Source organism: Streptomyces rimosus subsp. rimosus (assembly GCF_000720725.1).
GTDB classification, from domain to species: Bacteria; Actinomycetota; Actinomycetes; order Streptomycetales; family Streptomycetaceae; genus Streptomyces; species Streptomyces rimosus_A.
The window spans coordinates 56,785-102,087 of the sequence record NZ_JOCQ01000022.1; the positions used below are offsets into that span (position 1 = coordinate 56,785).

The following is a 45,303-nucleotide window of genomic DNA, read 5'->3' on the forward strand; positions in this document are numbered from 1 at the left end:
TACCGCACGCGGTCCGGGGAGCCGGGGGGATCGAACAGCGGGGACGGGCCCCAGCGCCGCAGTTCCAGGGCGCGCCGGACGAATTCCGGCGGATAGCCGAGGTGTTCGGTGATGGCCCGGACGGCGAAGGGGTGGGCGAAATCGTGGACGAGGTCGGCGCGGCCCCGTCCGGCGATCTCGTCGAGCAGGCTCTCGGCGAGCGCTTCCGCGCGGTCGGCGGTGGCCCGCACCCGCTCGGGCGTGAACGCCGACGCGCCCAGCTCGCGCAGCTGCCGATGAAGCTCGCCGTCGTTGTTGAGCATGCTGCGGACGATGCTGTCGGTGACCTCCTTGTCGGTGAAGGCCAGATAGTCCGTCCAGCGCTCGCCGCCCCGGACGGCCGGTTTCGCGAACCCGGTGTCCGTCAGCACCTGGCGTGCCGCGTCGTACCCGGACGCGACCCAGGCGGTGGAGCCGTCGGGCAGCTCCGCGCGCCACACCGGGGGCTCGCCACGGGTGTCGATGCGCTCGGCCTCGGGGCTGTGGCGGACCCGCGCGTCCATCAGAAGTGCCGTACCGGGCCCTGCGGTCACCGCAGCCTCCCCACTCGTCGAAGTCGGACACGTAGCGTCACTATTAAATTACCATCAGTGACATCTCATCACTACGCACCTCACCCGCACGGGTGAAGCGCCCCATCGGCACCCGAGGCGGACGGAGCGGAAACGGCACATGTACACGGAGCGGAAGCGGCATATGTACGACGAGGGCATCGGCAGCTGGGCCGCACGGCGTGCCCGGCGCACCCCGCACCGCACGGCACTCGTCCACGACGGCGCGACGGTCACTTACGCCGACCTGGACGACCGGACCGCCCGCATCGCCCGCGCCCTGCGGGACCACGGTGTGCGCCAGGGCGACCGGGTGGCCTTCCTCGGCCCCAACCGGCCCGCCTTCCTGGCGTCCCTGTTCGCCGCGGGCCTGGTGGGCGCGGTCTTCGTCCCGTTCAACGTACGGCTCGCCCCACCGGAACTGGCCTGGCAGCTGGCGGACTGCGGGGCCCGGGTGCTGCTCCGGTCCGGAAACCGGTCCGAAAGCACGGACGTTGCGGGCATGGCGGAGGCGGGCGCATCGGCCATGGACGCAGCAGTGATGGACGCGGACGACGCAGCCGTACGGAACAAAGCCGCGCGGGACGAACGAGCCGCGACCGTCGCGGCCGACGACCCCTGCCTCATCCTCTACACCTCCGGCACCACCGGACGGCCCAAGGGCGCCGTGCTCACCCACGCCAACCTCACGTGGAACGCCGTCAACGTCCTGATCGACGAGGACCTGACGGCCGACGAGGTCGCCCTGGTCGCGGCGCCGCTCTACCACGCCGCAGCGCTGGGCATGCAGGCCCTGCCGGTGCTGCTGAAGGGCGGTACGTGCGTCCTGATGGAGACCTTCGACGCGGGCGCGGCGCTCGAAGCGGTCGAGCGGTACCGCGTCACGTCCCTGTTCGGCGTCCCCACCATGTTCCGGCGGATCGCCGCCCACCCGCGATGGCCGCATGCCGACCTGTCGTCCCTGCGCACTCTGGTCTGCGGCGGTGCGCCCGTACCCCAAGCCCTGACCGCCGCGTACGAACAGCGGGGACTGACACTCCGTCAGGGGTACGGCCTGACGGAGGCGGCCCCCGGCGTCCTGCTGACGCAGCACCGGCCCGCCGGCACCGGACCGGCACACGCCGATGCCCGGCCGGCGCACTCGGGCGTGCCGCACTTCTTCACCGACGTGCGCGTCGCGGCCCCCGGCCCGGCGGACACCACCGCGACGGACACCGCCACCGCCACCGGCCGGACCGGCGAACTCCTCGTACGCGGCCCGAACGTCATGACCGGCTACTGGAACCGGCCCCGGGAGACCGAGGCCGCGCTCACCGACGGCTGGCTCCGCACCGGCGACGCCGCACGCGTCGACGCGCACGGCGGGCTGACCGTCGTGGACCGCCTCAAAGAGGTGATCATCTCAGGCGGCGAGAACGTCTACCCGGCCGAGGTCGAGCACGCGCTGCTGGCCCACCCGGACGTCGCCGACTGCGCCGTGATCCCCGTGCCCGACGCGGAATGGGGCGAGGTCGGCCGCGCGGTCCTGGTGGCGGCACCGGGCGTGACCCTCGACGCGGAAGCGGTCCTCGCCTCCCTCACCGGCCGGCTGGCCGCGTACAAGATCCCCCGCTCCGCCGTGCTCGCGCCGGACCTTCCCCGCACCGGCACGGGCAAGCCCGTACGCCGGCAGATCCGCGCACGCTACGGCTCGGCGTAGCACGGAAACCCCTCGGCGATGGCCCCTCAGCGACGCCCCCTCAGCGATGACTCACCACATTCACCACCTTCCCGTTCGGATCCCGCACGAAGAACCGCCGCACCCCCCACTCCTCGTCGCGCAACTCCCGCACGATCGGCGCCCCGGCGGCCACCACCGCGGCATACACGGCGTCCACGTCCTCCACCTCGACACTCATGTCCGGCGGGGTGTCCGGCGCGCCACGGTCCTCGGTCATGAGGATGACCTGCGCCGTGGGATTCTCCGGCGACGCCATCGTCATCACCCACCCGAGATTCATCACCTCCTCGAACCCGAGCAGACCGTAGAACTCGCGGCTTTCCCCCAGGTCCTGCGTGTGGATGTCGGGCACGACTCTGCGGATGGACATCGGCGGCTCCCCTTCGGACGCGGCATAGAGCGCGTGCGGCACGGCACGCGGCAGCCCGGGCCCCGGCGGTGGAGCAGTCATCCGGACGGCAACACCAACTATCGCAGCAGCCACTGACAACGGTGGCACATGCCGGGCACGACGGCGGTAGAGGGCACCGCGCCTCCGAGTGCGGACATGCCATCTACGACGGATCTCCATATAAGTTTCCGATCTGCAGAAAACTCACCTGCGCGATTCCGGAATATCCACGACTCGGCGCAAGCGAATCGTCGCTTGGTCTGGCCTGTAGCACCACCCTCCTAACCCCCGTACGAGTGAAGCACCTACTTGCGCGGAATCGCTTCTTCCGGCTACACGCTTGGAGGTTGGCCAACATGTCCACCGGGACGCCAACGACATCGTGTTTCACTCCTTAGAACCGAAGAGTCGCCTGCCCAGCTCAGGCGACCCACACACAGAAGGCGGTTCTTCGTGATCAAGGCGAAGATTGAGACTGTCACCCCCGAACGAGCACAGAAGTGGCTCAGCGAAAACAATCGAGGCAACAGGCAACTCAGCACCGGACACGTCGCATCTTTGGCCCGCGCGTTGGAACGCAATGAGTGGCGCGTCCACCACCAAGGGATCGCATTCACCACTGAAGGCCGACTACTGGACGGCCAACACCGCCTCGCCGCCATCGTCCAGGCAAGAAAGTCAGCTGAAATCATGGTTGCTCGTGGCGTAGATCCCGCCACCTTTTCCGTAATGGACACCGGCAAGCGGAGAACCGCACGGGATTTGCTGCATCTGGAAGGAGAGAAGCGAGCTCAGCAACTTGCCGCAGCACTACGCGGACTGTTCTTGTACCGACGTGCCCCCAAGGCGGGCTGGCTTGGTCCCTCAGCCAGCCTCAGCCACGATCAGCTACGCAATCTTCTCAACGAGAACCCGGGTATCCGCAGCGCATTGGAGAAGGGGTTCTCACTCAATCGAGAGGTTCGACTATCCATCACAGCTGCCGCTGTAGGCTGGCACGTGACTTCGACCGATCGTCCTGACATCAATCAGGATGATTGGTATGAGGGGCTAGCGACAGGTGCAAACCTCAAGCGCAATGACCCACGACTGGTACTCCGAAACACAATGTTTGCACTCCGCCAAGGAAGGTCCTCGCGAAAGCGTGACGACTCTCGCGAGCATCTTGCTTACTACCTGAAGGCATGGAACGCATGGGCCGAAGGCCGGTCCATCAAGCTCCTGCGCAGAAATGCCGGTGAAGCCTTGCCCCTTGTCACTCTGGCCGGGGCGTCGGAAGCCAACGATGAGGGACGTCTCATGTAAGGGCGGGCGCGTCACCAACCGTCCCGCACGGCCGCGCGTTCAGTGCGAACACCACCGCACATGCATGCGCACCTGCGCTACTGCCAGCCGTTCGGCCGGCGATTATCACGGAAGGTGCTGCGCACAACACAGCATCGTTCATCCCAGCGGGAGAGCAATAGGAAACGAGGTGACAACCACGTCGCTTTTGGGAACGCTGCCGGAAACTCTTCAACTGGCCATTTCGGCCCACCCCACCGTCCGCCCGCACCACCGCTCCAGCAGCACCCGGTCATGTCCCACCGCCAGCAGTCCGGCGCCCGACTCGCGGCGGTAGTCCTCGACGGCCGTCACCAGGGCTGCCGTGGTCGACGCGTCGAGCATGGCGGTCATTTCGTCGCAGATGAGCCAGCGGGGGCGGAGGATCAGGGCGCGGGCCAGGCAGGCGCGTTGGAGCTGGCCGTCGCTGACCTCGTGGGGGCGGCGGGTCAGCAGGTCGGCGGAGAGGCCGACGGTGGGGGCCAGTTCGGCGAGGCGGGCGGGGGCCTCGGCGCGGCGGCCGGTGGCGCGCAGGGGTTCGGTGATCAGGTCGGCGAGGCGCAGGCGGGGGTCGGCGGACAGGCGGGGCTGCTGGAAGACGACGCCGTACGCGGTGCGCTGGGCGCGTGAGGCGCGGTGCCGGTAGCCGGTCGCGGGCTCGCCGTCGAGGATGACGGTGCCGGCGTCCGGGCGGTGCAGGAGCGCCGCCACCCGGGCCAGCGTCGACTTGCCGCAGCCGCTGGGGCCGAGCAGGCCGACGGCCTCGCCGGGCGCGATGCGCAGCGACACGTCGCGGACCACGGGGTGGTCGCGGTCGTAGCCCGCGGTGATGGAGCGGAGTTCAAGCACGGGCTGCTCCCCCGGGCGCGGCGGCCGCCGGTGTCGCCGGCGGGTCCGGTGTCTGCGACGGGTCCGGTGTCCGGAGCGGGTGGTGGCAAGCGGTGCCGTCGGTGAGCGCGGGCACGGTGGCCGTGCACACGTCCGTACTCCGGTCGCAGCGGGCGGCGAAGGCGCAGCCCGGCGGGAGGGCGCCCAGCTCGGGCGGCATGCCGGGGATGGGGGTGAAGGCGCGGTCCGGGAGGGCGTCGAGCAGGCCGCGCGCGTACGGGTGGCGGGGGCCGGGGGCGCCGAAGAAGTCCGCCGCGTCGGCGAGTTCGACGATCCGGCCGGCGTACATGACGGCCACCCGGTCGGCGATCCGCTCGGCCGCCGCCAGATCGTGGGTGATCATGAGGAGCGCCCGGCCGGTGCCGTCCTCCTTGCCCTCCAGGTCGTCCCCGGGCGCGTCGATGTGGCGGCGCAGCTCGTCGACCGTACGGTCCACGAGGTCGCGGTCGAGGCCGGTCGTCGGCTCGTCGGCGAGGAGCAGCGGGGCGTCGCCGACCAGTGCGAGGGCGGTCGCGGCGCGCTGTGCGAGACCGCCGGAGAGTTCGTGCGGGTGGCGGTCGAGGTGCCCGGCGGGGAAGGCGGCGCGCGCCGCGGCCTGCTCCGCGGCGGCCCGCAGGGCGTGCTTGGGGGTGCGGGTCAGTTCCCGGACGGTCTCTTCGAGCTGGGCCCGTACGGTGCGTACGGGGGTGAGGTGGGCGGCCGGGCTCTGCGGCACCAGGCCGATGCGGCGGCCGCGTACCGAGCGGGACAGCTCGCGTTCGGAGGCGGTGAGCAGCTCCACGCCGTCCAGGTACGCGGCGCCGGCGGTCTCCGCGTTGCCCGGGAGGAGCCCGAGCAGGGCGGAGGCCAGGACGGACTTGCCGCAGCCGCTCTCGCCGACGAGGGCCAGGCAGTGACCGGGCGTGAGGTCGAAGGAGGCATCGGTGACGGCGGCGACGTGCCGCCCGCCGCGCATCCGGAAGCGTACCGACAGGTCGCGGACGGACAGGACGGGGGACGAAGAGGAGGTGGGCGGCAGGGTGGGCGGCGGGGTCACAGCATCAGCTCCGATCGGCGGCGCGGGTTGATGCGTTCGCGCCAGACACCGGCCAGGCCCGCGATGGCGAGCGTGGGGACGATGATGAACAGGCCCGGGAAGAGGGTCGGCCACCAGTCGCCCGCGAGCAGCGAACTGCGCGCACTGTTGACCATGTTGCCGAGGCTCGCCTCGTGGGCGGGCAGTCCGAGCCCCAGGAAGGAGAGCGCGGACTCGTGCCAGATGGCGTGCGGCACCATCAGGACGGCGGCGAGCCCGGCCTGCGGCAGGACGCCGGGCAGCAGGTGGCGTACGGTCACCCGCCACCGTGAGGCACCGCCGGAGACGGCCGCGTCGATGTACGGGCGGGAGCGGAGGGAAAGGACCTCGGCCCGCACGATGCGGGCCGTGGAGAGCCAGTGGGTCAGTGCCACCGAAATGATCACCGGCCAGACGCCGGGCCGGAACATGGCCACGATGAAGATGCCGAGCAGCAGGTGCGGCACGGAGGAGAAGAGGTCCACGACGCGCATCACGCCGCGGTCCGCCCAGCCGCCGAGCGCCCCGGCCAGCGCGCCGACCGCGGTGCCGATGACGGTGGCGGCGAGTGCCGCGACCACGCCGACGAGCAGCGAGACGCGCAGGCCGTAGACGCAGCGGAGCAGCAGGTCGCGGCCGACCTCGTCGGTGCCGAAGGGGTGGGCGGGGGAGGGCGCCCGGAGTTTGGCGGCGAGGTCGACGGCCTGTCCGTCCAGCGGGAACAGGAGGGGCACGGCGACGACGGCCAGGACGATGGCTGCCACCAGGACTGCGGAGGTGCGTACGCGCAGGGTACGGGTGCCGCGCCCGCCGCGCCGTGCGGCACGCTGATGCCAGTGGGCGGCACCGGGCGTCTCCATCGCCTTCCGGGCCGTCTCGGCCGCCTTCCGGGGCGTCTCGACCGCCTTCCGGGACGTCTCCGCCGTCTCCCGCGTCCTCTGCGCCGTCTCAGCCAACGGATCAGCCATCGAAGCCCACCCTCGGATCCGCGAGTCCGTACAGCAGGTCGGAGAGCAGGTTGCCGACCAGCACGGCGGCCGTGGCGAGCACCGTGAGCGCCGCCAGCAGCGGGAAGTCCACGCTCGTCGCCGCCTGGACGGTGGCCGCGGCGATGCCCGGCCAGCTGAAGACGGTCTCCACCAGCAGCGCGCCGGTGATCAGCTCCGGTACGCGGGAGCCGATCAGGGTGAGAACCGGGAGCAGGCCGGAGCGCAGCGCGTGCTGGAGCAGAACGGTGCGTTCGCTCAGGCCGCGGGCCCGCGCGCCCCGTACCGGGTCCTCCTCCAGCGCGTCGCCAACCCCCTGCCGTACGTAGAGCACGAACCACGGGAGCTGTGAGACGGCGAGCACCAGCGCCGGGAGGACGACGTGGCGCGCGATCTGTCCGGCCGTGGCGACCTCGCTGCCGGTGTCGGTCAGCCCGCCCGCCGGCAGCACGCCCAGCTTGAGCGCGAACAGCCAGACGGCCAGCAGCCCGAGCCAGAACGGCGGGGCGGCCTCCAGGGTGTACGCGGCGGAGGTGACGGCGCGGTCGAGCAGTGAGCCGCGCCGCCGGGCGGCCAGCACGCCCAGCAGCGTGCCCACGATGATCGCGAGGACGAAGGCCAGGGCGCACAGCAGCACCGACCAGCCGATGCGCTCGCCGATCACCTGCGAGACGGGCGCGCGCAGCGTCGCGGAGTCGCCCAGGTCGCCGGTGAGCGCGCCGGTCAGCCAGTGCCACCAGCGGCCGAGCAGCGGCTGGTCGACACCGAGGTTGTGCCGGATCTGGTCCAGGTTCTCCTGGGAGGCGGTCAGGCCCGCGGTGCCCGCGTACGCCTTGACGGGGTCGAAGGGCGCGGCGGCGGCGACGGCGAACACGCCGAGGGTGACGGCGAGGAGGACCGGCACGGCGAGCAGCGCCCGCCGTCCCGTCATCCGCGCCATCGGCCCCCAGGGCAGCTGTGCGAGGCGGCTCACGTGGCGGGCTGCCAGTCCTCTACGTTCCACCAGGGGCCGGAGGCCAGGCCGTGGTCGTGCGGCTCGACCTGGGTGGTGAGGTCCTTCCAGCGGTCCTTGACCACGTACAGGTGGTCGATGTGGGTGAGGAAGATGTACGCCGGGTCCTCGACGAGTTCACGCTGGACGGTCTCGTACCCGGCCTTGCGCGCGGCCTTGTCGTCGGTGCGGCGGGCGTCCACCAGCGCCTTGTCGACCTTGGGGTTGTCGTAGCGCGACATGTTGTTGAAGCCGTCGCCGGCCAGCGAGGAGTGCAGCAACAGGTACTGGTCGAAGTCCGGGTCGGCGGGGCTGCCGCCGCCCGCGAGGACCGCGTCGGTCTTCATGTTCGGCCGGATGGCCTCCCACGGGCCGGACTCCACCTTGACCTCGATGCCGGCCTTCTTGGCGTCGGAGGCGAAGGCGAGCGCGTGCTCCTGGCGGAGCTTGTCGCCGGCGAGGTACCAGAGCTTGAAGGAGGCCGGCTTCCCGTCCTTCTCGCGGATGCCGCCCTCGCCCTTCTTCCAGCCGGCGTCTTCGAGGATCTGCTCGGCCTTCTTCAGGTCGTGGGTGCGCTCGGTGCCCTTGGCGAACCAGGGGCTGTCGGTCGGTACGGGCCCGTAGGCGGGCTTGCCGGCGCCGTCGAGGATGCCGTCCACCATGGCCTTGCGGTCCACGGCGATGTCCAGGGCCTGACGGACCGCCTTGTCCCCGGTGACCTCGTTGGCGGTCGGCAGGGTGACGTTGCGGTAGTCGAACGTCTTGGCCGACAGGCTCTCCATGCCCTTGGCGGACTTGAAGGTGGCGGCGAGGTTGGGCGGCAGGATGGCGCCGTCGAGGTCGCCGGAGCGCAGCCGGGTGGCGCGCACGTCGTCGTCCTTGATGATCGCCATGGTGAAGTTCTTCACCTTGGGCGCACCGCCCCAGTAGTGCGGGTTGGCCTTGAAGGAGAGCTTCTCGCCCTTGGACCACTTGGTGAGGATGTACGGTCCGGTGCCGACCGGGTGCGTGGTGAAGGACCCGGTGTTCACGTCCTGCTTGCCCGCGATGTGCTGCGGGGCGATCGGCAGGACGGTGCGCTCGGCGAACGGCGCGTAGGGGTACTTGAGGTGGAAGACGACGGTGCGGGCGTCCTTCTTCTCGACCTTCTCCAGGGCGTCCAGTTCGGCCTTGGAGGCGTTGTTGGTCTTCTCGTCGAGGATGGTCTCGTAGGTGAAGACCACGTCGTCGGCGGTGAAGGGCTTGCCGTCGCTGAAGGTGACGCCGTCGCGCAGGGTGTACGTGTAGGTCTTGCCGTCGTCGGAGACCTCGGGCAGCTTCGCGGCCAGCGCGGGCCGGAGCTTCATGTCCGCGTCGTGGGTGAGCAGCCCGTCGAAGATCTTGGAGTTGCCGTCCTTGCCGTAGCCCAGCAGCGGACTCAACGACTCCGGCTCGTAGGCGATGCCGACCACGGCGGAGTCCTGGGCGCCGCCCGCGCCGCCCGTGCCGTCGGACGGCGTGGAACAGGCCGCCGCCCCGAACGCCATGGTTCCCGCCAGTGCGGCGGCGGCCGCTGACCGTATCGACCGGGCCGTCATGCCCACTCCCTGCTGAAGATCGTCTGTTGTTGCAAAGCGCAGGCAATTAAACAGCATGTAAGAAACGGAGGCCCCACCTCCCTGCCCGGCGCCCGCCCGCCATCATGGGCGGATGCCCTCCGACCACTCATCGGGCCTGCCCGCCGACGCCTTGCCAGGCCCGCCCTCCGACCCCTTGTCGCGCCTGCCCGCCGCCCTCCGGGACGTTCCGTACGCCGGAGCCCGGCACCCCGGTGCGGCCCCGCTGCCGGGCCGCCACCCGTACGACGTGACGGCCGGGGCGAACTGCCAGCTCTACGCGTACGCGGTGCTGCGCCATTTCGGGCGTACGGTGCCGCCGCTGCGGTCCGCCGAGCTGTGGGCGGACACCGGGGCGACCGAGCGGGCCGCGCCGCCGCGCCCGCTGGACCTGGTGCTCTTCGACGCGGGTGAGGTGCCGGGGCGGCCCGACGGGTACGGGGCGCACGTCGGCGTGCACCTGGGGCCCGGCCAGGTGCTGCACCTGTGCAAGGAGGCCGGGCGGCCCGCCGTGTGGTCGTACGCGGACTTCGCGGAGCGGGCCCGGTACGCGCGGTTCCTGGGCGCGAAGCGGGTACGGGAGGCCGGCGTCAGCCGGTAGCCGGGGACTTTCCCGGCACCGTCACCAGCCTCCCGCAGCCAAAGGCACCGTCACCAGTCCCCGCCGCCGAACCCTCCCCCGCTGTCGCCGAATCCGCCACCGCCGCCGAAGTCGCCGCCACCGAAGCCGCCGGAGAAGTCGTCCGGGTTGAAGTCCGAGCCGGAGACGTCGCCGCCTTCCGCGCCCTGCTGGCCGCCGCCGAAGTCGGAGGCGTAGGCGGACGGGCCCATCAGGACGCTGCCGAGCATGGTGCCCATGAGGAGGCCCGGCAGCATGCCGCCGCCGAAGTAGCCGCCCGCCCAGGGGCCGTAGGCCGGTCCGGCGTCCCAGTAAGGACGCTGCCCGTATTCGGTCTGCACCGTGCGGGCCATCGGCTCCTGCCCGTCCGCCAGGCGCGCCTGGTCGGCGGCGCACACCGGGACCGTGCGGGGCGCCGCGCCGTCCGGCGCCCACTCCGCGTCCGCGACGGACGGGCCGTGCCGCGGGTCGAAGAAGCACGGCACCCGGCGTTCGGGCAGCGGCTTGCCCGTGCGCCGCGCGGCCAGGGTGGCCAGCGCGAACCGGCCGTCCTCCAGGGCCTTGGTCACCTGCTCGACATCGCCGGGGCGTTCGGCGCGGGCCATCGCCGACTTGGCGCTCTCGTACGCGTCCAGCGCGTGCGTGTAGTCGGCGCGCATCGCGTCGTCGGCGCCGGGCTCGCCCGGCTGGAAGTCGAGGCGGTCCAGCTCCTCGCCGAAAGCCGTGATGTCCTCGTCCACCACCACGCGCAACTGCTCCAGCGCGGCCCGCTCCTCCTCGGCGCGCTTCTTCTTGCTGCGGCGGTGCAGCGCGAAGGCGCCGCCGCCACCGACGACCACCAGCGCGCCCAGACCGACGAGCGCGCCGGTGCTGACACCGTCGCCGCTGTCACCACCCCAGGAGGCGGGCTCGTGGCCGGACGCCTGCTGGGTCGCGGTGTCCACGAAGCTGTCCAGACGTTCCTTGGTGCTGGCGTAGTCGGAGCGCTGGGTCGCGCCGACGAGGTTGCGTACGGAGTTGCGCGACATCACCCGCCCGTCGGCGGCGGCGTTGAACCGGTCGCCCAGCTCGACGGCGTAGACGCCGCTGATGCCGGTCTTGGTCCGCAGGTCCTTCAGGAGCGTGCTGGGCTGGTACTCGGCGGCCTTGGGCAGCACCGCGACGAAGACCGGCTTCCCGGAGTCCTTGATCTTCTTGGCCAGGGCCCCCGCGTCGGCGGCCGACAGTTCGGCGGAGGCCCGCGGATCCACGTACACCGGCCCCTTCTTCAGGGCCGCCGCGGCCTCGTCCAGCCCGCCGGCGGCCCGCGCGCCGGGAGCCACGGCCGTGAGCATCGCCAGGAGGACGGCCGCCAGGAAGAGCGCCGGGCCGGCCTGCGAGCGCGGGAGGAGCACCGCTCGGGAGACCGGGGAGCGCCGGGTTGCGATCTTCATGGGTACGACGCTACCCGAACCACACTTTCGACACATAACGGATACATAACGGGCACAGTGCGGCGGGCCCACCGACACGGCACCGCCGCGCGGACACAGTCGCGGACACAGTGTCCCGCGGTCGCGGCTCCCTGTCCTTTTTGGGGCCGCCGGTGCGGTGGCCGTCGCGCCGGACCCGGTGATGATCTCGCCGCGCGGGCAGGCTCCGCTCCGACCGCCCCCGACGTCACGGAGGTCATCATGCGTACCGCCAGAACCAGGGCGATAGCCGTCTCGGCCGCCACCACCACCGCGGCGGCCGCCCTCGCGGTCGGGCCGGCTGCCGCCCCGTCCGCCGCCGACCCGCCCCTGAAGCTGCGGACGCCGGCCGCGGGCTCCAGCGCGAAGGTGGCGGGCAGCCTCCTCGTGCAGTGGACGAACACCACCGGGAAGGAGGTGGACGTCTGGCTGAGCGCCCGCACGCCGTCCGGCGGGCACGACCGGCTGTCGCTGGTCGCGCCGAAGGCGGGCAGCAAGCGGGCGGGCGAGGCGCTGGCCACCCTCCCCGTGGTGCCGCCGGGCACCTCCTACACGGTCGAGGTGACCACCCAGGACGGCGCGGAGAGCGACGTCAGCGGGCCCCTCGGCCTCATCGGCTAGCCGCCGCCCGTGTACGGTCGGAGGCCGACCGGTGTGCGAGGAAAGGCAAGGGTGGCGACGCGATGGCCCCGCGGGCGGACGGTACCCCGACCTTCACGGAGCAGGCGCGCCGCCGGCAGCTCGTGGACTGCACCATCGACCTGATCTCCACCCGGGGTTACCCGGCGACCTCGCTCGCCGCGATCGCCGAGCGGGCGGGCATCTCCAAGGCCGCCGTGCTGTACCACTTCTCCTCCAAGGACAACCTCACCCGGGCCGCCCTGGCGCACGTGCTGGCGGAGTTCACCGCGTACGTACGGGAGCGGGTGGACGGCGCGGCCGGGCCGCGGGCCGCCGTCGTCGCCTACGTCCGCGCGATGATCGGCTATCAGCAGGCCAACCGCCGCCACGTGCGCGTCATCACCGAGATGCTCCTCGACGACGAGGGCGGCAGCAAGCTCAAGACGCCCGGTCAGCACGACACGAACAACCGCTGGCAGGAGCTGGCCGCCTTGCTGACGGCCGGTCAGCAGGCGGGCGAGCTGCGGGAGTTCGACACCCGTACGGTGGCGCTCGCGATCGGCGGCGCGATCGACGGCGTCGTCTCGCACTGGCTGGCCCACCCCGAGTACGACCTCGACGCGGCGGCCGACGAGCTGGAGACGTTCACCCTGGACGCGATCACGCGGCGCGCCCCGTAAAGGCGGGCCGGTTCCGTCAGCCCCGCGCGAAGGCCGGCGCGCGCTCGGGCCGGATGCCGATCCCGCCTAGGTACCCCGTCACGGTCCGCAGGGGCGGCAGCTGTTGGAGGAGGCGGAGCGGCACCGGCAGGCGGTCCGGGTCGAGGGTGCCGTCCAGGGCGGGGCGCAGCAGCGACTCGTGTTCGGCGATCTGGCTCTTCTGCACCACGGCGGCGGGCAGCTGCCGCCGCCGCTGCACCCGGGCCAGGTCGCGTACGCCGACCGTGCCGCGGCGCAGCGGTCCGGCGAGGAGGCGGGCCGCCGCGACGGCGTCCTGCACCGCGAGGTTGACGCCGACGCCGCCGGTCGGCGACATGGTGTGGGCGGCGTCACCGAGACAGAGCAGGCCGGGCCGGTACCAGCGGCGCAGCCGGCCCATCGTCACGTCGAGCAGCTTGACGTCGTCCCAGGAGCCGATCGCGTCCGTCACTTCGGGTCCCCAGCCGAAGAGGGCGCCGAGCCGGTCGCGGAACCATTCGATGCCGTGGGCGCGCAGGGCGGCGTCCGTGCCCTTCTTGATCAGGTAGGAGGTCTGGCAGTAGTCGCCCCGGTCCATGGTGACCGCGAACTGCCCGCCGCCCACCCGCATGGAGACCCGGCCGTCCCCCGGCGCGGGGACGCGTACGTTCCACACGTCCATCGGCACGTCGAAGGTGCGCTGCCGCAGTCCGGCCAGTTCGCGCACCAGGGAGTCGCGGCCGTCGCAGGCCACGGTGAGATCGGCGGCCAGTTCGTGATCGGTGCCGTGCTCGTCCCGGTAGCGCACCCCGGTCACCCGTCCGCCTTCGGTACGCAGGCCCGTACAGGCGGCGCGCATGCGCAGGGTGAAGACGGGCTCCGTGGCGGCGGCGCTCGCCAGGAGATCGAGGAAGTCCCACTGCGGGACCATGGCGATGTACTTGTGGCGGCCGGGCAGCCGGCGGAGATCGGCCGCCACCACGGTCCGGTCGCCGAGGTGCATCCGTACCTCTTCGAGCCGGTGGGCGGGCAGGCGCGCGAAGCGTTCGCCGAGGCCGAGTTCGTCCAGCAGGCGCAGGGTCGAGGGGTGCACCGTGTCGCCGCGGAAGTCGCGCAGGAAGTCCGCGTGCTTCTCCAGGACGGTCACCCGCACCCCGGCGCGGGCCAGCAGCAGCCCGAGCATCATCCCGGCCGGCCCCCCGCCCACCACGCAGCATGTCGTGCGTTCCATGCCGTACCCCCTTGCCGTCGTCCGCCGCCCGCGTGTCGCGGCGCGTTCGGCAGCAGACTAACCGATCGGTCAGTTGCCTGACCGACCGGTTAGCGGGAAGCGGCTACGGAGCCGGGATGTCCACCAGTTCCGCAAGCGCCGCGCGGTGCCGTCCCGGCGTGCCCAGGGCGGTCTCGTCGGCCTTGGCCCGCTTGAGGAACAGATGGGCGGGGTGTTCCCAGGTCATACCGATGCCGCCGTGCAGCTGGATGCATTCCTCCGCCGCGCGCACCGCGACGGGCGCGCAGTACGCCTGGGCGACCGCCACCGCCACCGGCGCGTCCGGGCTGCCGGTGGCCAGCGCGTCGGCGGCATTGCGGGCCGCAGCGCGGGCCGAGGCGACGTCCAGCCAGAGGGCGGCCATCCGGTGCTTGAGCGCCTGGAACGAGCCGACGGGGCGGCCGAACTGGGTGCGCTGCGCGGTGTGCCGGACGGTTGCGGCCAGGCACCATTCGGCGATGCCGAGCTGCTCGGAGGCGAGGAGCCCCGCGCCGGTCAGCAGCGCCCCGGTCACTGCCGCGCGGGCCGTGTCCTGTCCGGCCAGCAGCCGCCCGGCGGCGCGGTCCAGGGTGATCCGGGCCGGTACGCGGGTCAGGTCGAGCGGGACACCTGGTTCGACGCGCACGCCGTCGGCCGTCGCGTCCACGGCGTACAGCGCGTATCCGTACGGGCCGTCGGCCGGTACGAGCAGCACGTCCGCGGCGGCCGCGTCCGCGACGCCGGTCACCTCGCCGCTCAGCGTGCCGTCCGCGTCGGCCCGTACGGCCGGCTCCGGCAGGGTGCCGGGAGCCGTCGGCAGGGGTACGGCGAGCACGCCGACGCTGCGCCCCTCGGCGAGCGCGGCGAGCGGCGCGGCCACTTCGGGGCGGTCGGTCTCGCAGCCGAGCAACGCCGTCACCGCGAGGACCGCACTGGTCAGATACGGCACGGGGGCCACCGCACGGCCCAGTTCCTCCAGGACGACGGCGGCCTCGCGGGCGCTCGCGCCCTGCCCGCCGAGCTTCTCGGGGACCAGCAGCCCGGCGGTACCCATGTCGGCGGCCAGTTGGCGCCACAGCCCGGTGTCGTACGCCCGGCCGCTCTCCAGGTCCGCGAGGACGGCGGCCGGGCCGCCGCGGTCGGCGAGCAGCGAGCGGACGGCGGCCCGCAGGTCCTCCTCCGGCTCCGAGTAGAGGAGATCGGGTTCGGTGGGGGCCGGGGCCCCGCTCGGAGCGGTCATCGGGGAAGGTCCTTCCAGGCGACGTCCTTGTCGGTGCGCGGCTCGGGCGGCAGGCCCAGGACGCGTTCGGCGACGATGTTCAGCAGCACCTCGGAGGTGCCGCCCTCGATGGAGTTGCCCTTGGCCCGCAGGTAGCGGTAGCCGGCCTGGCGTCCGGTGAAGTCCACGCCCTCGGGGCGGCGCAGCGTCCAGTCGTCGTACGCCAGCCCGTCCTCGCCCAGGAACTCCACCTCCCAGCCGCTGATCTGCTGGGCCAGCCGGGCGAACGCCAGCTTCATGCCGCTGCCCTCGGGCCCGGGGTGCCCCTTGGCGAGCTGCTGGCGCAGCCGCTCCCCCGTCAGGCGGGCGACCTCGGCGTCCACCCAGTGGCGCAGCAGCCGCTGGTGGAGGTCGTGGGTGCGTGCTTCGGGGCGTTCGCGCCAGGCCCGGGCGGCGACGCCGATCATGCCGCCCTCGCGCGGCTGGCGGGAGCCGCCGATCGCCACCCGCTCGTTCATGAGCGTGGTCTGCGCGACCTTCCAGCCCTCCCCCGCCTCGCCGAGGCGGTGCGCGTCGGGGATCCGTACGCCGGTCAGGAAGACCTCGTTGAACTCCGCCTCGCCGGTGATCTGCCGCAGCGGACGCACCTCGACGCCGGGGTCGGTCATGTCGCACACGAAGTAGGTGATGCCGCGGTGCTTGGGCAGTTCCGGGTCCGTACGGGCGATGAGGATCGCCCAGCGGGCCAGGTGGGCACTGGACGTCCACACCTTCTGGCCGTCCACCACCCAGCCGGTGCCGTCCTCGTCCCGTACGGCACGGGTGGCGAGCGCGGCCAGGTCCGACCCGGCGCCGGGCTCGCTGAACAGCTGGCACCAGACCTCTTCGCCGGTCCACAGCGGGCGCAGGAAGCGCTGCTTCTGCTCGTCCGTGCCGAAGCGGAGGATGGTGGGGGCGGCCATGCCCAGGCCGATGCCGATACGGCGCGGGTCGTTGTCCGGCGCGCCCGCCGCCTCCAGCTCGGCGTCCACCACGGCCTGGAGCGCGCGCGGCGCTTCCAGCCCGCCCAGGCCGCGGGGGAAGTGGACCCAGGCCAGCCCGGCGTCGAAGCGGGCCCGCAGGAAGTCGAGCGGGGCGGTGTCGGCGGGCGGGTGGGAAGCGAGCAAGTCGGCCGTACGGGTGCGCAGTTCATCGGCGGTGAGGCGCCCGGCCTCCGTGGTCTGCTCCGCCATCACGCCTCCTCCAGTCCGGGGACGACGACCAGACGGCCGGTGGTCGTGCCGTCGAAGACCCGCTGCACGGCCTCGGCCGCGCCGGAGAGCGGCACCCGGCCGCCGATCAGCGGCTTGATGACGCCCTGTGCGGCCAGCTTGGCCAGCTCCTCGTGGCAGGCGTCGACGGCGGCCGGGTCCTTGGTGTTGTACAGGCCCCAGTGGAGGCCGAGGATCGTGTAGTTCTTCACGAGGGCGTGGTTGAGGCCGGGGGCCGGTACGGCGCCGCTGGCGAAGCCGACGACCACGATGCGGCCCTCGAAGGCCACGCACTTGACGGACTTGGCGTACGCGTCGCCGCCCACCGGGTCGTAGACGACGTCCGCGCCCCGGCCGCCGGTCGCCTCCTTGACGGCGGCCACGATGTCGTCCGTACGCCGGTCCAGCACCAGGTCGCAGCCGAGCTCCCGGGCGACGGCCGCCTTCTCGGAGCCGCCCACCACGCCGATGACCCGCGCGCCCGCGGCCTTGCCGAGCTGGACGGCGGCGCTGCCGACACCGCCCGACGCCGCGTGCACGAGCAGGGTCTCGCCCGCCTGGAGCCGGGCCCGGCGGTGCAGGCCGAACCAGCCGGTCTGGTAGCCGATGTGCAGCGCGGCGGCCTCCGCGTCGTCCAGGGCGTCCGGTGCGGCGCGTACGGTCGCCGCGTCCACCAGGACGCGTTCGGCGAAGCCGCCGTCCGGCAGCGGGGGCTGGGCCAGCACCCGGGCGCCCGCCTCCGCGGACGCGCCGTCGCCCGCTTCGAGCACCTCGCCGCAGATCTCCACGCCCGGCGTGAACGGGAACGGCGGGCGCACCTGGTACTCGCCGCGGCACAGCAGCGCGTCGGGAAAGTTGACGTTGGCGGCCCGCACCCGCAGCAGCAGCTGCCCCGGCCCGGGCTGCGGGTCCGGCACTTCTTCCAGCCGCATCACCTCACGAGGCTCGCCGTTCTCGTGTACGCGCCATGCCTTCACTGGTGCCTCCACAGACCTCGGGTACGCGGGGAGCGCGGGGAACCGGCCCCGCGGCCATCGGCATACTAAGCGGTCGGTATCCCGCGGGGAATAGCCGATGTTCCGGGCGGCCGGCCGCCCGCCCGGATCCTGGTACCGGCAGGGTCAGGCTCACCGCGCCCCGGTGTACGAAACTGTCCGGCATGGACACACCTGCCGAGCTGGGCAACTTCCTCAGGACCCGCCGCGCCCGCCTCCAGCCGGAGGACGTGGGCCTGGTCCCCTACGGCGGCCGGCGCCGCGTACCGGGCCTGCGCCGCGAGGAGCTGGCGCAGCTGGCCGGGGTGAGCATCGCGTACTACACACGGCTCGAACAGGGCCAGAGCCACAACGCCTCGGACGGCGTCCTCGACGCGCTGGCCCGCGCCCTGCGGCTGACCCCGGACGAACGCGCGCACCTGCGCGACCTCGCGCGCCCCGCCAAGGCCCGCCGCCGCCCGTCCGTACGGCCCGACAAGGCGCGCCCCGGGGTGCTCCAGCTGCTCGCCGCCCTGGACGGGGTGCCGGCCGTGGCGCTCGACCGGCGCTTCGAGGTGCTGGCGTGGAACCCGCTGGGGCATGCGCTGCTGGCCGGGCACCTGGACCTCGACAGCCCGGGTCGGCCGCTGGACCGCCCCAACACCCAGCGGCTGCTGTTCCTCGACCCGCACACCCGCGAGCTGTACCCGGACCGCGAGACGGAGACCCGCCGGGCCGTCGCCGCGCTGCGCATGGCGGCCGGGCAGCACCCGGACGACCGGCAGCTGGCCGGGCTGATCGGCGAACTGTCCATGAAGAGCACCGAGTTCAGCACCCTGTGGGCCCGGCACGGCGTCAGCAACTGCACCTTCGGCACCAAGCGCTTCCACCATCCGCTGGTCGGCGCGATGGAGCTGGACTTCGAGCTGATGCAGACGCCGGACGGCTCCGGGCAGGGCCTGCTGATGTACAGCGCCCGGCCCGGTTCGCCGTCCGAGGCGGCGCTGCGGCTACTCGCCGCGCAGCACGTTCCAGAACCGCGGGTCCTCGAACCCGAGCGCCCATAGCCCGGCGTTGCGCACGCCGTACTTCCGCAGCAGCGACAGGTGCGCCGCGACGCCGCGCGCGTCCTGGTACCAGACCTCGTGCACGGCCCGGCCCGCCTTGTACGTGAAGTGCGGCGTGCCCGACTTCGTGTCGAAGCGGTAGGCCACGCCCTTGCGGCGGCGCAGCGCCTCCGCCTCCTTCCAGGTCAGATGCTTGGCGCGGGCCTTGACGCCCCGGGTCCAGTCCCAGCCGTAACCGGGGAAGGCGATTTCCAGCTTGTCGCGCGGCACGGTGCCGGTGGCGTAGCGCAGGAACTCCTCGTACCAGGCGAGCGAGGACAGCGGGCCCGGGGAGCCCTCGGCCCAGTGCAGGTCGTAGCCCATGATCCGGACACGGTCGGCGGCCTTGCCGAGGCGCGCGTAGTCGTACGCCTTGCCGGAGTTGGCGGTGCGGGCCATGACCGTGATCACGCAGCTCTTGCCCCGGGCGTGCAGCTTGGCGCACAGCTCGTCGGCGAACAGCGCGTAGCCGGTGCGCACCCGGTCCCGCATCCGGGCGGTGCCGGTGGTCGCCATCGTCTCGTAGTCGAGGTCGACGCCGTCGTACGCGCGCGAGGCCACCAGCCGCAGCAGCGCCCTGATGTGCGCGCCGCGGCGGGTCCGGTCGTGCAGCAGGGCGGCCATCGTGGCGGCGTCCATGGATTCGTTGACGGTGGGCACGACCTTGATGCCGGCCTTGTGCAGTCCGGCGACGACCTGCCGGTCCCCCGCGCCCGGCTGGCCCTTGATGGTGGTGGCGGAGGTGGCCCGGTACCAGAAGGGGCTGACGGTGTGCAGCTGCGCGGCGTGCTGGAGGGCGTCGCGGTAGGCGCCCCGGGTGTCGCCCCAGTAGGGCAGCCAGGCGGAGACCGTACGGCCCGTCCCCGTGCCGGGCGCCTTGGCTCCGGCCGCCTCTCCGGTGCCGTCGGTGCGGCCGTCCTCGGTGGCGGGCGGCGGCGCGGTGGCGGGGGCCCGGTGCGCGGCCGTGGCAGCCGCACGGCCCCCCGTACGGCCCTGGGCCGCGGCCCCGGGCGGCAGCGCGGCGGCCACCCCGGACGCCGCCAGCAGGAACGCGATCCCGAGCCGCGCCCGGGCAGCCGATGCATGATCCATGCCCCGAGCCTGTCCCGGGCGTGGCGCTCCCGTCGCGCGGATTGCGCCGAACGGCCGCGCCAGGACCCGCCCTCCGGGCGTACGGGCCCGGCAGCCGCGTCAGGTCCCGTACGCGCAGCGGTCAGCCGCAGACGTCGCCGGGCGAACGGCGGGCCCCCGAAGCCTCCGCCGCCCGGCCCCCCGCCCCCAGCAGGCCGGTCGCCGTGAGGTCGGCACGGCCGGCCAGGCGCAGGAACGCGCGGCGGGAACCCTCGGTCACGATGCCCGGCAGGACGGCCCGCACCACCTGGCCCGCGCGCAGCCACGGCTGCGCGTAGACCGCGGCGGACCGCCGTTCGATTCCGCGCGCCAGGCGGTCGGCCACCGGCCCGGCGTCGTACGTCTTCGAGGCGGGCCAGGGCAGGTGCGCGCGCAGCTCCCGCATCGCCGCCCGGCGGTCGGACGCCCGCACCATCTCGGTGTCCGCCCAGCTGAGGTACCCGACCCCGACGCCCACCCCGCGGTGCGCCAGTTCGGCGCGCAGCACCTGCGCGAAGGTCTCCACCCCGGACTTCGAGGCGCAGTACGCCGACAGCATCGGCGCCGGGCCGAGGGCCGCGAGGGAGGCGACCTGGAGGAAGTAGCCCCGGGTGTCCAGGAGCGCGGGCAGGAAGGCGCGGGCGGTCACCGCGCTGCCGATCAGGTTGACCTCGACGACGCGGCGCCAGACGGCCGGGTCGGTGTCGAGGAAGGGCCCGCCCGCCACCACCCCGGCGTTGGCGACGACGATGGACGGCGGGCCGAAGCGGCGCTGCACGAGCGCGGCGGCGCGGTCCATCGCGTCCTCGTCGGTCACGTCCACCGGCCAGTGGGCGGCGTGCCCCGGCAGACCGGCCGCGACCCGCTCCAGCTCGTCCTCCTCCAGACCGAGCAGGGCCACGTCGGCGCCCCGCCGTACGAGTGAACGCGCCATGTGCGCCCCCAGGCCTCGCGCCGCGCCGGTCACCACGGCCGTGCGCCCGAGCAGGGGAAGGTCGTGGCTCATGTCGGTCCTCCACGGTCTGCGTGCGGTGCCCGGCCGGTACGGGGACGGTCCGTCCAACGTAACGCCGTGGCGGCACCGGAGCCCGGCGCGACCGTTCCGTGTGGTCCGGCGCTTAATGGGCACCCGGAGGCCGGAGGAAAGGGACCGGCCTGGGCCGGCGAGCACACGCCGACTGGAGACCGCATGGCGGTAAGACATCAGCTGATCAAGAAGCACCCGGACGCGGTGTGGGCGGTGCTCGCCGACGGCGGCCGGTACCAGGACTGGGTGGTCGGACCGTACCGGTCGCAGCCGTGCGAGGGCGTCTGGCCGGAGCTGGGATCGACGATCAGCTACAGCGTCCGGCTGGGGCCGCTGTCGCTGAGCGGCCGGACCGTCGTGCGGCGCTGCGAGCCGCCCAAGGAGCTGGAGCTGGAGGTGGACAGCGGCGCGCTGGGCACCGCGCGGATCGCCGTCGAGATCCGTCCCTGGGGCGACCACGCCCTGGTGATCATGGACGAGCACCCTCTCCAGGGGCCCGGCGGGCTGCTGCACAACACCGTCCTGGACGCCCTGTTCCAGCTCCGGCACCGCAGCATGCTCAAGCGGCTGGCCAGGCTCGTGGAAAGCGGTTCCCGGCAGCCTCGCGAGACGGCGTGATGGCGCGGCACGCGGGCGTACGGGGCCCGGCTCCGGCGGGAAGGAGGCGGCCATGCCGGACGCCGTGGTGATCGGCGCGGGCCCGAACGGGCTGGTGGCCGCCAATCTGCTGGCCGACGCGGGCTGGAGCGTGGAGGTCCTGGAGGCGCAGCCGGAAGCGGGCGGCGCGGTCCGCAGCGACCGGGGCGTCCACCCCGACTACGTCAACGACCTGTGCAGCTCCTTCTACCCGCTGGCCGCCGCCTCCCCCGTGCTCGCCGCGCTGCGCCTGGAGGACCACGGGCTGCGCTGGAGCCACGCGCCCAGCGTCCTGGCCCACCCGCTCACCGACGGCCGGTGCGCGGTGCTGCAACGCCGGATGCCCGCCACCGCCGACGGGCTGGACCGCTTCGCGGCGGGCGACGGCGACGCCTGGCGACGGCTCTGCGAGATCTGGGACCGGGTCGGGCCGGACATCCTGAACGCCCTGTTCACACCGTTCCCGCCGGTGGTGGCCACGGCCCGGCTCGCCACCCGGCTGCGCAGCGCGGGCGGCCTGCGGCTGGCCCGCACGCTGGTGCTGCCCGTGCGGCGCCTGGGCGACGAGGAGTTCGGCGGCGAGGGCGGCCGGCTGCTGCTCGCGGGCAACGCCCTGCACGCCGACCTCGCGCCGGAGGCCGCGGGCAGCGGCGGCTTCGGCTGGCTGATGTCCATGCTCGGCCAGGCGTACGGCTTCCCGGTGCCGGTCGGCGGCGCGGGCGCGCTGACCGAGGCCCTGGTGCGGCGGCTGGAGGCGCGCGGCGGAGCGCTGCGCTGCGACGAGCGCGTGACCGAGGTGGTCGTACGGGCGGGCCGCGCGGTGGCGGTGCGCACGGCGGGCGGTGAGACGGTGCCGGCGGGCCGCGCGGTGCTGGCCGACGTCTCCGTACCGTCCCTCTACGGCGAACTGGTCGACCGCCGCCACCTGCCCACCCGGCTGCTGGCCGACCTGCGCCGCTTCCAGTGGGACTTCGCGACGTTCAAGGTCGACTGGGCGCTGGACGGGCCGGTGCCCTGGACCGCGCCCGGGGCGGCGACCGCGGGCACCGTGCACCTGGCCGACGGCGTCGACGAACTGACCCGGTTCGCGGCGCAGCTGGCGGCGGGCCGGGTCCCGGACCGGCCGTTCGCCCTCTTCGGGCAGATGACCACCGCCGACGCCACCCGTTCACCGGCCGGTACGGAGTCGGCCTGGGCCTACACCCACGTCCCGCACGACGTCCGCGCGGACGCCGGGGAGGACGGCATCACCGGCGCCTGGCACGACGGCGAGCGGCAGGCGATGGCGGACCGGGTGGAGGAGCAGGTGGAGCGGTACGCGCCGGGCTTCCGCAGCCGCATCCGGGCCCGCCGCATCCTCGCGCCGCCCACGCTCCAGGCCCTGGACGCCAATCTGCACGGCGGCGCCATCAACGGCGGTACGACCGCCATGCACCAGCAGCTCGTCTTCCGCCCCGTACCTGGCACGGGGCGCCCGGAGACGCCGGTCAAGGGCCTGTATCTCGCATCGGCCGGCGCGCATCCGGGCGGCGGTGTGCACGGCGCGCCCGGCGCCAACGCAGCGCGCGCCGCACTGCGCAAGCGGTCGCCGAGCAGCGCGCTCAGCCGTCTCCAGCGGTCGCTGACGGGCCGTAACCGGCTCGGCGAGCGGCCGGACGATCCGACGGAGTGACGGGCGCCGGGGAAGCAGGCGGAGTGCCGCGCGCCGGAATCAGGCCGAGACCGACCCGGCGGGCGTACGGGCCTCCTCCGGCATCTCGTACGGCGCTGCGTCGTTGTCCGGGACCAGGCCCCACCACCAGGAGATGACCGGGATGTCCAGGGGCGCGCGGCTCTCGTCGGTGGGCGTGGAGCACAGTGTCGAGGGCAGCCGGGCCGGGTCGTCCGGGGTGGTGTAGCGCCGGGAGGTGATGCCCCAGTCCTGGGACCCGCGGATGAACGTACCCAGGTTGTGCAGGTACTGGCGCAGCTGCGGGCTGCCCTGCTGCCGCAGGTGCGCGCTCAGCCGCATGAACAGCGTCATCACGCGGTCCCGCTGGGCGATCGCCGTGGTCAGCGCCTCCTCCTGGGAGGTGCCGTACTCGTTCTGCAGCACCTTCAGGACATTGAGGTAGTAGCCCGTCCCGCGGCTCTCCTTGTGGTGGGAGAAGATGTCGTTGTCCCAGGTGATGATGAAGGAGGCCATCTCGGCCGCGGCGCGCACGGACGTGTGCTCGCGCTCGTGCGGCTGGAGTTCGTAGCCGTGCCCCATCTCCAGCATCGGCAGGACGACCGAGGTCGCCCCGTCGTACAGGCGCATCAGGGTGTAGTCGGGCAGGCTCGGCACGGTGCCGGAGCGCCGGTAGGACGCCTCCCACACGACGGAGAAGAAGTACTCGCGCAGGGCGTCGATCCAGCGCGCGGCCTGGCCCGCGGTGCCGTACCGGGACACCCGCTGCCGCAGGTCGCGCAGCCCCTCGGCGAGGCAGTCGCCCGGCAGGGTCGGTGACTCGGGGTTCTGCGCGACGCGCAGCAGCCGGTGGAGTACGCCCGTCAGCTCCCCCGGGTCGTGCCCGAGGTCGCTCTCCTCGCAGTAGCCGTCGTCGACGCCGAACAGCCACAGCACGAAATCCGCGAGGAGGGAGACGACCTCCTCCCGGCCGTCGGGCAGGACGCGCGCGGCGAAGCCGCCGATCCCATGGGTGACCAGACGCCCGCGCAGCTCGTCGGAGCCTATGGAGAAACGTTTCGCCCATGCTGTCGTCCGGGCTTCGATCTCCAGGTGCCGGGGGTGGACGGCGGGCGGCAGGGGCGACCAGGTCGGCGGAACGGTCAGCTCGGGTCCCACTCGTGACCACCTCTCAGCAACGGCACGGCACACTCGGCCGGGTACGGAACCGGACAGTCCGGCTCTTGACCGATCAACTATGGCGCATAGTACGCACCCCGGCCCCCTGATCCAATAGCGTCTTGGTGTCTATGACAAGTTTATGGAGGGGCAGCGTCCGTTTCCCGTCGGCACCTGGCCTTCCGCACCGCAAGCGTCCGGCCGGGCGGCTCGTATGCCCGGCCGGTCGCCGCCCCCTGACGGGGCATCGGCCGCAAAATGAATGCCGGTCGGCCACAAACTGGACGCCGGGAGGGAAACTCCTTGACAACCTCCACCCCTTTCGACGAGGCGGAGCGCCGGGCCTGGGCCGGGCGGGCCGCGGCGTACGAGCGGAGCTTCGCCGCGCTCTGCGCCCGCCCGGTGCCCGCGCTGCTCGACGCGGCGCAGATACGCCGCGGCCTGCGCGTGCTCGACGCCGGGACCGGGACCGGCGCCGCCGCCCGTGCCGCGGGTGACCGGGGCGCCGCGGTGACGGCCGTGGACGCGGACCCCGGCATGGCCGCCCGCGCAGCCGGGGCCGCCCCGGCCGCTGCCGTGTGCGTCGCCGCGCTGCCCCGCCTCCCCTTCGCCGACGGCTGTTTCGGCGCCGTGGTGGGCAATTTCGTGCTCAACCACGTCGGACGCCCCCGCGCGGCGCTCGCCGAGCTGCGCCGGGTCGCGCGGCCGGGCGCCCGGATCGCGCTCTCCATCTGGGCGGCCCCGCCGGCCCCCGGCCAGGCACTGTTCGGCCGCGCCCTCCAGGCCGCCGGCGCCACCCGGCCTGCCCACCTCCCCGCGCTCGCCCCTGAGGACGACTTTCCGCGTACGGAAGAGGGCTTCGCCCGCCTCCTACGCGAATCCGGCCTCAGCGGCGTCCGCTGCGAGCCCCTTGCCTGGGAGCACCGGGTGACCGCCGAGCAGTGGTGGAGCGGGCCCGCCGCCGGGCTGGCGTCGGCCGGGCAGATTCTGCTGAGTCAGCCGCCGGAGGTCGTCACCGAAGTCAGGCGCCAGTACGACGCGCTGTGCGCGGAGTTCGCGGGCCCGGACGGCCTGCTCGCACTCCCCCACACCGCCCTGCTGGCCAGCGGGCAGGCATGAGGAGCGCCCCTTCACACGTACTCCGGCCGGACACCCCCTGGATCACGCCGACTTCGCCAGAAACTCCCGCAAGTGCGCGAGCAGCGCCTCCGGCGCCTCCTCCGCGATGAAGTGCCCGCACTCCGGGATCTCGGCGCCGGTGACCTGCTCAGGACGGGCCGAGTGGTCCCGCCAGATGTCCAGCGTCGGCAGCTGCGCGGGCAGACCGGCCGCTCCCCACAGAGCCAGTACGGGTACGGTCAGCAGCCGCCCCTCGGCGAAGTCCGCGTCGTCCAGGGCGGTGTCGGCCTCCGCGGCCCGGTAGTCGTCGAAGCCCGCGCGCAGCGCGCCGGGGCGGGAGAACGCCGTCACGTACGCGTCCACGGCCTCGTCGGTCAGCGCGTGCCGGTTGTAGGTCCAGCGCTCGAAGAAGTACTCCAGGTAGCCGCGCACGTCCTGTCCGGCCAGCCGTTCGGGCAGGTCGGGCTGGAGGTGGAAGAACCAGTGCCAGTAGCCGGAGGCGATGGTGGCGTCCACCCGGCGCATCACCTCGCGGGTCGGCACGATGTCCAGGACGGCGATCCGCTCCACCTGTTCGGGCCGGTCCAGCGCCCAGCGGTGGGCGACCCGCGCGCCGCGGTCGTGCCCGACGACACCGGCCCTCCGAAACCCCAGCGACTCGACCAGACCGGCCATGTCGGCGGCCATCGTCCGCTTGTCGTAACCGGTCGCGGGTTTGTCGCTGCGGCCGTAGCCGCGCAGGTCGGGCGCCACCACGGTGTGGCTGCGGGCCAGTTCGCCGAGGACCGGCCACCAGCAGCGGGAGGTCTGCGGCCAGCCGTGCAGCAGCACGACCAGCGGCCCGGAGCCCGCCCTCGTGTAGTGCAGCCGTACGCCGTTCACCTGGGCCACGCCCGTGGTCGTACCGTCTGGGGTCGTACCGCCTGGGGTCGTACCGTCCACCACCAGTTGCCTCCCGCGCAGTTCCGCAGCCGACATCGCACCGGACCGCTCCAAGGCCCGCACTTCCTAACCCTCTCAGGGGGTTATTACAGTGGCAAGCATGTCGAGCGATGACGCGTGGCTCCGGTGCGGCGGGCGGCTGTGCCTGGACTTCGCCAACACGCTGCGGAACCGGGCGCGCGTACCGCGCGAGACACTGGCCGTACCGCAGGACCTGCGGCGGTGGCTGGAGTGGGCCGGGGTGACCGGCACGGCCCGCCCCTCGGCACGGGACGCGGACGCACTCGACCTGGCGCGGAAGCTGCGCGACGCGCTGGACCGGGCGGTGCTCGCGGCGGCCGACGGCGCGCTTCCCGCCCCCACCGACCTGGCTTTCATCAACAGCACAGCGGCCGCGCTCCCCCTCCCGGCCCCTCAACTGACCGTAAAAAACGGCAAGTTGTCGCACGCGATCGCACCCGCCCTGTCCCCCGCCGACCTGACCGCGGGTCTCGCCCTGGTCGCGCAGGACGCGGTGGCGTTGCTGCCCTCGCCCGAGGTCCGGCGGGTGCGCGTCTGCGGCGCGGACGGCTGCGCCCTGCGCTTCGTCGACCGCTCCCCCGCGCACAACCGCCGCTGGTGCTCCATGGAGCGGTGCGGCAACCGCGCCAAGGCCCGCCGCCATCTGGCACGGACGGGGCGTTCACCCCGCCCGGACGGCGGTGGATGATGGTGCGATGGAGACTCCTGTGCTGGTCCCGGCCGGAGTGGTCCTGCTCGTGGGAGCGCCGGCCGCCGGGAAGAGCACCTTCGCCGGGCAACTGGTCGCGCAGGGCCGGCTGCCCGCCGAGGCCGTGGTGTCCAGCGACGCCATCGCCGAGGAGCTGTTCGGCCCCGGTGTCGACCGGGGCACGGTCGACGCACAGGTCTTCGAGGAGCGCGACCGCCGGGTCGCCGAGCGGCTGCACGAGGGGCGCACCGTCCTGATCGACGCGACGAACGTACTGCCCCGGGGCCGCGAACGACTGCTGGCCATCGCGCGGAAGTTCGGCGTCCCGGTCACCGCGCTCCGCTTCGCGCCGCACGAGCCGGTCCTGCTCCTCCAGAGCCGCGAACGCGCCAAACGCGTCCCGGACGCGGAGATCTCCGCCTACGCGGCACTGCTCCGCGACACCGCCGACACCCGCCACCTTCTGGCGGAGGGCATCAGCACCGTCCACGAGGTCCCGGGCCGCGCGCAGGGCACGGGGGCGGCGGAGGCGGCGCGGCGGTTCCGGTTCGAGGGATGCGAGGAGTACGAGGGATGAAGACGGCCGGCCGGAACGGCGCGTGACGCCGATACGCCCTCGTAACGACGCGGTCGGCGAACCGCGCACCGCCGGGGCACGCCGCCCCCGAACGCCTCAGGTCCGCCCCTCCCGCTCCTGCGCGTCCTTCAGTTCGGCGGAGGGCTCCGCCCAGCGGGCCCGTACGACCGGGAAACCTGCCTGTTCGCAGGCGACGCAGACCAGTTCGTCGTCGTCCACGACATGGCGTACGTCGCGGCCACCAGCGATGCGGCGCAGCAGTTCCAATTTGGTGTGACGGGCCGGACGCCGGTCGTTGTCCGGACGCATGTACAGACGCCCCTCGGGCAGGCCGTGCTCTTCGAGCCAGGCCAGCGTGTCCCGGCGGCAGCGCTCGGGGCGGCCGGTGAGGTAGACGACCTCACAGTCCTCGGCGCTCTCCCGGGCCAGCGCCACGCCCTGCGCGAGCGGCGGGTCGTCGGGCGCGGCGGCGAAGAAACCGTTCCAGTCGCGCGGCCTGCGCTCCAGGAAGCGCTGGCGGTGCGCGGTGTCGGCGAGCGTGCCGTCGAGGTCGAACACCGCCAGGGGCCGCGACGCCGCGCCGCGCCCGCCTCTTCCCGTTCTCGTCATCGCGTCCCTTCGTTCCGGCGCGGACGGCTGCCGCTCGTGTGGCGGCGATCTGCGTACGGTGGCCGAATTCCGTCGTTCCGGCGGTCGAATGGATCGTACGTGAGGCCGGTGGGCGCGCCGGTGACGCGGGGCCGGGAGAAGCGCCGGGCCCGGGAGGACGCGTCGGGGCGGGCTCACCCTGGGCGTCAAGCCGTCCGTGGATGCCTACTGGCGCCGGACGGCCCACGGGGCCGCCGGTCCGCACCTGACCGCATCCCAAATTCGTACAAAGAATCGAACCACCGGCACCTTCTTCCTCCCCGAAAACTCCCAGGCAGCAACGGCCGCGGGGGCTCTCCGAACGGTCCCGCGCCGGTGCGTGCCCTCGCGCACGGGCGCCGGGCCGACGAGAATGTGCCCTTGAGCGCACCGTCCCCACCCGATTAGGTGGAGGGCGGCAATTCCGCCGTCGGACGGCAGCCGCCGTCCCGGCCCGAAGGAGTTGGAGCCCATGCCTGCACGTCCGGCGGTCACGGAGGCGGAGCTGGAGGCCCATTTGCGGGGCATCTGCTTCAAGACCGGACCACCTCGCTACATAGGCGTCGAGATCGAATGGCTCGTGCACGACGCCCGCAATCCCCGATGTCCCGTCGACCCCGTACGACACCGTGAAGCGGCCGCCGCACTCCGCGCCCTCCCCCTGCGGTCGGCCCTCACCTTCGAACCCGGCGGCCAGCTGGAGCTCAGCTCGCTGCCCGCCACCTCCCTCACCGCCTGCATCGAGGCCGTCTCGGCCGACCTGGCCCTGGTGCGTCCCGCCATGCGGGAGCTGGGTCTCGGCATGGCGGGGCACGGCCACAATCCCTGGCACCCGCCGCGCCGGGTGCTCACCGATCCCCGGTACAACGCCATGGAGGCGTACTTCGACCGCTGGGGCGCGGCCGGCCGGTCCATGATGTGCGGCACCGCCTCCGTACAGGTCTGCGTGGACGCGGGCCACGAGGAGCCGGGTCCGCTGGGGCTCGGCCGCCGCTGGAGACTGGCGCACCTGCTGGGTGCGGTACTGGTCGCCGCCTTCGCCAACTCGCCGGTCAGCGAGGGCTGCCCGACCGGCTACCGCTCCACCCGCCAGGTGGTGTGGTCGCAGATGGACCCGGGCCGCACCCTCGCCCCGTCGGAGGGCCCCGACCCGCGCACCGCCTGGGCCGGATACGTACTGGACGCGCCCGTGATGTGCGTACGCAGCGACGACGGCCCCTGGGACGCGCCGGAGGGGCTGACGTTTCGCGACTGGGTCCGTACGGGCGCGCCGCGCCCGCCCACCGAGGAGGATCTCGACTACCACGTCACCACGCTCTTCCCGCCCGTACGGCCGCGCGGACACCTGGAACTGCGCATGATCGACGCGCAGCCGGGGGACGGCGGCTGGATCGTGCCGCTGGCCGTCACGGCCGCGCTGTTCGACGACCCCGAGGCCGCCGAGAGCGCGTACCGCGTGGTCAAGCCGCTCGCGGAGACGGCCGGCGCACGGCCCGCGCCGCGCAACCCGCTGTGGCGGCACGCCACCCGCGGCGCACTGACCGATCCCGAGCTGCACGCCGCCGCGCTGGCCTGCTTCACCATCGCGCAGGAGGCGCTGCCCCGGCTGGGCGCCTCGGCCGAGGTGACCGGCGCGGTCGCCCGGTTCACCGAGCAGTACGTGGCACGCGGGCGCTGCCCGGCGGACGACCTGCTGGACGGGGCGTACGCGGATGGGCCGTGCACGGATGGTCCGTACGCGGACGAGGCACACGCGGACGGTGCGTACACGGACGAGCCCGCACCTGCACCCGCCGCGCCGCCGCCCCGGCCGCCCGTACCCGCGCCGCCCACCGGGTTACCGGCAGCGCCGGACGCCGCGTACGAGGACGAGCTCACCCCTGGGAAGGACAGCCTGTGACCCACGATCCCGAATCGCTCCGGGAACGCGCGGCGCGAGCGCTGCTCGCCGCGCGCGACCGCACCCACCTGCTCACCACCTGCGTCGACGACCACGACCTCACCGCCCAGCACTCCCCGTTGATGTCGCCGCTGGTCTGGGACCTGGCGCACATCGGCAACCAGGAGGAGCAGTGGCTGCTGCGCGCGGTCGGCCGGCAGAACGCCCTGCGCCCGGACATCGACTCCGTCTACGACGCCTTCGAGCACCCGCGCGCCGAGCGCCCGTCCCTGCCCCTGCTGCCGCCCACCGAGGCGCACAGCTATGTGACGGACGTACGGAGCCGGGTCCTGGACGTCCTCGACAGCAGCCCGCTGCGCGGCGAGCCGCTGCTCGACTCCGGCTTCGCGTTCGGCATGATCGCGCAGCACGAGCAGCAGCACGACGAGACCATGCTCATCACGCACCAGCTGCGCCGCGGCCCGGCCGCGCTGACGGCCCCCGAGCCGCCGGTGACCTCCGACGGCATCCTGCCCACCGAAGTCCTCGTCCCCGGCGGCCCGTTCACGATGGGCACCTCCACCGAACCATGGGCCCTGGACAACGAACGCCCCGCGCACCGCCGCCTCCTGCCGTCGTTCCTCATAGACACCACACCGGTGAGCAACGGCGCGTACCAGGACTTCATCGAGGACGGCGGATACGACGACGAGCGCTGGTGGTCCCCCGAAGGCTGGAACCACATACGCGAACACCGCCTGCACGCCCCGCTGTTCTGGCGCCGGGAGGGCGGCCAGTGGCTGCGGCGGCGCTTCGGCGTCACCGAGCCGGTGCCGGCGGACGAACCGGTCCTGCACGTGAGCTGGTACGAGGCCGACGCGTACGCGCGGTGGGCGGGGCGGCGGCTGCCCACGGAAGAGGAGTGGGAGAAGGCCGCCCGGCACGACCCGGTCACCGGCCGGTCGCGGCGCTACCCGTGGGGCGACGAGGACCCCGGCCCCATGCACGCCAACCTGGGCCAGCGGCACCTGCGCCCCGCCGCCGTCGGCAGCTACCCGGACGGCCAGTCCCCGCTCGGCGTAAGGCAGTTGATCGGCGATGTATGGGAGTGGACAGCGAGCGACTTCCTCCCCTACCCCGGCTTCGCCGCCTTCCCCTACCGCGAGTACTCGGAGGTGTTCTTCGGCGGGCCGTACAAGGTGCTGCGCGGAGGTTCGTTCGCCGTCGACCCGGTCGCCTGCCGGGGCACCTTCCGCAACTGGGACCTGCCGGTACGGCGCCAGATCTTCTCCGGCTTCCGCACGGCGCGGGACGCCGGGGCGGTGGGCGCATGAGGGCCCCGGAACCGACGCCGCCGGAGGACACGCCCGCGAGTTCCCCAGCGCCACCGGAGGACACGCCTGCCAGTTCCCCAGCGCCACCGGAAGCCACTCCCGCAGGTTCTCGCGGCCGAGGGAGGCGGTACTGATGTGCCGCCACATCGCCTACCTCGGCCCGGAGGTCCCGCTCGGCGACCTCATCACCACACCCTCCCACGGCCTGTACCGCCAGTCCTGGCAGCCCCGGCACCAGATCCACGGCACGGTCAACGCGGACGGCTTCGGCATCGGCTGGTACGCGCCCGGCGACCCGGTGCCCGCCCGCTACCGCAAGGCCGGACCCATCTGGGCCGACACGGGCGTCCTGGACCTGTGCCGGGTGGTGCGCACCACCGCACTGCTCGCCGCCGTACGGGACGCCACCTTCGCCGGCGCGGACGCCGAGGCGGCCGCCGCGCCGTTCGCCGACGGACCATGGCTCTTCAGCCACAACGGCGCCGTCCCCGGCTGGCCCGGCTCAGTCGCCCACCTGGCCGCCGACCTGCCCCCGCACCGCCTGCTGTCCCTCGAAGCGCGCTGCGACTCGGCCTTCCTCTGGGCTCTGGTGCACCACCGTCTCAGCGCCGGCATGGACCCCGCCGAGGCACTGGCCGACACCGTCGCAGCGGTGTCCGCCGCCGCGCCCGGCGCCCGGCTGAACCTGCTCCTCACCGACGGCGCCACCATCGCCGCGACCACCTGGGGCGACTCCCTCTACTACCTCGCCGAACCCGGCCGCAGCACCACCGTCGCCTCCGAGCCGTACGACGCCTCCCCCCACTGGACCGAGGTCCCGCCGTACACGCTGCTCGCGGCCACGCCCACCGACGTCCTTCTCACCCCGCTCAAGGAGCCCGCCGCGTGAGTCCCCTCACCGTCACCCGCACCCTGCCCGCCGACGCCACCACCGCCGCGCTCCGCGCCGACGTCGCCCACGGACTGACCCGCACCCCCAAACAGCTCCCCCCGAAATGGTTCTACGACGCCCGCGGCAGCGAACTCTTCGACGAAATCACCACCCTGCCGGACTACTACCCGACCCGCGCCGAACGCGAAATCCTCATCACCCATTCCACCGACATCGCCGCCGCCACCGGCGCCCGCACCCTGGTCGAACTCGGCTCCGGCTCCTCCGAAAAAACCCGCCACCTCATCGCGGCCCTGACCGGCCTGCACACCTACGTCCCGGTCGACGTAAGCGAATCCGCCCTCACCTCCGCCGCCGAAGCCCTCCTAGACCTCCACCCCACCCTCACCGTCCACGCCCTGGTAGCCGACTTCCAACAGGGCTTCGCCCTCCCCGGCACACCGGGCCCCCGCCTCCTCGCCTTCCTGGGCGGCACCATAGGCAACCTCCTCCCGGAAGAACGAGCCACCTTCCTCCGCTCCGCGCACGACCTGCTGTCCCCCGGCGACGCCCTCCTCCTGGGCACCGACCTGGTCAAGGACGAGGCGACGCTGGTCGCCGCCTACGACGACCCGACCGGCGTAACCGCCGAATTCAACAAGAACGTCCTCAACGTCATCAACCGAGAACTGGAAGCCGACTTCGATCCGGCGGACTTCCAGCATGTGGCGCTGTGGAACGCGGAGCGTGAGTGGATCGAGATGCGGCTGCGGGCGAAGAAGGAACTGACGGTGAAGGTGCCGGCGCTGGATCTGGCGGTGCCGTTTGCGGAGGGGGAGGAGATCAGGACGGAGATATCAGCCAAGTTCCGCGAGGAAGGCGTACGGGAGGAACTGGGCGCAGCCGAGTTCGAGATGAGCCGGTGGTGGACGGATGGGGAGGGGAGGTTCGGGGTTTCGTTGGCTGTGCGGGGGTGAGTGGAGCGGAGCTGTACGTACACACCTGACCGTCACGCCTCCGTAAGCACGACACCAACGCGATTCCCCTCATGCAGCGCACGCAAGTACGGTCACGGCAGCGTCGTGCCGCAATCGGTACTCATTGCTGATCTGCCGCTCTGACCGCTGGCTATCGTCTATATCGCCAAGAGCCAGCCTTTTCCGCACAGAAGCCCCACCAAGAGACACTTGGTGGGGCTTCTCACTATTCCTTACAGGAATTTCGAGCAGACCCTGGGAACTCCCGGCATTGCTCGAAATTCCACGATCACCTCTCGATGAGTTCGTCGAGTTTGTCCACGGATCTCGGACTGCCTATCTCGTTGGCAGCGGAGACCAGACGCTCATAGTAGGCAGGGGCGATCGGAAGGGAATCTTCGTAGAGCCACGAGCACATGGTATCGAAGGCCAGCTCCTCTTCACCCACGCTCATCAGATGCCGAACGTCAGCAATGACTTCGACCGAAGTCAGAGGAGACTCCTCAAGGAGTTGCGAGATCAAAGCCCTCACGTACAGGTATCGTTCCATTTCCTACACTCATTCCCGCGGAAAGGCTGTAAGGATCTTACCGGTAAGCGGCTCGTAGCGGACTTCGATGGTCACTCCTCGCACCACTCCTGTGATCTCCTGGACGGCAGGGTCTCCCTTCTTTGTCTTGAGGGTCCTCTCCGCGTACTTAGGAGAGCCGGTCTTCCATACGCGCTTGCTGCTCGGGCTTGTTGCCACCTCTGCCACGGCATCGAGAACATCGTCGTGACTCCATTCCTTCGGGAAGATCGTCTTGCCAGGCTTCCCCGGATAGGCGTGCCCATCGAGAATGTGCTGGGCATCATCACCCAGCAGTTCACGCCCGACCCCAGGACAGTTGGCGTTGTGGACGAGCGCAGGAGTCCCACCTGCCATCACATAGTACGTGTGGATGCCCGCTACAGACAGGTTGTAGACCTTACGCACCTCGGTCCATGCACGGATACTTACGACCTCGCGCAGATCGCCGTCAGAAGTACGAAGCCGATCGCCCGCCTTGAGATCTTTGGCGTCCAGCCACTGCCCACGGTTGTCCGCCCAGAAGGGGTGCGCCTCGGTAGCCTTGACGGATCCGGTAGCGTTCCCAGCTTTGCCATCGGTGTCGATGGTGACCTCTACCAGGTGCTTCTCTCCTGCACCGACGATCACGTCGGTAACCGCCCGCGCTGCGGTCCGGCCGGACTCAGGATCGGTGGCCAGAACCTGCTGACCGACCTGTACGTCCTTGATCTGCTTAGATGCGCCATCGGCCATCAAGACCGACGTTTCCGGCGTAAAGCTATTGCTCTTCGCCACGCAAGGAGGAGTCTGCCGGGCCTTCTCGATGATCTCCCGACCCTTGCGGATCAGCTTCTTGGCCTTGTCGGACTCCTCAATAAACTTACCGATCCCCGTGACCGTGCGATAAATAGCCTTGGAGACCGCAGGGAACTCCTTGATGGCCAAGAGGGCCTTACCCCAAGGGAGAGCACCGACGAGCGTCCAGATGCAGCTCTCTATGTCCCCTTCGGTGAAACACTTCTGAATGTCGTCGAGGCCGAGCAGGCTGACGAGTATTTCGCCACCTTGTTCCTTGAGAAAACCCAGAAAACCGTCTTCCTCAAGAACCCGAGCCAGCTGGAACTCCTCTCGCGTCATGCCGGCTTTCTTGAGCGCTCGGTCATCAGCCAGAGTCAGCACGGAGTCATCTTTGCTGCCCCCTTCCTTCAGCGCCTCCTCGCGCCGCTTGCGCTCCTGCTCCCGCTCGTAGGCCTCCGCCTTCTTGGCGGCCTGGTCCGCCTCATGGGCGTACTGGTTGGCGTTCTTCGCGAAGGCTTCTGCCGACTTGGCGTGCTCCTCGGCGGAGTCGGCCAGCTTGCCGGCGGCGGCAGCGTCGCTTTCGGCCTGCTTGGCGGCGCCCTGGGCGACGGTGGCCTCGTGTTCGGCCTTGTCGGCGGCGCTGGCGGCCGCGTTGGCGTGCTGGGTGGCCTCGGCTGCGGCCCCGCGGGCGCGGGATGCCTCGGCCTCAGCGGCGGTGGCTGCCTGGCGGGCCGCCTTGGCGTCCGCGTAGGCCTGGTTGGCGGCCTGGCGGGCGGCCTTCGCGTCGGCCTGCGCCTGGGCGTCTGCCTTGTTCGCGCTGGCCGCGGCGGCCCTCGCCTTGGCGCCGTCGTCGGCCGCCTGGGCGGCGGACTTCATGGCGCTGGCGGACGAACGTGCCGCGTTCGCCGCGGAGGTCGCCGCGTCGGCGGCGGCCTTGAAGGCCGGCGCAACCTCGGCATTGGCCCGCTTGGCGGCGTCCTCGGCGTCCTTGGCCGCCTTGAGCGCCTCGGCGGCCTTGGCCTCGGCCGATTCGACCTGCTCCTTGCCGGTCTCCAGGGCGGCCTTGGCCACCTGCGCGGCGAAGTCCGCGTCGACGTCCGAGCCGGAGAACGGGGTAGTCAGCTCGATGGCGGTGTTGGCCGGGTCGGCGATGCCGGCGGCCGTGCTGCGGGCGGCGGTGGAGGCCTGTACGGCGGTGGTGGCCTGGAGCCGGGCCATCGCGGCCTCGCGGACCGCGCCCTCGGCTTCTTCCTTGGTGCGGTTGGCTGCGTTGAGGGCGTTGGCGGCCTCCCTCATGGCGAGATCGGCCAGGCGGGCGGACTCGTGGGCGGCGATGCCCGCGCGGGCCTCCTGGGCGGTGGCCTCTGCGGCCTGGGCGTTGGCTCGCTGCGCCGCGGCGTGCGTGGCGGCGGCCTCGGACTCTGCCTTGTTCGCAGCGGCGTTGGCTGCGGCGGCGGCAGCCTCGGCCTTGTTCGCGGCGGCGTTGGCCTTGGCAGCGTGCGCGGTGGCCTCGGCGGCCGCGGCGCGGGCGCGGGCGGCGTGTCCAGCGGCTTCGGTCGCCGCGGCACGAGAGCGTACGGCCGCGCCGCTGGCACCGTCGGCGGCGCTGCGTGCCTGGGTGGCCGCCGCGCCCGCAGTGTTGGCATCCTGGCGCGCGCCGTCCGCCGCGGCCCGGGCTTCAGCGGCGTCGCGAGTGCCGCGGCCGGAGGCGGCGATCGCCTCGGTGGCCTTCGCCTTGGCCTCCGCGGCACGGTGGGCCTGCTCGGCTTGGACCGCCTTGTCCCGAGCCTCGTGAGCCGCCTTCTCGTCACCTCGGGCCCGCTCGTCCGCCTTGGCGGCGATGCCCTCCTTTTCGGCAGCGCTCGCGCGCGCCGAGGCGGCGGTGGCGGCCGCCGACTGGGCCTCTGCCCGCAGAGCCGAAGCGGTACGGGCCTCGGTTTCGGCCTTGGCCCGTGCCACAGCGGCGGCGTCCCGCTCGCTCTCGGCGCGCTTCCGCGCCTCGGCGGCCAGCGCGCGCTCCCGCTCGGCGATCTGCCGCTGCTCGGCGGCGATCTTCGCCTGCCGCTCGGCCTCAAGACGGGCCGCACGGGTCTTCTTGGCGTGCTCCCACGCCTCCGCTTCGGCCTTCTCCGCCGCGATACGGGCCGTCCTGGCCCGGGCGGCGGCGTCGGCCGCGATCTTGGCCTGCTTCTCGGCGGCCGCGGCCATCGTGGCAGCCGCCTTGGCGTGCTGCTCGGCGTTGGCGCGCCACTGCTTGGCCTGCTGCTCGTGCGCCTCGGCCGCGTTCTTGGAGTTGAGCGCCGCGGCGTCGGCGGCCGTGGCGTCCACCGCGTGCTGGGCGGTCTCGCTCGCCTTGACCGCCGCGTCGGCAGCCGCCGCGATGCCGGTGGCGACCTCGGACCACTCGGTGCCGTGGGTCAGCCCGGTCTCCACCAGGATGTCGGCCTGAATCTTGGCCTGGGCGGCGGCGACCTGGGCGGCCTTGGACGCCTGGGTCGCGTAGCCCACCTGGCGGGCCACCTCGGTCTTGACCTCGTCGTACGAGGACAGTCGCTTTCCGGCCCGGTCGGCAGACACCATCCGGTCGGCCTGACGTGCGGCCGTAGCGGCCGACGTCATGGCGTTGGACGCGTCCTTGAGGGCCTTGACGGCATCCCCGTGATAGCCGATCAGCTTGGTACGGGCCTCGGCCGCGCGCTTGGTCTTCTGGGCCAGCTCAGCCAGCTTCTCGGCGGCCTCCTGGGCCTCCTTCAGCGCCTTCTCCTGAGCCGCCTGGTCGTCGGCGTCCTTCTGTGCGGCGACCAGATATCCCTTTTCCAGGAATTCTGTGATGGCCGCGTCGTCGCCGGTGGCAAGCGCGGCCTTGGCCGCCGCCTGCACATGGGGGCCGCCGACCGTGGCGAGCATCTCCACACGCTTGCGGAGTTCGGCCGCGCGCTCCTTCGCGGTCTTCTCGTCCTTCGTGTCCTGGTCCCGCGCGATCTGCGCGCCGAAAGCCAGGAAGTCCGCGCGGTCCTTGGCCGTGGCCTTGGGTCCCAGTACGCGCTCGACCTCGGCGTTGAAGTGCGGCCCGCCGGTGCCGCGCATCGCCTCGATCTTCTTGCGGTTCTCGGCGTCGTTGTCGTTCTTCTTTTCCTCGGCACGCTTGCGGGCCTCGGCCATGCCGTGCTCAAGGAATTCCCGGATCGCGTTCGGGTCATCGCTCGCCAGGGCCTTCTTGGCGGCTTCCCTGACTTCCTCTTCCGGGTCACCGTCCGCGTAGTCCTCGACCAACTGCCGGTCGCGCTCCGCGCTGAGCTGTTCCAGCTTGGACTTGCCGGGTGGCTGCGTCGTGGCGGCGGGCTTCGGCAGCGATGCCATGGCCGCATCGAGCGTCGCCATCGCCTGAGCGAACGATGACTTCTCAGCGGGCTTGGCGGGCACGGCGGCGACGGCTTCGGTCGCCGTCACGCCCAGCACCGCCATGGCGACGACCGCGGAGACGGCCTTGCTCATGGTTCCGGTCACGCCCATACGTGACCGTCCGGCTCTGGGCCGGAATCTGGCTATCAAGGGAAGTACCCCCCTCAGTCAATGGATACAGAAATGTCCCCTGCCCTGCCCGGACACACGATGCGTTCGAGCAGGGCAGGGTAGGTGTGGGAAAGGCGGAGTTTGCGCTACGGGAGACGAGGAAGGGGGGTCAGCCCTTCACCCGCTTCTCGCCTTCCATGGCCCGGTCGAACATGTTCTGCCAGAATGCGGCCGATTCGACGGCGCCCGCCTGCTGCTTGGTCCACGCGTCGCCGGTGGTCCCGGCCGGGTCGGCGATGTTCTTCCAGATGTCATCGGCGGAGGTCTTGGCGTGTTCGGCGATGGCCCGCCAGTTCTTCGACTGGGTCTCAGCGGTGGCCTGCTCGGCCAGCCATGCCTTGCGTGCGGCGTCGGCGTGCCCGGCCACCGCCTGCCAGGCCCGCTCGGCGTTCGCCCTGGCCTGCGCCGCGTCGGCAGCACCCTTGACGGCTTCCTCGGCCGCCGCGGCCATCTGGATCAGACGGGTCAGCTGGTAATGGCGCAGCGATTCCTCGTCCGCGATCCGGGACCGGTGGCTCTCCAGGTCCAGCGCGGCGCCGGACGCCCAGCCGTAGCCGTAGAACTCCGCGATGTCGTCGTCGGTGGCACCGGGCCGCAACGCCCACCGGGCGGCCGTCCGCACCTGCTCGCCCGGGTCCTGCTCGGCGAGCCGGCCCACGAACTCGCGGTTGGCGGCGGCGATCACCTGCTTGTGCTGGGTATCGGCGTCACGCTTGGCACGGTCGCGCTGCTGGGCCTCGGCGTAACCCGTGCGGACGAACTTCTCCTGGTCGTCGAAGCTGCCCTTCAGGGCCCGCTCGGCGGCGGCCCGCACCTCGGGGGAGTAACTTGCGGGGTGCGTACGGATGATCCGTTCGATGTAGGCCTTGTTGCGGGCCCTGAGGCTACGGGCCCGGTTGCGGGCGAAGGTGTAGCCGCCACCGGGAGCCAGCCACTTCTGGACCGCCTCCGGGTCGTCGCTCCGCAAGGCGTTCCAGGCCGACATGCGGACTTCCGCATACGGGTTGGTCATCGCGTAGTTGAGCACTTCCTTGCGGGCCTGCTCGGCCGCCTCGGCGGTCATGAGCGCGGCCGCGTCGGAGTCCTGAGCGGAGGCCCCGCCATGGGCGGCTGAGGCGCTCACCGGAGCGTCGGCCCACGCCGGTGCCGTTCCCGCGACGGCGCTCGCGCCGACCAGCACGCTGCACGTCAACGCCTGGGCGATCCACCACTGACGTCTCACTCAAGTCCCCTCGGAGAAGAAATTCGGCAGGCAGCACAGCAGGTGCCGTGCTGCGGCCGGTTACGTGAAAGAAGGTGAGGGCGGTGCCGCCACCGGCAGAGCCGGTGGCGGCACCGCCTGCTCACATCAGAAGTCCGCCGCGTCCCAATGGCACGGCTCGGCCGGTCACTTGACCGGCAGGATGCGCCACTGCTGGGCGATGCCCTGGTTGCACTTCCACTGCCAGGGCGCGACGCCTTCGGTGTCCTGGGCGTGGCCGATGTCCAGACACTGGTCGCCGGTGTGCGTGGGGCGGATCTCGTAGAGCTTGTTGATCGGGTCCAGGAGACCGAACGTCCAGCGCTGGTGCTTTTCGCCGCTGCAAGGCCACTGCCAGACCTCGGCACCGGACTGGGGCTGCGACCGGCGCACCTCCAGGCACCATCCGCTGACCGTGTTGCGCAGCTCGAAGGTGGACTCCACGGTGGGCACGACGCGCCACTTCTGAGCGTCGGTGCCGTTGCAGGTGAGCTGCTGCACCTTCATCTTGTTCCCCGCCGTATAGGGGGAAGCGTCCAGGCACTTGCCGGTGTGGGCAAACTGGAACTGGACGGTCTCCACGACCGGGGCGGGTGCGGCGCCTGCCGCGTGGGCAGTCGTCGTGCCGCCGGCCAGCGCGGCGACCATGCCGGCCGTGGCCAGCGCGGCTCGGGTGATCCGTGCCATGGTGTGGTTCTCTCTTCTTCTCACAGTGTTGTCGTCAAGGAGCACGCGGTCGGCAGGCGACGCGTCAGCCGGCCACCGGCAGGATCCGCCAGCGCTGGTTGTCGCCGCCGTTGCAGGTGAACTGAGTGACGTTGGCACCGTCCGCCGTCTGGCTGTCGTAGACGTCCAGGCACTGGTTCGGCGCGTGCTCGGGGCGCAGTTCGAACAGCTCCTTGGCGACCTCGACCAGGCGGAACCGCCAGCGCTGGTGGTCGCCCTCGCCGCACCACCACTGCCAGACGTTGTCGCCCGCCTTGGTGCCGCCGCCGCGCACTTCGAGGCACTTGCCGCTGTGCTTCGCCCGTATTTCGAAGGTTCCGTCACCGGCGGGGGCGAGCTCGAAGACCTGGTTGTCAAGGCCGTCGACGCAGGTCGACTGCGCGGCGTTGGCGCCGTTGTTGAAGCTGCCGTTGGTGATGGTGAGGCACTTACCGCTGTGCGCTGCCTGGAGCTTCGCCAGAGCCGGTGCGGAGGCGACCGGGGCGGCGTGGGCGGTGGCCGTACCGCCGACGAGCGCGGTGAGACCGGCGGCGGTGGCCAGTGCGGCTCGTATGGGCCGGGACATCGTGAGTTCCGTTCTACTTCTCAAGGTGATGACGTCCGTGACGCCGAATGGTTCGGGTGGGCCGGGATCAGCCGGCGAGCGGGGTGGACAGCTTCCAGGTGACGTCCTGCTCGAAGTCCTTGGCCGTCTCGAAGCCACGCTTGCCGCCCTTGACGGCCGCGTAGAGGTCACCCTTGTACTGCCGCAGGTAGGAGTCCTTGTTGGACTTGGACGTGAAGGACGTACCGTCACCGGCGAGGCCCTTGTGCGCGCACCAGGTGGCGTCCTTCCGGAACTCCGGGCTGTCGTCGCTCGGAGCGATCCGTACCCGGGAGTCCTTCAGCGTCAGGTAGAAACCGGGCTTGCGTACGGACTCGAAGGAGAAGCAGCCGGGCTCGGCGGCCAGCGCGTCCTGGACGATCCAAGTGGCGTCCTCACGGTCGGACTCCTTGCCCTTGGCGCCGACCGGCGCCAGGAAGGTGCTGCCGCCGTCGACGCTGGACTGGCGGATGAACCAGCCGCTCATCTTCGGAGCCTGGAGGGACTGCCGCAGGGCACGGTACTGGCCCTCCCGGAGGAACACGGAGACGTCCTCGGGCGTGCCCCGGAGCGCCTTCTCCGCCGCGGCGACGAGGTTGGGTCGCACGCCCGTCTTGGCCGCCTGGGCCTGGATGGCGAGGGCCTTCCGGCGGTCCGAGTCGGCCTTCTTCTTCGCTTTGATCTCGGCGTCACGCTTGTATGCCTGATTGGCGCCGGAGTGGATGAACGTCCGCCAGTCCGCCGCATCTGAGCTGTTCAGCGCCTTCTGCGCCGCGGCGAACAGCTCGGTGTCTTGGGCCTCGGCCGGAGTCCGGTTGATCAGCTCACGGATGAAGTTGTCATCGCCGAGAATCAGCATGGCCTCGGAAGGCACGATGCCGAACAGCGAGCCGGCGTTCCGGCGGGCATCCAGCTCCAGCTGACGCTGGGCCTTCTCGCGGTCCTTCTGCTCCAGCTCCTTGCGCTCGTTCGCCGTGTCACGGTCGTGGGCCTCACGAACGCCGTTGGTGATGAACTCACGCCAGGCGGCCGGGTCCTTCTCCCCCAGAGCCTGGCTGGCGGCCTTCCTGACCTCCGGTGTGGTGGCTTCGTGCTTCATGATCGCGCGGATGAAGTTCTCGTCACTGAGCCCCAGCAGCTCGGGGCTGGTGGGAATACCGACCGCGATCAGCGCCTGCGACTTGAGGGTGCGTGTGTTGCGGTCCTCGGCCGCCTCCTCCTGCTGCCGCTTCGCATCGATGACGGACGCCTTGCGGATACCGTCGGTGATGAAGCGGACGTGATCGTCGGCGGAGGTGCTGGCGAAGGCCTCCTCGGCGGCCACGCGTATCGCGTCCCACCTACCGCCGGCATCCTTGGCCTTTCTCCACAGCACGAGGATGAAGTCGCGGTCGCTCATCGCGTACTGCTCGGGAGTCAGCTCGAATTCGAGTATCGAGGCCGCGTCGACGCGCTGCTCCACGCCGGTGCGGCTGACATCCGCCACCGCTCCCGCGGCGCCTGAAGGAGCCGCGAAGGCACCGGCCGGAGCGGCGATGCCGGTAACCGCCACCAGAGCCGTGGCGGTCACGATCCCACGTGTGACGAGCCGCCGCGCACGGGCGGAATCGGTGCGCACGGCACCTGTGTTGTCCTTATGCATTTTTGTCTCAGGAACCCCTCTAGCCCCCCGTACGGGCGACCTGGATGTGTACACGACGAACGCCAGGGAAGTCTTGATCCTCACCTCATAAGAGTCAAATCAGACTTTCCAAAGTTGTCCGCTTTCGCCGCTTCCAGACAAGCTGACAGGGTTTCGGGACAACCTTTACGGGAAGAAGGGGGCCCATCGCCGCCCCAGGCGGGCCTTCAGCGCCCACCCACCAACAACGTCTGCACTATGCGCCCGCAGTCCCCCACCCCGTCATAAAGCTGACCGGCCGCCACCCCCGACCCACCGGGACTGGCAGCCGTCGCCGACCGGATACAGAGCCATTCACCGACCGGCTCACGGTGCAGTGCCAGGGTGATGTCGGTGTTGATGACGAACTGTCGGACATGGTCGAGTTCGAAGGAAACTGCCCAGTTGCTGTCGGCCAGGGTGAGAGCACGCGTCAGTGGCGTGTCCGGTTCGCCGGCCACCAGGGGGATGCGCTGGCGTGCCCAGGCAGTGCCCGGCCCGGGGGTGTCGAAGTTCTTTCCGGGTTCGAAGCGCCATTCCATGGCGGCGATGTATCCGTCCAGGTGCGCGCCGAGCATGGTGTGCGGCGGCTGCGGTCCGGGCAGGGGCGGCGGTTCGGACTCCGGACGCAATTGCGGGGTGTCGGCCGGGCTGACGGCCATCCGCCACGCCCGTGCCAGCATCACCGTCTCGCCGCCCGAGGTCAGTTCGCCCTCGACCAACTCCGCACGCCCACCGGCACGGAGGGTGCGCACCTGTACGTGCAGTTCCGCGACGGGTACCGGGCGCGGCAGTTCGACGGTTACGCGTGCGATACGGAATCCCTCGCGGGCCTCATGCTGCTCCAACGCCCGGCCCAGCAGGGCCGAGGGAGGGCCTGCGTGCTGGGCTTTGGGGCTCCACGGTCCCGCGGTCGCTGAACTGCTCTCGTAGCGGTCGTTCCCGAGGCTCCGGTAGAACGCCTCGGCTTTCGAATCCAGCTCGGCCGGGCGATGTTCAGTCGTAGAAGTCATGAAGACTTCCTACACACCACCGCACTTAATCCGCACCTACCGGCCCACTGCGCCCCACCCTCACCGGCAATCTCCGCAACCCGTTCTGAAAGTTCGACACCAACCGCACCGGCTCCCCCGCCAGTTCCAGCCCCGGCAGCCGCTCCAGCACGTGTCGCAGTACCGCCCGCATCTGGAGGCGGGCCAGGTGGCTGCCCAGGCAGAAGTGTGGGCCGAAGCCGAAGCTGAGGTGGTCGTTCGGGGTGCGGGTGATGTCGAAGTGGTCGGGGGCGGGGAAGACCGTTTCGTCGCGGTTGGCCGAGGCGTGGTAGACGACGACCTTGTCGCCGCGGCGGATGCGCTGGCCGCCGAGTTCGGTGTCGCGGGCGGCGGTGCGGCGGAAGTCGATCACTGGGGGCCAGTAGCGCAGCATTTCCTCGACTGCGCCGGCGATCAGTTCCGGTTTCCGGCGGAGGAGTGCGAACTGGTCCGGGTGCTGGAGGAGGGTGAGCAGGCCGCCGGGGATGCCGTTGCGCAGGGTTTCGTTTCCGGCCACGGCGAAGAGGAAGAAGGTGTTCTCGAACTCGGCGCGGGTCAGGCCGCCTTCCCGTAGGTGGGCCATCACGGTGCCGGGGCGCGGGTGTTCGGCCAGGGCGTGGGCGTACGCGAACATGTCGGCCAGCGCGCGGCGCGAGCGCGGGTTGACCGGGCGTCCGTCCGGGCGGAGCGCCGGGGCGGGCCGGTGGCGCAGGGCGGCCCGGCCCATCGGGCTGAGGCCGGCCGGGTCCGCGGTGCTGGAGGTGGCGTACGCGTCGTCCTGGTAGCCGATGACGCGGTTCGACCAGTCGAAGAGCAGCTGCCGGTCCTCCTCCGGGACGCCCATGACGTGGGCCAGCGTCCATACGGGGAGGTCGCCGGCCACGGTGACGAAGTCCGCCTCGCCCGCCCGTGCCACCTCCGCCACCAGGGCCCGCGCCCGCGCGTCGATGACCTGCGCCAACTCCCGTACCGCGCGCGGGGTGAAGGCCGCGGCGACGATGCGCCGGATGCGCGCGTGGTCCGGCGGGTCCTGGTTGAGCATCATCGCCCGGACGAACGCGAGGTCCTCCTCGGTGTCGGGGTCGCGGATCTGGGTCGCGCCCAGGTGGGAGGAGTAGGTCCCGGGGGTGCGCAGGACGTGTTTGACGTCGGCGTGGCGCAGCACCGCCCAGTAGCCGGGCCCGGCGGGCCAGCCGTCGACCGCCGGCTCCTCGATCCAGCACACCGGCCGGGCCGCGCGCAGCTCGCGGAAGAGCTCGTACGGGACCCCGGTGGCATACGTCCGTGGTGTGAACACGTCGGCTGCTCTCACGCAGGCGACCGTACGGTATTCCATCCGTTCGGGGGAATCAGGCCTGCGCGGCGGCTGACGGCAGCCCGCCTTGTGCAACATCACGGCGTGAAGGGATCGCAACGTTTCCTCAGCGTCCAACCTGCGGCGCTTCTCATACCGCTGCTGGTCGCCCTGGCGGTGCTGTCGGCGCCTGCCGCGGCGCGCGCGGCACCGGCCCGGCCGCCCGCTGACGCGTGCGCGAACGCTTGTACGGACAGGTCGGTGCACGCGCGGACCGGCCGGCCGCCGCCACCGGGCTGGGAGTGGATCTGCTCGCTCCCGACCGGCTGGCCGTTGCCACCGGAGTGGAACTGGGACTGGCTCTGGCCCTGCTCAACACCGACGCCGACACCCACACCGACGCCAACCCAGTCGCCCTCGCCCACACCTACGCCGTCGCCCACGCAGACCCCTCCGCCAAGCCAGCGGCCCACCCCCTCCCCCACCTCGTCGCGCCCGCAGCCCCAGCC

At 72.0% G+C, this 45,303-nt stretch carries 40 protein-coding genes and 1 pseudogene (1 of these 41 only partly in view); 16 read left to right on the forward strand and 25 right to left on the reverse strand.

What is annotated here, in order from left to right; genetic code table 11:
* Positions 1–572, reverse strand: partial view of a cytochrome P450 gene (locus IH45_RS0114155; protein ID WP_158813079.1) — the 5' portion only. It extends 688 nt beyond the left edge of the window; only the first 572 of its 1,260 coding nucleotides appear in the window; its start codon is at positions 570–572; its stop codon lies beyond the left edge, outside the window.
* 163 nt (positions 573–735) lie between these two features.
* Between IH45_RS0114155 and IH45_RS0114160 the strand changes: the two genes are divergently transcribed.
* Positions 736–2,289 carry an acyl-CoA synthetase gene (locus IH45_RS0114160; RefSeq protein WP_030666809.1) on the forward strand — a complete coding sequence of 518 codons (1,554 nt, stop codon included), beginning with the start codon at positions 736–738 and terminating at the stop codon, positions 2,287–2,289.
* Between the two features lie 40 nt (positions 2,290–2,329).
* Here the strand turns inward: IH45_RS0114160 and IH45_RS0114165 are convergent, their stop codons facing one another.
* Positions 2,330–2,680 (reverse strand): VOC family protein, encoded by a 351-nt coding sequence (locus IH45_RS0114165; protein WP_030666811.1) that lies wholly within the window; start codon positions 2,678–2,680, stop codon positions 2,330–2,332.
* 474 nt (positions 2,681–3,154) lie between these two features.
* On the opposite strand from IH45_RS0114165, the gene IH45_RS1000000146480 reads away from it, so the two are divergent.
* On the forward strand, positions 3,155–4,006 hold the full coding sequence (locus IH45_RS1000000146480) for a hypothetical protein (protein ID WP_234440540.1): 852 nt from the start codon (positions 3,155–3,157) through the stop codon (positions 4,004–4,006).
* 210 nt (positions 4,007–4,216) lie between these two features.
* Here IH45_RS1000000146480 and IH45_RS0114170 read toward each other — a convergent pair whose 3' ends face one another.
* The 5 genes from IH45_RS0114170 to IH45_RS0114190 form a co-directional block, all read right to left on the reverse strand.
* A complete protein-coding gene (locus IH45_RS0114170) occupies positions 4,217–4,873 on the reverse strand; it encodes an ABC transporter ATP-binding protein (protein ID WP_030666813.1) in 657 nt (218 codons plus the stop codon).
* Positions 4,866–5,867: an ABC transporter ATP-binding protein gene (locus tag IH45_RS0114175; RefSeq protein WP_078897536.1), complete on the reverse strand. Its 1,002-nt coding sequence runs from the start codon at positions 5,865–5,867 to the stop codon at positions 4,866–4,868. Before IH45_RS0114175 ends, IH45_RS0114170 begins: the two co-directional genes overlap by 8 nt.
* 77 nt (positions 5,868–5,944) lie before the next feature.
* The gene (locus IH45_RS0114180; RefSeq protein ID WP_030666816.1) at positions 5,945–6,826 is read right to left on the reverse strand and encodes an ABC transporter permease; all 882 of its coding nucleotides are present in this window, start codon (positions 6,824–6,826) and stop codon (positions 5,945–5,947) included.
* Between the two features lie 100 nt (positions 6,827–6,926).
* A complete protein-coding gene (locus IH45_RS0114185) occupies positions 6,927–7,892 on the reverse strand; it encodes an ABC transporter permease (RefSeq protein ID WP_030666818.1) in 966 nt (321 codons plus the stop codon).
* Positions 7,893–7,921: 29 nt separating this feature from the next.
* Positions 7,922–9,520, reverse strand: a complete 1,599-nt coding sequence (locus IH45_RS0114190) for an ABC transporter substrate-binding protein (protein ID WP_030666820.1) — start codon at positions 9,518–9,520, stop codon at positions 7,922–7,924.
* A 112-nt stretch (positions 9,521–9,632) separates the two neighbouring features.
* Between IH45_RS0114190 and IH45_RS0114195 the strand changes: the two genes are divergently transcribed.
* Positions 9,633–10,139: a cell wall hydrolase gene (locus tag IH45_RS0114195; protein ID WP_050514826.1), complete on the forward strand. Its 507-nt coding sequence runs from the start codon at positions 9,633–9,635 to the stop codon at positions 10,137–10,139.
* Between the two features lie 50 nt (positions 10,140–10,189).
* Here IH45_RS0114195 and IH45_RS0114200 read toward each other — a convergent pair whose 3' ends face one another.
* Entirely contained in the window at positions 10,190–11,590 is a 1,401-nt protein-coding gene (locus tag IH45_RS0114200; protein ID WP_030666823.1) for a hypothetical protein, read from the reverse strand.
* Positions 11,591–11,830: 240 nt separating this feature from the next.
* Here IH45_RS0114200 and IH45_RS0114205 point away from each other — a divergent pair, with 240 nt between their 5' ends.
* Positions 11,831–12,229 (forward strand): hypothetical protein, encoded by a 399-nt coding sequence (locus tag IH45_RS0114205; protein ID WP_050514827.1) that lies wholly within the window; start codon positions 11,831–11,833, stop codon positions 12,227–12,229.
* Between the two features lie 62 nt (positions 12,230–12,291).
* Entirely contained in the window at positions 12,292–12,909 is a 618-nt protein-coding gene (locus tag IH45_RS0114210; RefSeq protein ID WP_030666825.1) for a TetR/AcrR family transcriptional regulator, read from the forward strand.
* A gap of 16 nt (positions 12,910–12,925) precedes the next feature.
* On the opposite strand, the gene IH45_RS0114215 is transcribed toward IH45_RS0114210, so the two are convergent.
* The 4 genes from IH45_RS0114215 to IH45_RS0114230 all read right to left on the reverse strand — a co-directional run bounded on the left by IH45_RS0114215 (position 12,926) and on the right by IH45_RS0114230 (position 17,601).
* On the reverse strand, positions 12,926–14,137 hold the full coding sequence (locus IH45_RS0114215; RefSeq protein WP_030666826.1) for an FAD-dependent oxidoreductase: 1,212 nt from the start codon (positions 14,135–14,137) through the stop codon (positions 12,926–12,928).
* Between the two features lie 103 nt (positions 14,138–14,240).
* Positions 14,241–15,395 (reverse strand): acyl-CoA dehydrogenase family protein, encoded by a 1,155-nt coding sequence (locus IH45_RS0114220; RefSeq protein ID WP_030666827.1) that lies wholly within the window; start codon positions 15,393–15,395, stop codon positions 14,241–14,243.
* Entirely contained in the window at positions 15,392–16,606 is a 1,215-nt protein-coding gene (locus tag IH45_RS0114225; protein WP_030666828.1) for an acyl-CoA dehydrogenase family protein, read from the reverse strand. The genes IH45_RS0114220 and IH45_RS0114225 overlap by 4 nt, the downstream gene beginning before the upstream one ends.
* A complete protein-coding gene (locus tag IH45_RS0114230; protein WP_030666829.1) occupies positions 16,606–17,601 on the reverse strand; it encodes an NADPH:quinone oxidoreductase family protein in 996 nt (331 codons plus the stop codon). The genes IH45_RS0114225 and IH45_RS0114230 overlap by 1 nt, the downstream gene beginning before the upstream one ends.
* A 182-nt stretch (positions 17,602–17,783) precedes the next feature.
* On the opposite strand from IH45_RS0114230, the gene IH45_RS0114235 reads away from it, so the two are divergent.
* Positions 17,784–18,665: a helix-turn-helix transcriptional regulator gene (locus IH45_RS0114235; RefSeq protein ID WP_030666830.1), complete on the forward strand. Its 882-nt coding sequence runs from the start codon at positions 17,784–17,786 to the stop codon at positions 18,663–18,665.
* On the opposite strand, the gene IH45_RS0114240 is transcribed toward IH45_RS0114235, so the two are convergent.
* The gene (locus IH45_RS0114240; protein ID WP_050514828.1) at positions 18,609–19,796 is read right to left on the reverse strand and encodes a glycosyl hydrolase family 18 protein; all 1,188 of its coding nucleotides are present in this window, start codon (positions 19,794–19,796) and stop codon (positions 18,609–18,611) included. The two genes, IH45_RS0114235 and IH45_RS0114240, sit on opposite strands and share 57 nt — an antisense overlap.
* A gap of 121 nt (positions 19,797–19,917) precedes the next feature.
* Positions 19,918–20,820: an SDR family oxidoreductase gene (locus IH45_RS0114245; protein ID WP_030666833.1), complete on the reverse strand. Its 903-nt coding sequence runs from the start codon at positions 20,818–20,820 to the stop codon at positions 19,918–19,920.
* A 183-nt stretch (positions 20,821–21,003) separates the two neighbouring features.
* Between IH45_RS0114245 and IH45_RS0114250 the strand changes: the two genes are divergently transcribed.
* Complete coding sequence (locus IH45_RS0114250) at positions 21,004–21,459, forward strand: SRPBCC family protein (RefSeq protein ID WP_030666836.1); 456 nt, start codon at positions 21,004–21,006, stop codon at positions 21,457–21,459.
* A 52-nt stretch (positions 21,460–21,511) separates the two neighbouring features.
* Entirely contained in the window at positions 21,512–23,149 is a 1,638-nt protein-coding gene (locus IH45_RS0114255) for a phytoene desaturase family protein (protein ID WP_030666838.1), read from the forward strand.
* Between the two features lie 39 nt (positions 23,150–23,188).
* Here the strand turns inward: IH45_RS0114255 and IH45_RS0114260 are convergent, their stop codons facing one another.
* Complete coding sequence (locus IH45_RS0114260) at positions 23,189–24,304, reverse strand: selina-4(15),7(11)-diene synthase (protein WP_030666840.1); 1,116 nt, start codon at positions 24,302–24,304, stop codon at positions 23,189–23,191.
* Positions 24,305–24,562: 258 nt separating this feature from the next.
* Between IH45_RS0114260 and IH45_RS0114265 the strand changes: the two genes are divergently transcribed.
* Complete coding sequence (locus IH45_RS0114265; protein ID WP_050514829.1) at positions 24,563–25,423, forward strand: class I SAM-dependent methyltransferase; 861 nt, start codon at positions 24,563–24,565, stop codon at positions 25,421–25,423.
* A gap of 42 nt (positions 25,424–25,465) precedes the next feature.
* Here the strand turns inward: IH45_RS0114265 and IH45_RS0114270 are convergent, their stop codons facing one another.
* Positions 25,466–26,314 (reverse strand): alpha/beta fold hydrolase, encoded by an 849-nt coding sequence (locus tag IH45_RS0114270; RefSeq protein WP_030666844.1) that lies wholly within the window; start codon positions 26,312–26,314, stop codon positions 25,466–25,468.
* Between the two features lie 151 nt (positions 26,315–26,465).
* Between IH45_RS0114270 and IH45_RS0114275 the strand changes: the two genes are divergently transcribed.
* Both IH45_RS0114275 and IH45_RS0114280 read left to right on the forward strand, forming a co-directional pair.
* On the forward strand, positions 26,466–27,074 hold the full coding sequence (locus IH45_RS0114275) for a CGNR zinc finger domain-containing protein (protein WP_030666846.1): 609 nt from the start codon (positions 26,466–26,468) through the stop codon (positions 27,072–27,074).
* Positions 27,075–27,081: 7 nt separating this feature from the next.
* A complete protein-coding gene (locus tag IH45_RS0114280; protein WP_030666848.1) occupies positions 27,082–27,651 on the forward strand; it encodes an ATP-binding protein in 570 nt (189 codons plus the stop codon).
* Positions 27,652–27,747: 96 nt separating this feature from the next.
* Here the strand turns inward: IH45_RS0114280 and IH45_RS0114285 are convergent, their stop codons facing one another.
* Complete coding sequence (locus IH45_RS0114285; protein WP_030666850.1) at positions 27,748–28,260, reverse strand: phosphatase domain-containing protein; 513 nt, start codon at positions 28,258–28,260, stop codon at positions 27,748–27,750.
* 490 nt (positions 28,261–28,750) lie between these two features.
* On the opposite strand from IH45_RS0114285, the gene egtA reads away from it, so the two are divergent.
* The 4 genes from egtA to egtD all read left to right on the forward strand — a co-directional run bounded on the left by egtA (position 28,751) and on the right by egtD (position 33,339).
* Positions 28,751–30,178, forward strand: a complete 1,428-nt coding sequence (gene egtA, locus IH45_RS0114290; RefSeq protein ID WP_078897528.1) for an ergothioneine biosynthesis glutamate--cysteine ligase EgtA — start codon at positions 28,751–28,753, stop codon at positions 30,176–30,178.
* Positions 30,175–31,491: an ergothioneine biosynthesis protein EgtB gene (gene egtB / locus IH45_RS0114295; protein WP_030666855.1), complete on the forward strand. Its 1,317-nt coding sequence runs from the start codon at positions 30,175–30,177 to the stop codon at positions 31,489–31,491. Before egtA ends, egtB begins: the two co-directional genes overlap by 4 nt.
* 133 nt (positions 31,492–31,624) lie before the next feature.
* Entirely contained in the window at positions 31,625–32,380 is a 756-nt protein-coding gene (gene egtC / locus IH45_RS0114305) for an ergothioneine biosynthesis protein EgtC (RefSeq protein ID WP_030666857.1), read from the forward strand.
* Positions 32,377–33,339, forward strand: coding sequence for an L-histidine N(alpha)-methyltransferase (gene egtD / locus IH45_RS0114310; RefSeq protein WP_030666859.1), 963 nt, complete (start codon positions 32,377–32,379; stop codon positions 33,337–33,339). The genes egtC and egtD overlap by 4 nt, the downstream gene beginning before the upstream one ends.
* 289 nt (positions 33,340–33,628) lie before the next feature.
* On the opposite strand, the gene IH45_RS0114315 is transcribed toward egtD, so the two are convergent.
* The 8 genes from IH45_RS0114315 to IH45_RS0114350 form a co-directional block, all read right to left on the reverse strand.
* Entirely contained in the window at positions 33,629–33,889 is a 261-nt protein-coding gene (locus IH45_RS0114315) for a MafI family immunity protein (protein WP_030666860.1), read from the reverse strand.
* 9 nt (positions 33,890–33,898) lie between these two features.
* Positions 33,899–38,200, reverse strand: a complete 4,302-nt coding sequence (locus IH45_RS0114320; RefSeq protein ID WP_078897530.1) for a polymorphic toxin-type HINT domain-containing protein — start codon at positions 38,198–38,200, stop codon at positions 33,899–33,901.
* A gap of 169 nt (positions 38,201–38,369) precedes the next feature.
* The gene (locus IH45_RS0114325; protein WP_234440541.1) at positions 38,370–39,482 is read right to left on the reverse strand and encodes a hypothetical protein; all 1,113 of its coding nucleotides are present in this window, start codon (positions 39,480–39,482) and stop codon (positions 38,370–38,372) included.
* A 165-nt stretch (positions 39,483–39,647) separates the two neighbouring features.
* Positions 39,648–40,187 carry an RICIN domain-containing protein gene (locus tag IH45_RS0114330; RefSeq protein WP_030666867.1) on the reverse strand — a complete coding sequence of 180 codons (540 nt, stop codon included), beginning with the start codon at positions 40,185–40,187 and terminating at the stop codon, positions 39,648–39,650.
* 64 nt (positions 40,188–40,251) lie between these two features.
* A complete protein-coding gene (locus tag IH45_RS0114335) occupies positions 40,252–40,791 on the reverse strand; it encodes an RICIN domain-containing protein (protein WP_050514831.1) in 540 nt (179 codons plus the stop codon).
* Between the two features lie 67 nt (positions 40,792–40,858).
* The gene (locus IH45_RS0114340; protein ID WP_158813083.1) at positions 40,859–42,379 is read right to left on the reverse strand and encodes an AbfB domain-containing protein; all 1,521 of its coding nucleotides are present in this window, start codon (positions 42,377–42,379) and stop codon (positions 40,859–40,861) included.
* 278 nt (positions 42,380–42,657) lie between these two features.
* The gene (locus IH45_RS0114345; RefSeq protein WP_030666873.1) at positions 42,658–43,482 is read right to left on the reverse strand and encodes a thioesterase family protein; all 825 of its coding nucleotides are present in this window, start codon (positions 43,480–43,482) and stop codon (positions 42,658–42,660) included.
* A 25-nt stretch (positions 43,483–43,507) separates the two neighbouring features.
* Positions 43,508–44,836: a cytochrome P450 gene (locus IH45_RS0114350; RefSeq protein ID WP_050514832.1), complete on the reverse strand. Its 1,329-nt coding sequence runs from the start codon at positions 44,834–44,836 to the stop codon at positions 43,508–43,510.
* 191 nt (positions 44,837–45,027) lie between these two features.
* On the opposite strand from IH45_RS0114350, the pseudogene IH45_RS0114355 reads away from it, so the two are divergent.
* Positions 45,028–45,303: pseudogene (locus IH45_RS0114355) on the forward strand (hypothetical protein); the annotation flags it as partial.

Excerpts from the sequence above, each read along its gene's own strand:
- IH45_RS0114350 (WP_050514832.1), bottom strand. The coding sequence starts at position 44,836 with ATGGAATACCGTACGGTCGCCTGCGTGAGAGCAGCCGACGTGTTCACA.
- IH45_RS0114205 (WP_050514827.1), top strand. The coding sequence starts at position 11,831 with ATGCGTACCGCCAGAACCAGGGCGATAGCCGTCTCGGCCGCCACCACC.
- IH45_RS0114280 (WP_030666848.1), top strand. The coding sequence starts at position 27,082 with ATGGAGACTCCTGTGCTGGTCCCGGCCGGAGTGGTCCTGCTCGTGGGA.
- IH45_RS0114275 (WP_030666846.1), top strand. The coding sequence starts at position 26,466 with ATGTCGAGCGATGACGCGTGGCTCCGGTGCGGCGGGCGGCTGTGCCTG.
- IH45_RS0114210 (WP_030666825.1), top strand. The coding sequence starts at position 12,292 with ATGGCCCCGCGGGCGGACGGTACCCCGACCTTCACGGAGCAGGCGCGC.
- IH45_RS0114195 (WP_050514826.1), top strand. The coding sequence starts at position 9,633 with ATGCCCTCCGACCACTCATCGGGCCTGCCCGCCGACGCCTTGCCAGGC.
- IH45_RS0114180 (WP_030666816.1), bottom strand. The coding sequence starts at position 6,826 with ATGGAGACGCCCGGTGCCGCCCACTGGCATCAGCGTGCCGCACGGCGC.
- IH45_RS0114220 (WP_030666827.1), bottom strand. The coding sequence starts at position 15,395 with ATGACCGCTCCGAGCGGGGCCCCGGCCCCCACCGAACCCGATCTCCTC.
- IH45_RS0114245 (WP_030666833.1), bottom strand. The coding sequence starts at position 20,820 with ATGAGCCACGACCTTCCCCTGCTCGGGCGCACGGCCGTGGTGACCGGC.
- IH45_RS0114315 (WP_030666860.1), bottom strand. The coding sequence starts at position 33,889 with ATGGAACGATACCTGTACGTGAGGGCTTTGATCTCGCAACTCCTTGAG.
- IH45_RS0114185 (WP_030666818.1), bottom strand. The coding sequence starts at position 7,892 with ATGGCGCGGATGACGGGACGGCGGGCGCTGCTCGCCGTGCCGGTCCTC.
- IH45_RS0114330 (WP_030666867.1), bottom strand. The coding sequence starts at position 40,187 with ATGGCACGGATCACCCGAGCCGCGCTGGCCACGGCCGGCATGGTCGCC.
- IH45_RS0114345 (WP_030666873.1), bottom strand. The coding sequence starts at position 43,482 with ATGACTTCTACGACTGAACATCGCCCGGCCGAGCTGGATTCGAAAGCC.
- IH45_RS0114235 (WP_030666830.1), top strand. The coding sequence starts at position 17,784 with ATGGACACACCTGCCGAGCTGGGCAACTTCCTCAGGACCCGCCGCGCC.
- IH45_RS0114250 (WP_030666836.1), top strand. The coding sequence starts at position 21,004 with ATGGCGGTAAGACATCAGCTGATCAAGAAGCACCCGGACGCGGTGTGG.
- IH45_RS0114165 (WP_030666811.1), bottom strand. The coding sequence starts at position 2,680 with ATGTCCATCCGCAGAGTCGTGCCCGACATCCACACGCAGGACCTGGGG.
- IH45_RS0114240 (WP_050514828.1), bottom strand. The coding sequence starts at position 19,796 with ATGGATCATGCATCGGCTGCCCGGGCGCGGCTCGGGATCGCGTTCCTG.
- IH45_RS0114265 (WP_050514829.1), top strand. The coding sequence starts at position 24,563 with ATGAATGCCGGTCGGCCACAAACTGGACGCCGGGAGGGAAACTCCTTG.
- IH45_RS0114255 (WP_030666838.1), top strand. The coding sequence starts at position 21,512 with ATGCCGGACGCCGTGGTGATCGGCGCGGGCCCGAACGGGCTGGTGGCC.
- IH45_RS0114190 (WP_030666820.1), bottom strand. The coding sequence starts at position 9,520 with ATGACGGCCCGGTCGATACGGTCAGCGGCCGCCGCCGCACTGGCGGGA.
- IH45_RS0114175 (WP_078897536.1), bottom strand. The coding sequence starts at position 5,867 with ATGCGCGGCGGGCGGCACGTCGCCGCCGTCACCGATGCCTCCTTCGAC.
- IH45_RS0114285 (WP_030666850.1), bottom strand. The coding sequence starts at position 28,260 with ATGACGAGAACGGGAAGAGGCGGGCGCGGCGCGGCGTCGCGGCCCCTG.
- IH45_RS0114160 (WP_030666809.1), top strand. The coding sequence starts at position 736 with ATGTACGACGAGGGCATCGGCAGCTGGGCCGCACGGCGTGCCCGGCGC.
- IH45_RS0114320 (WP_078897530.1), bottom strand. The coding sequence starts at position 38,200 with ATGGGCGTGACCGGAACCATGAGCAAGGCCGTCTCCGCGGTCGTCGCC.
- IH45_RS0114225 (WP_030666828.1), bottom strand. The coding sequence starts at position 16,606 with ATGGCGGAGCAGACCACGGAGGCCGGGCGCCTCACCGCCGATGAACTG.
- IH45_RS0114200 (WP_030666823.1), bottom strand. The coding sequence starts at position 11,590 with ATGAAGATCGCAACCCGGCGCTCCCCGGTCTCCCGAGCGGTGCTCCTC.
- IH45_RS0114215 (WP_030666826.1), bottom strand. The coding sequence starts at position 14,137 with ATGGAACGCACGACATGCTGCGTGGTGGGCGGGGGGCCGGCCGGGATG.
- egtA (WP_078897528.1), top strand. The coding sequence starts at position 28,751 with ATGCCTGCACGTCCGGCGGTCACGGAGGCGGAGCTGGAGGCCCATTTG.
- IH45_RS0114335 (WP_050514831.1), bottom strand. The coding sequence starts at position 40,791 with ATGTCCCGGCCCATACGAGCCGCACTGGCCACCGCCGCCGGTCTCACC.
- egtC (WP_030666857.1), top strand. The coding sequence starts at position 31,625 with ATGTGCCGCCACATCGCCTACCTCGGCCCGGAGGTCCCGCTCGGCGAC.